This window comes from uncultured Sphingomonas sp., from assembly GCF_934560975.1.
Classification (GTDB): Bacteria; Pseudomonadota; Alphaproteobacteria; order Sphingomonadales; family Sphingomonadaceae; genus Sphingomonas_I.
Map to the genome: position 1 here is coordinate 1 of NZ_CAKTFO010000011.1, position 54,838 is coordinate 54,838.

At 67.5% G+C, this 54,838-nt stretch carries 60 protein-coding genes (1 of these 60 cut by a window edge); 33 read left to right on the forward strand and 27 right to left on the reverse strand.

The annotated features are described in order from the left end of the window. Positions 1-503 precede the first annotated feature (503 nt). Positions 504-695 (forward strand): hypothetical protein, encoded by a 192-nt coding sequence (locus Q0D93_RS08740; protein ID WP_294392998.1) that lies wholly within the window; start codon positions 504-506, stop codon positions 693-695. Positions 696-824: 129 nt separating this feature from the next. Further along, positions 825-3,209 (forward strand): DUF3772 domain-containing protein, encoded by a 2,385-nt coding sequence (locus Q0D93_RS08745; RefSeq protein ID WP_294392999.1) that lies wholly within the window; start codon positions 825-827, stop codon positions 3,207-3,209. 20 nt (positions 3,210-3,229) lie between these two features. On the opposite strand, the gene cyoD is transcribed toward Q0D93_RS08745, so the two are convergent. From cyoD to cyoA, 4 genes are read right to left on the reverse strand one after another with little or no spacing between them, the layout of a single operon-like run. Then, a complete protein-coding gene (gene cyoD / locus Q0D93_RS08750; protein WP_294393001.1) occupies positions 3,230-3,634 on the reverse strand; it encodes a cytochrome o ubiquinol oxidase subunit IV in 405 nt (134 codons plus the stop codon). Further along, positions 3,631-4,332 (reverse strand): cytochrome o ubiquinol oxidase subunit III, encoded by a 702-nt coding sequence (gene cyoC, locus Q0D93_RS08755; protein ID WP_294393003.1) that lies wholly within the window; start codon positions 4,330-4,332, stop codon positions 3,631-3,633. Before cyoC ends, cyoD begins: the two co-directional genes overlap by 4 nt. Further along, positions 4,329-6,335, reverse strand: a complete 2,007-nt coding sequence (locus Q0D93_RS08760) for a cbb3-type cytochrome c oxidase subunit I (RefSeq protein ID WP_294393005.1) — start codon at positions 6,333-6,335, stop codon at positions 4,329-4,331. The genes cyoC and Q0D93_RS08760 overlap by 4 nt, the downstream gene beginning before the upstream one ends. Positions 6,336-6,337: 2 nt before the next feature. After that, complete coding sequence (gene cyoA, locus Q0D93_RS08765) at positions 6,338-7,255, reverse strand: ubiquinol oxidase subunit II (protein WP_294393007.1); 918 nt, start codon at positions 7,253-7,255, stop codon at positions 6,338-6,340. Positions 7,256-7,462: 207 nt separating this feature from the next. On the opposite strand from cyoA, the gene Q0D93_RS08770 reads away from it, so the two are divergent. Continuing rightward, positions 7,463-8,479 (forward strand): 2-hydroxyacid dehydrogenase, encoded by a 1,017-nt coding sequence (locus tag Q0D93_RS08770; RefSeq protein WP_294393009.1) that lies wholly within the window; start codon positions 7,463-7,465, stop codon positions 8,477-8,479. Positions 8,480-8,580: 101 nt separating this feature from the next. On the opposite strand, the gene glnA is transcribed toward Q0D93_RS08770, so the two are convergent. The 3 genes from glnA to Q0D93_RS08785 form a co-directional block, all read right to left on the reverse strand. Beyond that, complete coding sequence (glnA, locus tag Q0D93_RS08775; protein WP_294393011.1) at positions 8,581-9,993, reverse strand: type I glutamate--ammonia ligase; 1,413 nt, start codon at positions 9,991-9,993, stop codon at positions 8,581-8,583. A gap of 77 nt (positions 9,994-10,070) precedes the next feature. Further along, complete coding sequence (locus tag Q0D93_RS08780; protein ID WP_294393013.1) at positions 10,071-10,409, reverse strand: P-II family nitrogen regulator; 339 nt, start codon at positions 10,407-10,409, stop codon at positions 10,071-10,073. A gap of 191 nt (positions 10,410-10,600) precedes the next feature. After that, positions 10,601-11,161 (reverse strand): OmpA family protein, encoded by a 561-nt coding sequence (locus tag Q0D93_RS08785; protein ID WP_294393015.1) that lies wholly within the window; start codon positions 11,159-11,161, stop codon positions 10,601-10,603. Between the two features lie 143 nt (positions 11,162-11,304). Between Q0D93_RS08785 and Q0D93_RS08790 the strand changes: the two genes are divergently transcribed. From Q0D93_RS08790 to Q0D93_RS08830, 9 genes are all read left to right on the forward strand, one after another. Beyond that, entirely contained in the window at positions 11,305-13,161 is a 1,857-nt protein-coding gene (locus Q0D93_RS08790) for a M3 family oligoendopeptidase (RefSeq protein WP_294393017.1), read from the forward strand. Between the two features lie 124 nt (positions 13,162-13,285). Further along, a complete protein-coding gene (locus Q0D93_RS08795) occupies positions 13,286-13,873 on the forward strand; it encodes an aminodeoxychorismate/anthranilate synthase component II (protein WP_294393019.1) in 588 nt (195 codons plus the stop codon). Further along, positions 13,870-14,862: an anthranilate phosphoribosyltransferase gene (gene trpD / locus Q0D93_RS08800; protein ID WP_294393021.1), complete on the forward strand. Its 993-nt coding sequence runs from the start codon at positions 13,870-13,872 to the stop codon at positions 14,860-14,862. The genes Q0D93_RS08795 and trpD overlap by 4 nt, the downstream gene beginning before the upstream one ends. Further along, a complete protein-coding gene (trpC, locus tag Q0D93_RS08805; protein ID WP_294393023.1) occupies positions 14,862-15,650 on the forward strand; it encodes an indole-3-glycerol phosphate synthase TrpC in 789 nt (262 codons plus the stop codon). Before trpD ends, trpC begins: the two co-directional genes overlap by 1 nt. Continuing rightward, positions 15,647-16,120: a cyclic pyranopterin monophosphate synthase MoaC gene (gene moaC / locus Q0D93_RS08810; RefSeq protein WP_294393025.1), complete on the forward strand. Its 474-nt coding sequence runs from the start codon at positions 15,647-15,649 to the stop codon at positions 16,118-16,120. Before trpC ends, moaC begins: the two co-directional genes overlap by 4 nt. A 3-nt stretch (positions 16,121-16,123) precedes the next feature. Continuing rightward, complete coding sequence (glp, locus tag Q0D93_RS08815; protein ID WP_294393027.1) at positions 16,124-17,308, forward strand: gephyrin-like molybdotransferase Glp; 1,185 nt, start codon at positions 16,124-16,126, stop codon at positions 17,306-17,308. 57 nt (positions 17,309-17,365) lie between these two features. After that, complete coding sequence (gene lexA, locus Q0D93_RS08820; RefSeq protein WP_294393029.1) at positions 17,366-18,046, forward strand: transcriptional repressor LexA; 681 nt, start codon at positions 17,366-17,368, stop codon at positions 18,044-18,046. Continuing rightward, entirely contained in the window at positions 18,043-18,390 is a 348-nt protein-coding gene (locus Q0D93_RS08825) for a VOC family protein (protein ID WP_294393031.1), read from the forward strand. Before lexA ends, Q0D93_RS08825 begins: the two co-directional genes overlap by 4 nt. 9 nt (positions 18,391-18,399) lie before the next feature. After that, the gene (locus Q0D93_RS08830; RefSeq protein WP_294393032.1) at positions 18,400-18,912 is read left to right on the forward strand and encodes a DUF1697 domain-containing protein; all 513 of its coding nucleotides are present in this window, start codon (positions 18,400-18,402) and stop codon (positions 18,910-18,912) included. Here Q0D93_RS08830 and Q0D93_RS08835 read toward each other — a convergent pair. The 5 genes from Q0D93_RS08835 to Q0D93_RS08855 all read right to left on the reverse strand — a co-directional run bounded on the left by Q0D93_RS08835 (position 18,907) and on the right by Q0D93_RS08855 (position 22,834). Continuing rightward, positions 18,907-19,308, reverse strand: coding sequence for a hypothetical protein (locus Q0D93_RS08835; protein WP_294393034.1), 402 nt, complete (start codon positions 19,306-19,308; stop codon positions 18,907-18,909). The genes Q0D93_RS08830 and Q0D93_RS08835 overlap by 6 nt on opposite strands. 21 nt (positions 19,309-19,329) lie before the next feature. Beyond that, positions 19,330-20,085 carry a hypothetical protein gene (locus tag Q0D93_RS08840; protein ID WP_294393036.1) on the reverse strand — a complete coding sequence of 252 codons (756 nt, stop codon included), beginning with the start codon at positions 20,083-20,085 and terminating at the stop codon, positions 19,330-19,332. A gap of 284 nt (positions 20,086-20,369) precedes the next feature. Then, entirely contained in the window at positions 20,370-21,398 is a 1,029-nt protein-coding gene (gene galE / locus Q0D93_RS08845) for a UDP-glucose 4-epimerase GalE (RefSeq protein ID WP_294393037.1), read from the reverse strand. A gap of 114 nt (positions 21,399-21,512) precedes the next feature. Next, positions 21,513-22,112: an NAD(P)H:quinone oxidoreductase gene (gene wrbA, locus Q0D93_RS08850; RefSeq protein WP_294393040.1), complete on the reverse strand. Its 600-nt coding sequence runs from the start codon at positions 22,110-22,112 to the stop codon at positions 21,513-21,515. 23 nt (positions 22,113-22,135) lie between these two features. Beyond that, entirely contained in the window at positions 22,136-22,834 is a 699-nt protein-coding gene (locus Q0D93_RS08855) for a pirin family protein (RefSeq protein ID WP_294393042.1), read from the reverse strand. Between the two features lie 110 nt (positions 22,835-22,944). Between Q0D93_RS08855 and Q0D93_RS08860 the strand changes: the two genes are divergently transcribed. From Q0D93_RS08860 to Q0D93_RS08870, 3 genes are all read left to right on the forward strand, one after another. Then, complete coding sequence (locus Q0D93_RS08860) at positions 22,945-23,859, forward strand: LysR family transcriptional regulator (RefSeq protein WP_294393044.1); 915 nt, start codon at positions 22,945-22,947, stop codon at positions 23,857-23,859. Between the two features lie 32 nt (positions 23,860-23,891). Beyond that, positions 23,892-26,024: an NAD-dependent DNA ligase LigA gene (gene ligA, locus Q0D93_RS08865; protein ID WP_294393046.1), complete on the forward strand. Its 2,133-nt coding sequence runs from the start codon at positions 23,892-23,894 to the stop codon at positions 26,022-26,024. Positions 26,025-26,085: 61 nt separating this feature from the next. After that, positions 26,086-26,784 carry an SIMPL domain-containing protein gene (locus Q0D93_RS08870; RefSeq protein WP_294393048.1) on the forward strand — a complete coding sequence of 233 codons (699 nt, stop codon included), beginning with the start codon at positions 26,086-26,088 and terminating at the stop codon, positions 26,782-26,784. Between the two features lie 67 nt (positions 26,785-26,851). Here Q0D93_RS08870 and Q0D93_RS08875 read toward each other — a convergent pair whose 3' ends face one another. The 3 genes from Q0D93_RS08875 to Q0D93_RS08885 all read right to left on the reverse strand — a co-directional run bounded on the left by Q0D93_RS08875 (position 26,852) and on the right by Q0D93_RS08885 (position 27,867). After that, positions 26,852-27,109 (reverse strand): GlsB/YeaQ/YmgE family stress response membrane protein, encoded by a 258-nt coding sequence (locus tag Q0D93_RS08875; protein ID WP_294393050.1) that lies wholly within the window; start codon positions 27,107-27,109, stop codon positions 26,852-26,854. Positions 27,110-27,212: 103 nt separating this feature from the next. Continuing rightward, the gene (locus Q0D93_RS08880) at positions 27,213-27,512 is read right to left on the reverse strand and encodes a DUF1153 domain-containing protein (RefSeq protein WP_294393052.1); all 300 of its coding nucleotides are present in this window, start codon (positions 27,510-27,512) and stop codon (positions 27,213-27,215) included. 109 nt (positions 27,513-27,621) lie between these two features. Further along, complete coding sequence (locus tag Q0D93_RS08885) at positions 27,622-27,867, reverse strand: hypothetical protein (RefSeq protein ID WP_294393053.1); 246 nt, start codon at positions 27,865-27,867, stop codon at positions 27,622-27,624. Between the two features lie 94 nt (positions 27,868-27,961). On the opposite strand from Q0D93_RS08885, the gene mnmA reads away from it, so the two are divergent. Continuing rightward, a complete protein-coding gene (gene mnmA / locus Q0D93_RS08890; protein WP_294393055.1) occupies positions 27,962-29,068 on the forward strand; it encodes a tRNA 2-thiouridine(34) synthase MnmA in 1,107 nt (368 codons plus the stop codon). Positions 29,069-29,127: 59 nt separating this feature from the next. On the opposite strand, the gene Q0D93_RS08895 is transcribed toward mnmA, so the two are convergent. The 6 genes from Q0D93_RS08895 to Q0D93_RS08920 are packed head-to-tail and all read right to left on the reverse strand — an operon-like array spanning position 29,128 to position 32,943. After that, positions 29,128-29,928, reverse strand: a complete 801-nt coding sequence (locus Q0D93_RS08895) for a PhzF family phenazine biosynthesis protein (RefSeq protein WP_294393057.1) — start codon at positions 29,926-29,928, stop codon at positions 29,128-29,130. Then, the gene (pdxH, locus tag Q0D93_RS08900) at positions 29,925-30,503 is read right to left on the reverse strand and encodes a pyridoxamine 5'-phosphate oxidase (protein WP_294393059.1); all 579 of its coding nucleotides are present in this window, start codon (positions 30,501-30,503) and stop codon (positions 29,925-29,927) included. Before pdxH ends, Q0D93_RS08895 begins: the two co-directional genes overlap by 4 nt. Then, complete coding sequence (locus Q0D93_RS08905) at positions 30,500-31,678, reverse strand: acyl-CoA dehydrogenase (protein WP_294393061.1); 1,179 nt, start codon at positions 31,676-31,678, stop codon at positions 30,500-30,502. Before Q0D93_RS08905 ends, pdxH begins: the two co-directional genes overlap by 4 nt. Further along, positions 31,675-32,064 (reverse strand): PIN domain-containing protein, encoded by a 390-nt coding sequence (locus Q0D93_RS08910; protein ID WP_294393062.1) that lies wholly within the window; start codon positions 32,062-32,064, stop codon positions 31,675-31,677. The genes Q0D93_RS08905 and Q0D93_RS08910 overlap by 4 nt, the downstream gene beginning before the upstream one ends. 5 nt (positions 32,065-32,069) lie before the next feature. Beyond that, positions 32,070-32,330: a type II toxin-antitoxin system prevent-host-death family antitoxin gene (locus Q0D93_RS08915; RefSeq protein ID WP_294393064.1), complete on the reverse strand. Its 261-nt coding sequence runs from the start codon at positions 32,328-32,330 to the stop codon at positions 32,070-32,072. A gap of 46 nt (positions 32,331-32,376) precedes the next feature. After that, positions 32,377-32,943: an HNH endonuclease gene (locus Q0D93_RS08920; protein WP_294393066.1), complete on the reverse strand. Its 567-nt coding sequence runs from the start codon at positions 32,941-32,943 to the stop codon at positions 32,377-32,379. Between the two features lie 201 nt (positions 32,944-33,144). Between Q0D93_RS08920 and gluQRS the strand changes: the two genes are divergently transcribed. The 8 genes from gluQRS (at position 33,145) to argB (ending at position 39,692) form a co-directional block, all read left to right on the forward strand. Continuing rightward, complete coding sequence (gluQRS, locus tag Q0D93_RS08925; RefSeq protein ID WP_294393067.1) at positions 33,145-34,002, forward strand: tRNA glutamyl-Q(34) synthetase GluQRS; 858 nt, start codon at positions 33,145-33,147, stop codon at positions 34,000-34,002. Between the two features lie 9 nt (positions 34,003-34,011). Then, complete coding sequence (locus Q0D93_RS08930) at positions 34,012-34,245, forward strand: HIG1 domain-containing protein (protein WP_294393068.1); 234 nt, start codon at positions 34,012-34,014, stop codon at positions 34,243-34,245. Then, a complete protein-coding gene (locus Q0D93_RS08935) occupies positions 34,245-34,817 on the forward strand; it encodes a cob(I)yrinic acid a,c-diamide adenosyltransferase (protein WP_294393070.1) in 573 nt (190 codons plus the stop codon). The genes Q0D93_RS08930 and Q0D93_RS08935 overlap by 1 nt, the downstream gene beginning before the upstream one ends. An 85-nt stretch (positions 34,818-34,902) precedes the next feature. Further along, entirely contained in the window at positions 34,903-36,150 is a 1,248-nt protein-coding gene (egtB, locus tag Q0D93_RS08940) for an ergothioneine biosynthesis protein EgtB (protein WP_294393163.1), read from the forward strand. Continuing rightward, positions 36,150-37,130: an L-histidine N(alpha)-methyltransferase gene (gene egtD / locus Q0D93_RS08945; protein WP_294393072.1), complete on the forward strand. Its 981-nt coding sequence runs from the start codon at positions 36,150-36,152 to the stop codon at positions 37,128-37,130. Before egtB ends, egtD begins: the two co-directional genes overlap by 1 nt. A gap of 69 nt (positions 37,131-37,199) precedes the next feature. Beyond that, positions 37,200-38,069 (forward strand): 3-hydroxyacyl-CoA dehydrogenase NAD-binding domain-containing protein, encoded by an 870-nt coding sequence (locus Q0D93_RS08950; RefSeq protein ID WP_294393074.1) that lies wholly within the window; start codon positions 37,200-37,202, stop codon positions 38,067-38,069. A 91-nt stretch (positions 38,070-38,160) separates the two neighbouring features. Then, positions 38,161-38,811, forward strand: a complete 651-nt coding sequence (locus tag Q0D93_RS08955; RefSeq protein WP_294393076.1) for a queuosine precursor transporter — start codon at positions 38,161-38,163, stop codon at positions 38,809-38,811. Positions 38,812-38,822: 11 nt separating this feature from the next. Next, positions 38,823-39,692 carry an acetylglutamate kinase gene (gene argB, locus Q0D93_RS08960; protein WP_294393078.1) on the forward strand — a complete coding sequence of 290 codons (870 nt, stop codon included), beginning with the start codon at positions 38,823-38,825 and terminating at the stop codon, positions 39,690-39,692. Between the two features lie 10 nt (positions 39,693-39,702). Here argB and Q0D93_RS08965 read toward each other — a convergent pair whose 3' ends face one another. Continuing rightward, the gene (locus Q0D93_RS08965; protein ID WP_294393080.1) at positions 39,703-41,085 is read right to left on the reverse strand and encodes a methyl-accepting chemotaxis protein; all 1,383 of its coding nucleotides are present in this window, start codon (positions 41,083-41,085) and stop codon (positions 39,703-39,705) included. Between the two features lie 193 nt (positions 41,086-41,278). On the opposite strand from Q0D93_RS08965, the gene Q0D93_RS08970 reads away from it, so the two are divergent. The 3 genes from Q0D93_RS08970 to Q0D93_RS08980 are packed head-to-tail and all read left to right on the forward strand — an operon-like array spanning position 41,279 to position 43,152. Next, on the forward strand, positions 41,279-41,578 hold the full coding sequence (locus Q0D93_RS08970) for a YggT family protein (protein ID WP_294393083.1): 300 nt from the start codon (positions 41,279-41,281) through the stop codon (positions 41,576-41,578). Further along, positions 41,575-42,465 (forward strand): bifunctional methylenetetrahydrofolate dehydrogenase/methenyltetrahydrofolate cyclohydrolase FolD, encoded by an 891-nt coding sequence (gene folD / locus Q0D93_RS08975; protein WP_294393086.1) that lies wholly within the window; start codon positions 41,575-41,577, stop codon positions 42,463-42,465. Before Q0D93_RS08970 ends, folD begins: the two co-directional genes overlap by 4 nt. Positions 42,466-42,498: 33 nt before the next feature. Beyond that, positions 42,499-43,152 carry a MarC family protein gene (locus Q0D93_RS08980; protein WP_294393088.1) on the forward strand — a complete coding sequence of 218 codons (654 nt, stop codon included), beginning with the start codon at positions 42,499-42,501 and terminating at the stop codon, positions 43,150-43,152. Here the strand turns inward: Q0D93_RS08980 and Q0D93_RS08985 are convergent. Next, on the reverse strand, positions 43,127-44,893 hold the full coding sequence (locus Q0D93_RS08985; protein WP_294393089.1) for an AcrB/AcrD/AcrF family protein: 1,767 nt from the start codon (positions 44,891-44,893) through the stop codon (positions 43,127-43,129). The genes Q0D93_RS08980 and Q0D93_RS08985 overlap by 26 nt on opposite strands. 71 nt (positions 44,894-44,964) lie before the next feature. Between Q0D93_RS08985 and Q0D93_RS08990 the strand changes: the two genes are divergently transcribed. Genes Q0D93_RS08990 through Q0D93_RS09000 form a run of 3 tightly spaced genes read left to right on the forward strand, consistent with a single transcriptional unit; the run spans position 44,965 to position 47,095 of the window. Next, positions 44,965-45,348, forward strand: coding sequence for a GtrA family protein (locus tag Q0D93_RS08990; protein ID WP_294393091.1), 384 nt, complete (start codon positions 44,965-44,967; stop codon positions 45,346-45,348). Positions 45,349-45,389: 41 nt separating this feature from the next. Next, complete coding sequence (locus tag Q0D93_RS08995; protein ID WP_294393093.1) at positions 45,390-46,367, forward strand: glycosyltransferase family 2 protein; 978 nt, start codon at positions 45,390-45,392, stop codon at positions 46,365-46,367. Then, positions 46,367-47,095, forward strand: coding sequence for a class I SAM-dependent methyltransferase (locus Q0D93_RS09000; protein WP_294393095.1), 729 nt, complete (start codon positions 46,367-46,369; stop codon positions 47,093-47,095). The genes Q0D93_RS08995 and Q0D93_RS09000 overlap by 1 nt, the downstream gene beginning before the upstream one ends. Here the strand turns inward: Q0D93_RS09000 and Q0D93_RS09005 are convergent. Next, a complete protein-coding gene (locus tag Q0D93_RS09005; protein ID WP_294393098.1) occupies positions 47,029-48,636 on the reverse strand; it encodes a hypothetical protein in 1,608 nt (535 codons plus the stop codon). The genes Q0D93_RS09000 and Q0D93_RS09005 overlap by 67 nt on opposite strands. Before the next feature lie 59 nt (positions 48,637-48,695). Here Q0D93_RS09005 and Q0D93_RS09010 point away from each other — a divergent pair, with 59 nt between their 5' ends. After that, positions 48,696-50,258, forward strand: coding sequence for a hypothetical protein (locus Q0D93_RS09010; protein WP_294393100.1), 1,563 nt, complete (start codon positions 48,696-48,698; stop codon positions 50,256-50,258). Here the strand turns inward: Q0D93_RS09010 and Q0D93_RS09015 are convergent. The 3 genes from Q0D93_RS09015 to Q0D93_RS09025 form a co-directional block, all read right to left on the reverse strand. After that, the gene (locus Q0D93_RS09015) at positions 50,221-51,555 is read right to left on the reverse strand and encodes a cystathionine gamma-synthase family protein (protein ID WP_294393102.1); all 1,335 of its coding nucleotides are present in this window, start codon (positions 51,553-51,555) and stop codon (positions 50,221-50,223) included. The two genes, Q0D93_RS09010 and Q0D93_RS09015, sit on opposite strands and share 38 nt — an antisense overlap. Positions 51,556-51,699: 144 nt before the next feature. After that, the gene (locus tag Q0D93_RS09020; RefSeq protein WP_294393104.1) at positions 51,700-52,002 is read right to left on the reverse strand and encodes a DUF3297 family protein; all 303 of its coding nucleotides are present in this window, start codon (positions 52,000-52,002) and stop codon (positions 51,700-51,702) included. A 93-nt stretch (positions 52,003-52,095) separates the two neighbouring features. After that, the gene (locus Q0D93_RS09025; protein WP_294393106.1) at positions 52,096-53,421 is read right to left on the reverse strand and encodes a dihydroorotase; all 1,326 of its coding nucleotides are present in this window, start codon (positions 53,419-53,421) and stop codon (positions 52,096-52,098) included. A 121-nt stretch (positions 53,422-53,542) separates the two neighbouring features. Here Q0D93_RS09025 and Q0D93_RS09030 point away from each other — a divergent pair, with 121 nt between their 5' ends. Together Q0D93_RS09030 and Q0D93_RS09035 are read left to right on the forward strand one after the other, a co-directional pair. After that, positions 53,543-54,301, forward strand: coding sequence for a folate-binding protein (locus Q0D93_RS09030; RefSeq protein ID WP_294393108.1), 759 nt, complete (start codon positions 53,543-53,545; stop codon positions 54,299-54,301). A 192-nt stretch (positions 54,302-54,493) separates the two neighbouring features. After that, positions 54,494-54,838 carry the start of a PEPxxWA-CTERM sorting domain-containing protein gene (locus Q0D93_RS09035; RefSeq protein ID WP_294393110.1) on the forward strand. 495 nt of this gene lie beyond the right edge of the window, so 345 of the gene's 840 nt are visible here — the first part of the coding sequence; its start codon is at positions 54,494-54,496; its stop codon lies off the right edge, out of view.

Below are 54,838 nucleotides of genomic sequence, written 5' to 3' on the forward strand. Positions count from 1 at the left end.
CACTTTTGTTGCAAACCCCCGAAAACCGCCAATTCCAAAACCATAACGAAGCGAATCACAGCGCGAATCAACGGGATGCCCGTGCCAAAACGTTACGCCAGCCGCCAAAATGACACTGATCGCTCCCCATCGGACGACAAACCCGCCGGCAGATGCCGCTCCGACGCTGGCGGCTCCAATCCGTTGAGAGCGGTTTCGGCACTGCTGAGCAACTGGCTCATTTCCGCCTCCACATTCGGGTTGAAGGATGCAGAGGCGTTGCTCACCTGCGGATAACTGCGCCTCAAAATATCTCTGAGATCTGTCACGGCCGTCCCGACTGTCAGTTAAGCGTTTGAGTTACCGCTATTTAACCTAAATTGGCTGGTGTCGAAATCCCCAAGATGCAGTGGTGCGCGGCGAATCCGACGTCCTCATCTCGCCACGTCGCGTGACCGTTTCGTGGCCGCGCCTGAACCTGCGTGGCGCCGTGGCGTTCAGCGGTGACACCAAGGAGACATCCGATGACCCGCGACAAGGCGCCAACCTCCATGCCGACGGAACCGGCGCACACGGCCGAAGGTGCGCCGACTGACGCGGCCCATGCGGCCGCTGGAGACGGGACGTTGCAGGGCGCCATCCCGGCAGGCCTCACCCCGGAACAGCTGGCGGAACTGGTCGAATCGCCGCCGACCGACGATGGCGGCACCGGCTGAGTCGCGATCATCCAGTGCGGGTCGCACCCTTGACCCGCGCCGGATAGACCGGCCACGTCCGGGTCCATTGCCTTGCATACGTGGACTGACCTTATTCTCATGCGCTTACCGGAATTGCGTCGCTGGGCAATGGCCCTGCTTCTCCTCACGCTGCCGCCGCTGACGGCCATCGCGTCCGCGCAGGACGCCGTGCCCGCGCTTTCGCGCCAGCTCGGCCAGGCGGAAAGCGACCTGGACGCGGTGGACGGCGCGCTGGACGGGCGGGTGCAGCGCGACGACCTTCCCGCTTTGCGCAGCAAGGCCCTGGCCGCACAGAGCGCCGCGTCCGATGCCGTGGCTGCCCTGACGGCGCAGCTGGCCCTGGTCGATGCCCGGATCACGGGATTGGGCCCCGTCACGCCCGGCGTTCAGGAAGCGGCGGATATTCGGACCCAGCGGGCGCAGCTGGCACGCGAGCGGGCGGCACTCGACTCGGCGGCAAAGCGCGGTCGGCTGATGGTGGTGGAAGCTGAGCAGCTCTCGACGGAGATCGACCAGAGCCAGGCCCAGCAGATCAGCGAACAGATCGCGACCCGCACTGCGTCCCCGCTCTCGCCCGTTTTCTGGGGCGAGCTGGTCCGGTCGCTGCCGCGCGACATGCGCCGGGCGTCGCACTTCGTCCGTGCCGAAACACGGCAGGTCGATGCCGGCCTGCGCGCGGGACCACCATGGGCGGCACTGATCGGAGCCGTCCTCGCTTTGACGCTGCTGTTTCCCGCCCGGCTGGTGCTGCGCCGTGCCGGCCAGCGTTTCCTGATCGAGGGCGCGCCGGGCCATCGCTTGCGCCGCTCCGCTTACGCGCTGTGGCGGCTGCTGACGGGTACGGCCGCCCCCCTGCTGGCTGCGCTGGCTTTTGTGCAGGGGCTGCGCTGGTCGGACCTGATCGCGCCGGCGTGGGAGGGAGTGGCCGACGCACTGGTGCTGGGTGCGGGAATCGGGGGCTTCATCGGTGCGGTCGGCGGGGCGCTGCTGATGCGCAACCAGTCGTCATGGCGGATCACGCCGATCACCGACGAGGCCGCGCAGCAATTGCGGCCGCTCACGTGGATGCTGGCCGGCCTCGCCCTGTTCAGCATCCTGCTGGACGCGGTGAGCCGGGCAGCGGGGGCGAGCAGCGTGGCACTCGGCGCCGGTCAGGCGATCAAGGCCGTGCTGCACCTGCTGCTGATCGGCAGCGCATTGCTGCGGATCGGCTATCTGCGATCGCGCCGCGCCGACGAGCAGGACGACGTGGCCGCGGTCCGGGCCGGCATTGCCGCGTTAACCGTGGGCCTATGGCTGCTGGTTGCGGTGGCCGCCGCCGCGCTGCTGATCGGCTATGTCGGCTTCAGCCTGCTGATCGGGCAGATGATCGCCTGGATCCTGCTGCTCTCCGCCAGCCTGTATCTGCTGATGACGGCGGGGGACGACGTCGCCACCAGCATCTTCGTGCGCGACAGCCGGGTGGGGCAGACCCTGTCCAAGGGGCTGGGGCTGCGCGGCAGTGCGATCGACCAGTTCGGGGTGCTGCTGTCCGGTGCATTGCGGCTGGCGCTGGCCCTGCTTGCGCTCGGCATGATGTTGAGCCCGTTCGGGTCGGGCATCGGCTCCCTCTTTGAACGGCTGGGCGCGCTGGGCCAGGGGATCGAGGTCGGTGGGATCGCCATCTCGCCGGGCGCGATCCTGCGCTTCATGGTCGTCCTGGCGCTCGGGCTCACGCTGGTGCGCTTGTTCATGCGCTGGCTCGACCAGCGTTACCTGCCGACCACCGACCTGGACGGCAGCGGCCGCAATTCGATCAGCCTGGTAGCGCGCTATGTCGGCATCGCCCTGGCCGGCATCTGGGCGCTTGCCTCGCTCGGTATTGGGGTAGAGCGGATCGCGCTGCTGCTGTCGGCGCTGTCGGTCGGCATCGGCTTCGGCCTGCAGGCGATCACCCAGAACTTCGTGTCGGGCCTGATCCTGCTGGCCGAACGCCCCATCAAGATCGGAGACCTGGTGCGCGTCGGCACGGACGAAGGCGACGTGAAGCGGATCAGCGTGCGATCGACCGAAATCGAGCTGGCGGACCATTCCACGCTGATCGTGCCCAATTCGGAACTGATCACCAAATCCGTCCTCAACAAGACGCTGGCGGGGCCGCTCGGGCGCATCCAGATCCAGTTCTCCGTGCCGATCGACAGCGATGCCGATCAGGTACGCGGAATCGTGCTGGATGCTTTTGCGGCAGAGCCCGCTGTGCTGGAAACACCCGCGCCATCCGCGTTCGTCGATTCGATCGTGGACGGACGTACCCAGTTCAACTGCTTCGCCCATGTCGCCACGCCGCGCGCCGCCTATTCCGCGCGCAGCAACGTGCTGATGGCGTTGCTGCGGGATTTCCGGGGGCATGGCATCGATCTCGGCACCGTCGCCCAGCGGATGGAACTGGTTGCCGCGACGGAAAGCCTGACGGCCGCACCGGCGCGAGCGGAGGGGGCAGCCGGACCGCCATGAAGGGCAATGCGCAGCACCTGCTACCGCATGTGCTGCATCATCTCGCCCACCGGCATCATGGCATGGTTGAGGTGCCCCAGGATCCACACCGAACCGAAGATCACCAGCAGCACCACCAACACTCCGAATGCCAGCGCCAGGACGTTGTTGGTGTTGTCCGGACCGGTGGTGATGTGCAGGAAGAAGACCAAGTGGACGCCCATCTGCGCCACCGCCAGCACCACCAGCGCCATCGGCACGGCCGGCGCCCACACCAGATGCGTGTTGACGACCACGAACGATGCCGCCGTCAGCAGCAGGGCCAGGCCGAGGCCGGTGACGTAGCTGCGGACCCCACCGGCGAAATCGCCCGCGCTGATCGCCTGGTCGCCGGGCGCGGCATCCTCCGGATCGCGCTCGCCCGGTTTCACTGATTGGTCGGTCATGCTGCGATCCCCATCAGGTAGACGATCGTGAACAGGCCCACCCAGACGATGTCGAGGGCATGCCAGAACAGGTTGAAGCACATCAGCCGCCGCTGGATGTCGGGCCGCAACCCCTTGACCCGCAATTGCGCCATCATGGTGCCGAGCCATAGCAGCCCGACCCCGATATGCAGGCCGTGCAGCCCGACCACCGCGAAAAAGGCCGACAGGAACGCGCTCCGCTGCGGCCCCGCGCCATGGGCGATCATGTCGACGAACTCCTGGATCTCCAATCCCAGGAACACTGCGCCCAGCAGGCCGGTGACGAGCAGCCAGATCTGCGTCCACACCATGTGGCGGCGTTCGGCCGCGACGCTGCTGAGCCCGCACGTGAAGCTGGACAGCAGCAGCGCCACCGTCTCCATCGCGACCCGTTTCTGCCCGAAAAGCTCACGTTGCGTCGGGCCCCCGGCATGTTCGCCCGACAGCACCGCATAAGCGGCGAAAAAGGCCGAGAACATCACGATATCGCTGAGCAGGTAGATCCAGAAGCCGTAGCCCACTACCGTCCGCTTGGACGCCGGCCCGCCTTCGCCACGCCCGCTCGGCTTGCCGCCGCCTTGCTTGCCGCCCGATCCGGTCTGGCGCCCTAGCACATAAGGGTCGGTCGCCTGATCGCGGCCTGCCTGATCGCCAGACTTGGCGGGGGCGCGGCTCACGCTTCGCGCTCCTGCCGTTCGATCCAGGCGAGCCGCGCCGCCCGCCCGGCGCGATCGATCTCCGCCACCTTCTCCGCCGGCACCTGATAGTCGCCGACGTCGCGCCACGCGAACAGGACGAAGGTGGCGTAAGCGCCGACGAAGCCAAGCGCCGCCAGCCACCAGATATGCCAGATCAGGGCAAAGCCGATCAGGGTCACGAAGAACGCGCTGATGATGCCGGTCGGGCTGTTGCGCGGCATTTCGATCGCCTCATAGTCCGGTTCGGGGCGAAGCTGTTGCGCCTCGATCGCGCGCTGCTTGATGCCCCAATAGGGCTCCTCCCCCTCCACCTGCGGCAGCACGGCGAAGTTGAAGGACGGCGCCGGCGAAGGCGTGGACCATTCCAGCGAACGCCCGTTCCACGGATCCCCGGTTTCGTCGCGCAGGCTCTCGCGGCGGCGGATGCTGACCACCAGCTGGGTCACCTGCGCCGCGACCCCCAGGATCATGAAGCCGACGCCGGCCAGCGAGATGTAGAGCCACGGCGCCCATTCGGTCACCGCCACATGCTGCAGGCGGCGGGTCATCCCCTCCAGCCCCAGCACGTACAGCGCGCCGAACACGATCACGAACCCGGCGAGCGAAAACCAGAAGGCGATCTTGCCCCACCTTTCGTCCAGCCTGAACCCGAACGCCTTGGGAAACCAGAAGGTGTAGCCAGCGAGTGCGCCGAACACGACGCCGGCGATGATCACATTGTGGAAATGCGCCACCAGGAACATGCTGTTGTGGAGCATGAAGTCGGCCGGCGGCACCGCCAGCAGCACGCCGGTCATGCCCCCCACCACGAACGTCACCATGAAACCCAGCGCCCACAGCATCGGCGTGGCGAACCGCACGCGCCCGCCATACATGGTGAACAGCCAGTTGTAGACCTTCACGCCCGTGCCCACCGCGATGATGCTTGTGGCGATGCCGAACGCCGCATTCACGTCGCCCCCCGCGCCCATGGTGAAGAAGTGGTGCAGCCACACGGTGAAGGACACGACCACGATGAACAGGGTCGCCAGAACCATCGAGCGGTAGCCGAACAGCGGCTTGGACGAAAAGGTCGAGAAGATTTCCGAAAAGATGCCGAAGCCGGGCAGCACCAGGATGTAGACCTCCGGATGGCCCCACGCCCAGATCAAGTTCACGAACATCATCATGTTGCCGCCGGCTTCGTTCGTGAAGAAGTGGAAGCCGAGATACCGGTCCAGCGTCAGCATCGCGAGCGTGGCGGTCAGGATCGGAAAGGCCGCCACGATCAGCATGTTGGCGCCAAGCGCGGTCCAGCAGAACATCGGCATGCGCAAGTAACCCAGGCCCGGCGCGCGCATCTTCAGGATGGTGGTGACCAGGTTGATGCCGGACATCAGCGTGCCCACGCCCGAAATCTGGATCGCCCACAGATAGTAATCGACGCCCACGCCGGGCGAGTAGCCGGTCTCGCTGAGCGGGGCATAAGGCAGCCAGCCGGTGCGCGCGAACTCGCCGATGACGAGGCTCAGATTGACCAGCAACGCGCCCGCCGCAGTCAGCCAGAAGCTGGTCGAGTTGAGCGTCGGAAACGCCACGTCGCGCACGCCGAGCTGCAGCGGCACCACGAAGTTCATCAGGCCGATGATGAACGGCATCGCGCCAAAGAACACCATGATGGTGCCGTGCGCGGAAAAGATCTGGTCATAATGTTCGGGCGGCAGATAGCCCTGCGAGCTGCCGATCGCCGCCGCCTGGTGCGTGCGCATCATGATCGCGTCGATGAAGCCGCGGATCAGCATCACCATGCCCAGCATGGCATACATCACGCCGACCCGCTTGTGGTCGACCGAGGTGATCCATTCGGACCAGAGATAGGGCCAGTAACCCTTGGCCGTGATCCAGCCGAACACGGCCAGAAAGGCCAGTACCACGCCGCCCGCCGCGAACAGCGGGATCGGTTGGTCGAACGGAATGGCGGACCAGTCGAGTTTTCCCAGCATCGTCAGCTCGGCGTCTTGGGGGACAATTGCGGACCGCCCCGGCCAGAGTCCGGTCCCGGGCCCGGCGCCAGCCTCTGCGTCACCACGGCCTGGAACAGGTCCGGCGCCACCGCCCCATAGGTGAACGGCGCGACGTGGCGGCTCTGGCGCGCCAGCGCGGCATAGCTCCGCCCGTCGAGCGCGGGCCCGCGCCCGCGCACGCCGGCGGCCCAGCGCGTGAAGTCGCCCGCCGGCACGGCGCGCATCCGGAAATGCATGTCGGAAAAGCCGTCGCCGCTGAAATGGGCGGACTGGCCGTAATAGTCGCCCGGCCGATCCGCGCGCAGGTTCAGCGTCGTCGCCATGCCGTTCATGGTGTAGATCATGCTCCCCAGCCGTGGCACGAAAAAGCTGTTCATGACGCTGGCCGAGGTCAGCCGGAACCGCAGCGGCACGCCGGCCGGGACGACCATTTCGTTGACGCTGGCGACACCCTGGCCGGGATAGATGAACAGCCATTTCCAGTCGAGCGATACCACCTGCACCTCCAGCGGCGGCGTGCGGGAGGCGATCGGCCTGGCGGGGTCCAGATCATGGCTGCCGATCCAGATCACGCCGCTGAGGAACAGCACCACCAGCAAGGGGATCGACCAAACGATCAGTTCGATCCGTCCCGAATAAGCGAACTTGGGTCGGTAGCGCGCGCGGGTATTGCCGGCGCGGAACCACCACGCAAAGGCCAACGTCGCGATCATGGTCGGCACGACGATCGCCAGCATGATCGCCAGTGCATCGAACAGGATGGTGCGGTTCGCCGCCGCGATCGGCCCGGCGGGGTTGAGGATGCTGACGGACGTGCATCCCGGCAGCGCCAGCGCCCCCGCCACCGCGCACAGGCCCACACCCGCGCAGCCGCGGAACCATGGCCAGCCTATGCGCACCCGTTCCTCACCGCGATAATACCCCCGTCTCCGTCGGCGCCGACCGCCATGTGCCATGGATAACCCGACATGCCACCCCATTGCTTCAACGGTAATAACCAAGGTTGGCGCGGTGGGTGTCCGCGGGTGAGAACCACCGCATTGGCGGAACATATCGCACGATCTTTGTCGATTGCGTCCGCCGGCCGCACGGTCGATCAGTGATCCATGCGAGTCGCCGTTTTCGCCACCAAGCCCTATGATCGCCGCTTCCTGGTGGAGGCCAATCGCCGCACCGGCCACCACTTGACCTTTCTGGAGGCGCGGCTGGACGCGACCACCGCGTCGCTGGCGGCGGGACACCAGGCGGTGTGCGCCTTCGTCAACGACCGGCTGGACGCAGCCGTGCTCGGCCGACTGGCGGAGCTCGGCATCCGTTTGGTGGCGATGCGCTGCGCCGGCTACAACAATGTCGACCTGCAAGCCGCCGGGACGCTGGGCGTCACGGTGGTGCGCGTGCCGGCTTACTCGCCGCACGCCGTGGCGGAGTTCACGATCGGCCTGCTGCTGGCGCTCGACCGCAACATCCACCGTGCCTGGGCGCGGGTGCGGGAGAATAATTTCGCGCTGGACGGGCTGATCGGCCGCAACCTTCACGGGCGCACCATGGGCGTGGTCGGCACCGGCCGGATCGGCGCGCTGGTGGCACGGTCGCTCCGCCTGGGCTTCGGCTGCCATGTGCTGGCGAGCGATGTCCACCGCGATCCCGAACTGGAGGCGGCGGGCGTGCGCTATACCGATCCGGCCACCTTGCTGGCGGAAAGCGACGTGGTGACGCTCCACTGCCCGCTGACGCCGGAAACCCACCACCTGATCGACGCCCGCGCGATCGCGGCGGCACGGCCTGGCCTGATGATCGTCAACACCAGTCGCGGCGCGCTGATCGACACGCCGGCTTTGATCGAGGGGTTGAAGTCGCGCAGGATCGGCGGCGTGGCGCTCGACGTCTACGAGCAGGAAGCCGACCTGTTCTTCGAGGATTTGTCCAACGAGATCGTCCAGGACGACGATTTCCAGCGCCTGCTGACCTTTCCCAACGTGCTGGTCACCGGCCATCAGGCTTTCCTGACCGAGGAAGCCCTGACCAGCATCGCCGAAACCACCCTGTCGAGCATCGCGGATGCGGAAGCGGGACGCCCCCTCCCCCATGCCGTCCACCGACAGCAGGTCACGCGGACCGCGTAACCACGCGCCGCGCTGGCCCGCGTCGCCGCCGATCATCCGCCCATGAAAAAGGGGCGTCCGGACCGGCCGGACGCCCCTTTTTCTTACAGGATCGCGGTCGATCAGTTCGAGTAGTACATGTCGAACTCGACCGGGCTCGGCGTCATTTCCCAGCGGGCGACTTCCGGCCACTTGAGTTCGAGATACGCCTCGATCTGATCCTCGGTGAACACGCCTCCCTTGGTGAGGAAGGCGTGGTCGGCCGCCAGGCTGTCCAATGCTTCGCGGAGCGAGGCGCAGACGGTCGGGATCTCCTTCAGCTCCTCGGCCGGCAGGTCGTAGAGGTTCTTGTCCATCGCCTCGCCGGGATGGATCTTGTTCTCGATGCCGTCGAGGCCGGCCATCAGCAGCGCCGCATAGCAGAGGTACGGATTGGCCATCGCGTCGGGGAAGCGGAACTCGACCCGCTTCGCCTTCGCGCCCGCGCCATAGGGGATGCGGCACGAGGCCGAGCGGTTGCGCGCGGAATAGGCCAGCAGCACCGGCGCCTCGTAACCCGGCACCAGCCGCTTGTAGCTGTTGGTGGTAGGGTTGGTGAAGGCGTTCAGCGCCTTGGCATGCTTGATCACGCCGCCGATGAAATACAGGCAGGTGTCGGACAGGCCGGCATAGCCGTTGCCGGCGAACAGCGGATTGCCCTTGTCCCAGATCGAGATGTGGGTGTGCATGCCCGAGCCATTATCCGTGGCGATCGGCTTGGGCATGAAGGTCGCGGTCTTGCCGTAGGCCTGGGCCACCTGCCACACGACATATTTGTAGATCTGCATCCGGTCGGCGGTCTGGACCAGGGTGCCGAAGGTCAGGCCCAGTTCGTGCTGCGCGGCCGCCACCTCATGGTGGTGCTTGTCGCAGGGCAGGCCCATTTCGAGCATGGTGGACACCATCTCGCCACGGATGTCGACCGCGCTGTCGACCGGCGCGACCGGGAAATAACCGCCCTTGGCGCGCGGACGGTGGGCAAGGTTGCCCTCCTCGTAAGCGCGGCCGGTGTTGGTCGGCAGTTCGATGTCGTCGATCTTGTAGTAGGATCCGGCGTAGTTGGTGTCGAACTGCACGCTGTCGAACATGAAGAATTCGGCTTCGGGCCCGACATAGACCGTGTCGCCGATCCCCAGCGTCTTGAGATAGGCCTCCGCGCGCTTGGCGGTGGAGCGCGGATCTCGGGTATAAAGCTCGCCGCTCGACGGCTCGACGATGTCGCACACCAGGATCAGCATCGGCGTGGCCGAGAACGGATCGATCCACACCGCGTCCAGATCCGGCTTCAGGATCATGTCGCTCTCGTTGATCGCCTTCCATCCCTCGATGGAGGAGCCGTCGAACATGAAGCCGTCGTTCAGCTCATCCTCGCCGACCACGCCGGCAACCATGGACAGATGCTGCCACTTGCCCTTGGGATCGGTGAAGCGAAGATCGACCCACTCGATCTCCTTGTCCTTGATCAGCTTGAGAACGTCGGACGCCTTGTTAGCCATGTAAACAGCCCTTCCCGCTAGAATCCTTCGGGCCGCGCGGCGCATGGCCCCGCATGCCCATGCTCACCGCGCGCGGATCAGACCGCGTCGGAATCCCGTTCCCCGGTGCGGATGCGCACCGCCGTGTCGATGGTGGTGACAAAGATCTTGCCGTCGCCGATGCGGCCGGTCTGGGCAGCGTTCTGAATGGCTTCCACCACGCGTTCCGCCAGGCTGTCGTCGACCACCACTTCCAGCTTCACCTTGGGCAGGAAGTCGACCACATATTCCGCGCCGCGATACAATTCGGTGTGGCCCTTCTGCCGCCCGAACCCGCGCGCCTCCAGCACGGTGATGCCGCTGACGCCGACTTCGTGCAGCGCCTCCTTGACCTCATCCAGCTTGAACGGCTTGATGATGGCTTCGATCTTCTTCACGCATCGCCTCCCCGACCGCTCGCCCGTCCAATAAGCGTGCCGGGTGACGGGGTGCAAGCGTGGGGGACACGCGCCGCTTGTTTTCCCGAACGCTGCCCGGAAAAGCGGCAGGAAGAGGCCGTCCTGCGCTCGGATCAGGCAGGATGTGCTGCATTGCACGGCAGCCCACACCGACTCGATGCCGGGGCCTGCTACTTGGCCGTTACGATCAGCTCGATCCGGCGGTTGCGGGCGCGGCCATCGGGCGCGGCATTGTCCGCGATCGGCTCGGCCATACCCCGGCCGACGGCGGTGATCCGGCGGCGCGCGATGCCGCCCTGCTCCAGCAAGGTCGCCACCCGCCCGGCACGAGCGCGCGACAAGGCCAGGTTGCGCGCGGCGTCACCGTCCGTATCGGTATGGCCGACCACCGTCACCTTCACCCTGGGATAGGCGCGCAGGATCTGCTGCACGGCATAGACGGTGCGGAGCGTCGCCGGATTGGGCCTGGCCTGCCACGGCTGGAACTCGGCGTCTGCGAAGCGGAAGCGGCGCGGCGCGGGCGCATCGGACGCGAGATAAAGCGCCAGCGCCTCCTCCACGGAGCCCGAGTGCACCGCGATCGCGCTGTCGGGTAGAAGGATCAGCTTGCCCGGCCCCTCGGTCGGCGCGGCCGCCACCGCCTCGCCGGCTGTCGCGCGCGATCCGCACCCGCTCGCCAGGGTCAGCAATGCGGCCAGTCCCAGCGCCGCGATGATCGCATTGGTCTTCATGTGGCCCCCACACATTTCTACCGTTTGGTACAATATGGTGCGCCCGTTCGCAGGTGCAATAACATCTTGGCTGGTATCTGTTACCATTTCACGCTGTATGGGCGATCCGCGCCGTGTCTGCGGCGACCAATCCAGGAACATCGATGACCGAGCTGACCCGCCGTGACGCCCTCGCCTCCGCCGCGTTCTTGGGAGCATTGACGCTCGCGCCGTCCGTGGCTGCCGCGACGGCAGATGCGACCGGGGCGGCGTGGGACTTGTCCGACCTCTACTCCAACGATGCCGCATGGGCGGCCGAGCGTCAGGCGGTGGCGGCACGCCTGCCCGCGCTCGCCGCCTACAAGGGCAAGCTGGGCGATGCGGCGGGCTTCAAGGGGGCGTTGCAGCTCCAGTCCGATCTCGCGCTGCGCGTGTCGCGGCTCTATACCTATGCCAGCCTGAAGGCGGACGAGGATCTGCGCGTCGCCGCCAATCAGGAACGCCGTCAGCAGGCGCAGGACCTGTACGCCGCGTACGGTGAGGCGGGGTCGTGGATCAACCCCGAATTGCTGGCGGTCGACAAGGCGAAGGTAGAGCGGTTCCTCGCGGCCGACCCGGCGCTTGCCAGGTTCCGGTTCCCGGTGGAGGACGTGCTGCGCCAGGCGGCGCACACGCTCTCGCCGGAGGAGGAGGCGCTGCTGGCCGCCACGTCCGCGCCCTTGTCCGGCCCGCAGGACATACGCGACCAGATCGTGGCATCCGACATGCCGCGCCCGACCGTGACGCTCTCCACCGGGCAGACCGCGCGGCTGGACGATCAGGGCTACACGCTCCATCGCGCGGCACCAGACCGCGCCGACCGCAAGCTGGTCTTTGATCAATTCTGGAAGAGCTATGGCGCGTTCCAGAACTCGCTCGGCTCGGCGCTGGTCGCCAAGGTCAAGGGCGACATGTTCCAGGCCAAGGCGCGGCATTATGGCAGCGCGCTGGAGGCGGCGCTGGCCGGCCCGAACCTGCCCGAAGGCGTGTATCGCACGCTGATCGCGGAAACCAATGCCGGCCTGCCGGTGCTGCATCGCTATTTCGATCTGCGCCGGCGAATGCTGAATCTGCCCGACATCGCCTATCACGACATCTATCCGCCGCTCGTGTCGCTCGACCGCAAGTTCCCGCTGGCGGAAATGCGGACGCTCACCATGGATGCGGTGAAGCCGCTCGGCCCCGATTATGTCCGCCTGTTCGGGGACGTCAGCGCCCGCAAGTGGATGGACCCGCGTCCGCGCCCCGGCAAGCAATCCGGCGCCTATATGCAACCGGGCGCCTATGACGTGCACCCCTACCTGCTGCTGAACCTCAGCGACGAATATGAAGGGTTGTCGACCTACGCCCATGAATGGGGCCATGCCATGCACTCGCTGCTGGCCAACAAGGCCCAGCCGTTCGAGCTGTCCAACTATCCGACCTTTACCGCCGAGATCGCCTCCACCGGCCACGAGCTGTTCCTGGCGCGGATGATGCTGGCGCGTGCGCGGACGCGCGAGGAGAAGCTGTTCTACCTCGGCCAGATGATGGAGACGTTTCGCGGCACCTTCTTCCGCCAGGCGATGTTTGCCGAGTTCCAGCTGGCGATCTACGACCTGGCGCAAAAGGGTGAGGGCCTGTCGGGCCAACGGATGAGCGCCCTCAACCTGGATCTGCTGAAGCGGTATCACGGCCCCGATTTCAGGATGGATCCCGCCTACGGGGTCGAGTGGGCCTATATTCAGCATTATTATTTCGGCTTCTACGTGTTCCAATATGCCACCTCGATCACGGCCTCCAACTACCTGGTCGATCGGGTGCTGACGGGCGGGGCCAAGGACCGCGACAATTACCTGGCCGTGCTGAAGGCCGGCGGATCGGATTACGGGTATGGGATCCTGAAAAAGGTCGGCCTCGATATGGCGACGCCGACGCCATACCGGACCCTGGTCGCGACCTTCAGCGACATACTCGACCAGGCGGAAAAACTGATCGGCTGACCGGGCGAGGACGACGGCTGGGGCGAGATGATCTCGGCGTTCGCCGACAAAACAGTGGCGGATGCCTGCCCCTGCTTGGCCGTGCGCGATTGCCTTGGGCGATGCGGATGCCTAGGTCGCATCCATGATCCTGGTCATCGACAATTATGACAGCTTCACCTGGAACCTGGTCCATTACCTCCAGGAGCTGGGGGCCGAGGTGGAGGTGGTGCGCAACGACGCGATCGGCGTCGGCCAGGCGCTGTCTTCGGGCGCGGAGGCGTTCCTGATCTCGCCCGGCCCCTGCACCCCCAACGAGGCGGGCATCAGCCTGGAACTGGTGGAGGCCGCCGCCGATCAGGGCCGGCCGCTACTGGGCGTATGCCTGGGCCATCAGGCGATCGGGCAGCATTTCGGCGGCACCGTGACCCGCGCCGGCACGCTGATGCATGGCAAGACATCGCCCGTGCTGCACGACGGCAGCGGCGTGTTCGCGGGCCTGCCCTCGCCCTTCACCGCGACCCGCTACCATTCGCTGGTGGTGGAGGATGCGCCCGACGTGCTGGTTGCCAACGCCCGCACGGCCGATGGCACGGTGATGGGTTTCCGCCACGCCACCCTGCCGATCCACGGCGTGCAGTTTCACCCGGAAAGCATCGCCACCGAATATGGCCACGACATGCTCGCCAATTTCCTGACGGCGGCCGGCATCCCGATGGCGCCGCGCGCATGACCACCATCGCACTGCTGCCCGATCCGACGGAGCCGCTGGACCACGAAACCGCCGAGCAGGCCTTTGCCGACATTCTCGACGGCAAGGTGGCGGAGCAGGCGATCGTCGAGTTCCTGACCGGCATGACCGTGCGCGACGAAACCAGCGTGGAGATCGCCGCCGCCGCCCGCGCGTTGCGCGCCCGCATGATCGAGGTGACGGCACCCGCCAACGCCATCGACGTATGCGGCACCGGCGGCGACGGGGCGCACAGCCTGAACATTTCCACCGCGGTCGCGATCGTTGTGGCGGCGGCGGGCGTGCCGGTCGCCAAGCATGGCAATCGCGCCGCATCGTCCAAGGCGGGGGCGGCCGACACGCTGGAGGCGCTGGGCCTGGATCTCGACCGGGCGGCCGCGCGGGCGGAGGAAAGCCTGGCCGACCTCGGCATCGGCTTCCTGTTCGCGCAGCGGCACCATCCCGCGCTCGGGCGGCTGGCCCCGATCCGGCGCGCGATCGGCCGACGCACCATCTTCAACCTGATCGGGCCGCTCGCCAACCCCGCCCGGGTCCGGCGCCAGCTGCTGGGGGTGGCGCGGGTCGACTACCTGCCTACGGTCGCACAGGCGCTGGAGCTGCTCGGCAGCGAAGCCGCTCTGGTGGTCGCGGGCGAGGAAAGCCTGGACGAATTGTCGATCGCGGGGTCCAGCCGCGCCGTCGCGGTCGGCCTGTGTTCGGTACCGGGGCGGATCGCGCCGGAGGATGTCGGCCTGCCGCGCCATGGGCTGGAGGCGATCCGGGGCGGGGACGCGGCCTATAATGCCGCCGCCTTGCGCGCCCTGTTGCAGGGAGAGCCCGGCGCCTATCGCGACGCGGTGCTGCTGAACGCCGGCGCGGCGCTGGTCGTCGCGGGCACGGCGGACACGCTGGCGGACGGCGTCGAGGAGGCCGCCGAAACCATCGACAAGGGGCTTGCCCATGCCCTCCTCAATTGCTGGATCGCCTTTTGATGGCCAACCGCCTGACCCAAATCCTGGACTCCAAGCGCGCGCATGTGGATGCCTGCAAGGCGCAGCATTCGTGTGCGGACCTGGACGCCGCTGCCGCGGCCCAAAGCCCTCCGCGCGGGTTCCGCGCCGCCCTGGAAAGCAAGGCCGAACACGGCTTCGCGCTGATTGCCGAGATCAAGAAGGCCTCGCCCTCCAAGGGGCTGATCCGTGCGGATTTCGATCCGCCGGTGCATGCGCGTGCCTATCAGGCGGGCGGTGCAGCCTGCCTGTCCGTGCTGACCGACGAACCCTATTTCCAGGGCGCGGACGCCTATCTGGTCGCCGCCCGCGCCGCCTGCGCCCTGCCCTGCCTGCGCAAGGATTTCATGATCGACCCATGGCAGGTAGCGGAAGCACGCGCACTGGGCGCCGACGCCATCCTGATCATCGTCGCCGCGCTGGAGGACATGCAGATGGCGGAGATCGAGGCCGCCGCGATCGAACGCGGCATGGATGTGCTGGTCGAGGTCCACGACGCTGCCGAGCTTGAGCGGGCGCTGCGGCTGCGATCGCGGCTGATCGGGGCCAATAATCGCGACCTGCGCGACTTTTCGGTCGATTTCGCCCGCACCTATGAACTGGTGGAGCGTGCCCCCGCCGAGTGCCTGTTCGTGGCGGAAAGCGGGCTGTCGGTTCATGCCGACCTGCAACGCATGGCCGAACATGGCGTGCGCGCCTTTCTGGTCGGGGAAAGTTTGATGCGCCAGGCCGATGTTGAGGCCGCCACGCGGGCATTGCTGGGCGCATGAACGGGCTGACCCATCTCGACGAAGCCGGCGCGGCCCACATGGTCGACGTGTCCGGCAAGGCCGTCACCCGGCGCGAGGCCACTGCCGCCGGATCAATCGCGATGTCGGCCGAGGCGCTGGCGGCGATCCGCGCCGGGTCGCTCAAGAAGGGCGATGCGCTGGCGGTCGCCCGTGTCGCCGGGATCATGGCGGCCAAGCGCACGCCGGACATCATCCCGCTGTGCCACCCGCTGCCGCTGTCCGCCGTCCGCGTCGAACTGACCCTGACCGATACCGGCGTGGACTGCGCCGCCACCGTCGCCACCACCGGCACTACGGGCGTGGAGATGGAGGCGCTGACCGCAGCGTCCGCCGCGCTGCTGACCCTGTACGACATGGCCAAGGCGCTGGATCGCGGCATGGTGATCGGCCCGCTCCGTCTGCTCGCCAAGTCTGGCGGGCGTTCGGGGGACTGGCGGGCGGAGGGCTGACCGGTGGCGCTGCTGCCCGTCGCGGAGGCACAGGCGCGTCTGTTCGCCCTGGCGGCGCCGCGCCGGGTGGAAATGGTGCCGCTTTCCGCCGCCTTCGGGCGTTATGCGGCGGCCGACATCGTGGCGAAACGCACCCAGCCGGCAAGCGACCTGACGGCAATGGACGGCTATGCCATCCGCTTCGCCGACCTGCCGGGACCTTGGCGGGTTGTCGGGGAAAGCGCGGCCGGGCGGGCCTTTGACGGACCGGTCGGCCCCCGAGAGGCGGCGCGCATCTTCACCGGCGCACCCGTACCCCGCGGCGCGGACACGATCCTGATCCAGGAAGAGGCCGCGCGGGACGGCGACAACCTCATGCTCGCGGGCGAAGGGCCGCCTCGGTTGGGTGCACATGTCCGGCAACGCGGCTACGACTTTGCGGAGGGCGCGCTGCTGGCTCGCGCCGGCAACCTGCTCACCCCGGCGCGGATCGCGCTGGCGGCAATGGGCGGGCATGGCGCGCTGCCCGTCCGCACCCGGCCGCGCGTGGCGCTGATCTCCACCGGTGACGAACTGGTGTCGCCCGGCATGGAGACGGCGGGTGCGATGTTGCCTGCCTCGAACGGCATCATGCTGCAGGCGCTGATCGGCCCGCATGCCGACGTGATCGACATGGGTATCATCCCCGACGATCTGGCCCGGCTCACCACCGCATTCCAAGACGCAGCGGCGATTGCCGACGTGGTGGTGACGACCGGCGGCGCCTCGGTCGGCGACCATGACCTGATCCGGCCCGCTCTCGCGGCCGCCGGCGCCACGCTCGATTTCTGGCGCATCGCGATGCGGCCGGGCAAGCCCATGCTGACGGGGCAGCTGAGCGAGGCGGTGATGCTGGGCCTGCCCGGCAATCCGGTGGCGGCCTTTGTCGGATCGCACCTGTTCCTGCTGCCGCTGCTGCGCCATCTCGCCGGAGCGGTCGCGCCGCTGCCGCGGACCGAGCGTGCGCGCTGCCGGGTGGCGCTGCCCGCAGTCGGCGCACGCGACGATTATCTCCGCGCCGTGCGTGACGATATCGGAGTACGACCGGTGGGGCCGGACGACAGTGCCGCCTTGTTCGGCCTGGCAAAGGCGGATGCCCTGATCATCCGCCCGGCCGGCGCACCGCCGACCCTTGTGGATGAAAGTGTGGAAATCCTCGGGATCGCTTGACAGGCTCCGTAACGTTTCCTACACGTTCCCCATCCGTTCCTGGATGCGGGAAAGACCATGCTGACGCGCAAGCAACATGACCTGCTTTGCTTCATCAACGATCGCCTGGGTGAGACCGGCGTATCGCCCTCGTTCGAGGAGATGAAGGAGGCATTGGACCTCAAGAGCAAATCCGGCGTCCATCGCCTGATCTCCGCCTTGGAGGAACGCGGCTTCATCAAGCGGCTCGCCAATCGCGCCCGTGCGCTGGAAATCCTGCGCCTGCCCGATGCGGTGAAGAGTGCCGCGCCGGCCAAGGCCGCCAAGGACAATGTCGTGCCGGTCGAGCCGCGCAAGGTGATCGAGGTTGCCAATGACGTGCTTGACGTGCCGCTGCACGGCCGCATCGCCGCCGGTCTGCCGATCGAGGCGCTGGAGGGGCAGAGCAGCCTGTCGGTGCCCGCGGCCTTGCTCGGCCCGGGCGAGCATTATGCGCTGGAGGTGGCCGGCGACTCGATGGTTGAGGCCGGCATCCTCGATGGCGACTATGCACTGATCCGCAAGGCCGAGACGGCCCGCGACGGCGACATCGTCGTGGCGCTGGTGGATGAGAATGAGGCGACGCTGAAGTATCTTCGCCACGAAGGCCAGATGATCCGGCTGGATCCTGCCAACCGCGCCTACGATCCCCAGCGTTACCGCCCCGGGCAGGTCCGCATCCAAGGCAAGCTCGCCGGCCTGCTGCGGCGCTACCAATGACAACGCCGCTGCCCCGCGCCGACTTTCTGGAGCTGCCGGTTGCGGACGTCGCCACCGCCCGGGCCTTTTACGGGCAGGTGTTCGGATGGGGGATGACCGGCTTCGGTCTCACCTATGCCTGCACGCTGACGGGTGACGTCGATCTCGGCCTGCAGGCCGATCCGGCGGAGCGGACGCAGGCGCCGCTGATCGTGGTCCGGGTGGACGATCTGGATGCGGCGTCGGCGGCGGTGGAGGCTGCGGGCGGGACGATCACCCGGCCCATCTTCGCCTTTCCGGGCGGGCAGCGTTTCCACTTTCGCGATCCCGACGGCAACGAACTCGCCGCCCACAAACCGGACTGAGGTCCGGCCATGACCGCCTATGTCGCCCTGCTCCGCGCGGTGAATGTGGGCGGCACCGGCAAGTTGCCGATGGCGGAGCTTCGGGCGATGGCGGAAGCCGCCGGCTTCGCGCGGGTAGAGACCTATATCGCCAGCGGCAATGTCGTGTTCACGAGCGATCTTGCGCCTGCGGCAGTGCAAGCCTCCTTGGCCGAACGCCTGACGGCCTATGCCGGCAAGCCGGTCGACGTGCTGGTGCGCACGGCGGCTGACATGGCCGAGGTGCGCGACGCAAACCCCTTTGCCGGCCAGCCGGCCGACCGCACCATCGCCCTGTTCGTGGATCGACCGCTTGCCGCCGCCGATCTCGCCGCGGCGAGAAACGTGGTCGACGAGCAACTCCGGCTCGGTCCGGGCGTGATCTACGTCTTCTATGGCGCGGGCATGGCCAGATCGCGGCTGGTGATCCCCGCCGCCGCGCATGGAACCGCGCGCAACATCAACAGTGTCGCCAAGCTGGCCGAGATGGCAGGCCGGCTATGAGCCGCTTTTGCCCTCTTTGCCGAAGGGGCGTTGCGCCTCCAGCTGGCGGATGATGACGGCCGCGATCCGGGCTTCGTCCGCCGCGGTATAGTGACGGTCGCACCCGCGCCGTTCCAGGCGTAGATTGGGGATGACGAGCGCGATCGGCTGCGCAAAGCCCGCCGCTCTTGCCGCATCCTCGGTCCCACGGCGCAATGCCGCCAGCAGCGCCTGTGTGCCGGGCGTGTTGCCGGCGGCATCGGGCAGAACGATGGCCAGGCGCGACCGCGGCGCGCGTTGCCGCAGGTCCACCGTCAGCGCGAAAAAGGCGCGGAGATAGTCCGTCCCCAGCGCCTCGATGCTGGACCATGGCTCGGCCGGCCGCAATGGCGACACGAAGTCCGCGATCAGCGACACCACATACAGCTGCGGCCGCCATCAGGCATCATGGTAGGCCGGCCCCACTCCGGCATGCAGCGTCGGATAGATTGCGGTCATCGCCTGACCGGGCAGGCTTCCCGCATAATTGCGGACCAGACCGCGCCCAGATCGCGCATTGACCTGATAATCGGCGCCGAAATACGCGGCAGTCAGCGCCGGATAGGCGGCCGGCGTGTCCGCGCGGCGATACGCCTGGGAGCCGACGCAAGATATGGTGTCGGACCGCATGCCGTAGCCGGTCATGCTGGAATCGCCGATGAACTCGATCTGCCGTGCACGCCGCTTGGCCGGCAGCGGACGGGCATCGCGCGGCACGAAGAAGCCGTCGAAACGACCGACCGCGCGGTCGCTCTCGCTCACTTTCTCCAGCCGCACATGATGCGTGGCCGTTGGCAGCCCGGAAATGACGATGTCGGCGGCTGGCCCGGCGGCAAGCCCGATTGCCGGCGCGGCGTCGATCAGCAGCCGGTAATCCACCTCCGCATCTTCCAGCCGAAACGCCAGCCGGTCGCCGCGAAACGCCGCCTCGAAATAGATGCCGGGCCAGCGATAGCGATAGGCCTGCCTGGCAGGCCCGGCCGGCACGATCTCGACCCGGCCGCCGACATGCACCGGCAGCGGCCGCATGGTCCGGTCGATGGCGGCGCCAGGCGCCTGCCGCGTGACCGTTTGCGCCCGAACCGGCAGAGCTGCCGCCAGCAAGGTGCAGGCAAGGACGCACCGTGATTGAACGATCCAGTCAATCATTGTCATGGCGAACCCTTATTGGATCAACCACCGCGCCGCTGCCAGAGGAGGGCATGTACCGTAGCGTAGCGTTCGTTCCTGTGCTTGCCGCGTGTCCCAGTGGCCGCTCTTGCCGGTCCCCCGCCGGCGTCGGGGCCGCTCCCCTCGGGTTCAAGCCAACCCGAGGGGCACCCCCCTTTTTCCTGTCGCCACGGATCGGCTGACCGATATGCGACCCGATCCGGCGCAATGGGTGTCGCGCATGGTGCACGCCTGCCTGAAAGCGGGGGATCGGCTTACCTGCGGTCCACTTACCCGCTGGTTGCGCCGCTTTCGCGCAGGTCGTGCAGCTTCCTTTCCCACGCCAGCGCATCCTCCACGATCACCGCCAGATCGTCGCGCCGGGCCCGCCAGGGCAAGGTCGCCAGAATCCGCTGATTGTCCGCCACCAGCTGGTCGGGATCGCCGGCCCGCCGCGCCTCCATCGTGCGCGTCACCGCCTGGTTGGTGACGCGATCCACCGCATCCAGCACCTCCAGCACCGAAAAGCCGCGTCCATAGCCGCAATTCATGGTCAGGCTCTCGTCGGGATGCGCCACCAGATAGTCCAAAGCGTGGACATGCGCCTCCGCCAGGTCGCTGACGTGGATGTAATCGCGCACCCCGGTGCCGTCGGCGGTGGCATAATCGGTGCCGTAGACGGCAACGCTCTCCCGCCGGCCGGTCGCCGCCTCGACCGCGACCTTGATCAGGTGCGTGGCGCCGGTCGTGGACTGGCCCGCGCGGCCCTGCGGATCGGCGCCCGCCACGTTGAAGTAGCGGAGCGCGCAGACGTTGAGGGGGTGGGCGGCGGCCACGTCCTTCAGCATGATTTCGGTCATCAGCTTGGACATGCCGTAGGGATTGATCGGCTGCTTCGCCGCATCCTCCGAAATTGGCACCTGATCGGGGATGCCATAGGTCGCGGCCGTCGAGGAAAAGATGAAGTGGCGCACGCCGCCCGCCACCGCCGCCTCGATCAGGGCACGGCTGGCGACCGTATTGTTGCGATAATATTTGAGCGGATCGGTCACGCTTTCCGGCACCACGACCGATCCCGCAAAGTGCATGATCGCGCCGACTTTGTGCTTGGCGATGATGGCGGTCATCGTCTCCGTCTGGCCCACGTCCGCCTCGACGAAAGTGGCGGCGTCCGGAACCGCCCAGCGGAAGCCGGTGACCAGATTGTCGACCACCACCACCGGCCAGCCCGCATCCAGCAGGGCGAGCACGGCATGGCTGCCGATATAGCCGGCACCGCCGGTGACGAGGACGGGAAAGGGTTTGGGCTCGATGCTCATGCCCACCGACATGCCGCAAAGCGCGCCAAGAGAAAACATCCCTCGTCGGTGTAGCGCCGGCGAGGGATGCGAAACGGCCGGACCTAGAGGGGGCGTCCGGCCGAAAGGGCTGGATCAGCCGAACAGCTTGTTCGCGATTTCCGCCACATGCTTGCCCTGGAAACGCGCGCCGGCGAGTTCGACCGCGCTCGGCTGGCGACTGCCGTCGCCGTCGGCGATGGTGGTCGCGCCATACGGGCTGCCGCCCTTGACCTCGTCCACGCCCATCTGCCCCTGGAAGCTGTAAGGCAGGCCTACCACCACCATGCCGAAGTGCAGCAGGTTGGTGATGGCGGAGAACAAGGTCGTTTCCTGCCCGCCATGCTGGCTGGCGGTGGAGGTAAAGGCGGCGCCGACCTTGCCGTTCAGCGCACCCTTGGCCCACAGCCCGCCGGTCTGGTCCAGGAAGGCCGACATCTGGCTGGGCAGGCGACCGTAGCGGGTGGGAACGCCGAGGATGATGGCGTCATAGTCGGCCAGCTCATTGGGCGTGGCAACCGGCGCCGCCTGGTCGAGCTTGAAATGCGCGGCCTTGGCCACCTCCTCCGGCGCGGTTTCGGGCACGCGCTTGATCGTCGCCTCCGCGCCGGCTTCGCGCACGCCTTCGGCCACGGCCTCCGCCAGCTGCTCGACGTGGCCGTAGGAGGAATAATAGAGGACCAGAACCTTGCTCATCGTCAGTCTCCCAGTGGATATGTTCAGGCGGCGTCGACCATCACCAGTTCGCTATCATCCAGCGCGGTGACCGACAGGATTTCCGCGTTGCTGATGGCGATGCCGTCACGGGCGTTGGCGGCCGTTCCGTTGATCTCGATCCGGCCGGTTGCCGGAACCAGATAGGCATGGCGATCCTGCCCCAGCGCATATTCGGTCGTTTCGCCCTTCTTCAGCGTCGCGCCGAGCACGCGGGCCGGCGTGCGGATCGGCAGCGCATCCCAATCCTCGGCAAAGCCGGAGGCGAGGGTCACGAACCGCCCGGACCGGTCGTTCTTGGGGAACGGCCGGGCACCCCAGCTCGGTCGGCCGCCGCGTTCGGTTGGCATGATCCAGATCTGGAAGATGCGGGTGGTCACATCCTCCAGATTATATTCGGCATGGGCGATGCCGCTGCCGGCCGACATGACCTGCACGTCGCCTGCCTCGGTCCGGCCCTTGTTGCCCAGATTGTCCTGGTGCGTGATCGCGCCTTCGCGGACATAGGTAATGATCTCCATGTCCGAATGAGGGTGCGGCGGAAAGCCGCTCTTGGGCGCGATCGCATCGTCGTTCCAGACGCGCAGGCTGCCCCAGTTCACCCGCGCCGGATCATGGTAGCCCGCAAAGGAGAAATGATGGTGCGCGTCGAGCCAGCCATGATCGGCCGCACCCAGGGTTTCAAACGGACGAACCTCGATCATCTCGTATCTCCGCGCCGTGGTCAGAAGCCCGGCGCCCAAGTGGAAGATAATTGACCTGACGGCCCAGAAAATAGAATTGATGGCAAGACACCGGTGACAGGATGTGCACGATGCCGCTGCCTGATTTCGACGCATGGGCGATCTTCGCCAAGATCGCGCAGACCGGCTCCTTCGCGCGGGCGGCGTCCGAACTGCGCCTGTCCAAGCCGACCGTGTCCAAGGCGGTGACGCGCCTGGAGCAGCGGCTGGGCGCGCCCCTGCTCCACCGCACCTCGCGCCGGCTGTCCTTGACCGAAACCGGCAAGGCCGCGCTCGCCCGCGCCAGCCGCATCCTGGCGGAGGGGGAAGCGGCGGAGGCGGAGGCGTGCGACCAGGCCGATCATCCGCGCGGGCTGGTCCGCATCGCCGCGCCCATGTCGTTCGGGGTCGACCATCTCGCGCCGGCCCTGCCCGACTTCCTGGCGCTGTACCCCGAAGTGGACCTGGACCTCCAGCTGTCCGACAGCCTGGTCGACCTGATCGGGGACGGGTTCGACATGGCGCTCCGCATCTCGGCCTTGTCCGATTCCAGCCTGCGGGCGCGGCGGCTGGTGTCGATCCGCGTGCCGATGGTGGCCGCGCCATCCTATCTGGATCGCCATGGCCGGCCACGCCATCCGCGCGACCTCGCGGCACACAAGACCATGGTCTATACCGGCGTGTCCAACCCCGATCTGTGGCGCCTGCACCATGCGGAGGAGGGCGAATATGCGGTTCCCCTGCGCGGCCGTATCCGCAGCAACAACGGGGAGGTGTTCCTGGCCTCCGTCTGTGCCGGCCACGGCATCGCCATGCTGCCCGACTTCTTCGTATGGCGCGACCTTGCCGCCGGGCGACTGGAGCAGGTGCTGCCGGATTGGTCGCCCAGCCCGATCGCGCTCAACCTGATCACGCCGCCTACCGCGTTGCGGCCGGCGCGCGTGCGGGTGCTGATCGATTATCTCGCCAAGCGGTTCGCCAGGGCGCCCTGGGCTTTGGAGAGTTGACCCGGGAAGCAGGCGGGGAGAAAGCGCGGACCATGGCCGAACTGACCGAAGCGGATGCCGCCGCCGAACTCGCCCGCCTTGCGGCCGAGATCGCTTACCATAATCGCCTGTATCACGATCGGGACGCGCCGGAGATTGCGGACGCGGACTATGATGCGCTGGTCCGCCGCAATGCCGAGATGGAGGCGCTGTTCCCGCATATGGTGCAGGCGGACAGCCCATCCGCCAAGGTCGGTGCCACGCCGACGGGTCCGCTGGCCAAGGTGCGCCACGCGCGGCCGATGCTGAGCCTCGACAATGCCTTTTCCGACGAGGAGGTGGTGGAATTCGTGGAGCGGGTCCGCCGCTTCCTGCGCCTGGATGCGGACGAGCCGGTGGTGCTGACGGCCGAGCCCAAGATTGACGGCCTGTCCTGCTCGCTCCGCTACCAGGGCGGTCGGCTGGTGCAGGCGGCGACGCGCGGCGACGGGGCGATCGGCGAGGATGTGACACCCAACGTCGCGCATGTGGTGGGCATACCCCAGACCTTGGCCGCCGACGCGCCCGACATCTTCGAGGTGCGTGGCGAGGTTTACATGACCAAGGCCGACTTCGCCGCGCTGAACCAGCGCCTGCTGGACGAGTCCGGCGATCCTGCCAAGGCGCGCCAGTTCGCCAATCCGCGCAACGCCGCCGCCGGATCACTGCGTCAGAAGGACGCCGCGGTCACCGCCACGCGCCCGTTGCGCTTCCTGGTCCATGGCTGGGGCGAGACGACGGCTTTGCCCGGCACCACCCAGACCCGGGTGATGGACGCGCTGGAAGCTTGGGGCTTTCCGGGTTCGGGCTTGCGGATGGCGGGCGACGCCGCCACGGCGCTGGGCCAGTATCGCGCGATCGAGGCGCAACGTGCGGACCTGCCCTACGACATTGACGGGGTGGTGTATAAGCTCGACCGGCTCGACTGGCAGGAGCGGCTGGGCCAGGTCGGTCGCGCGCCGCGCTGGGCGATCGCGCACAAATTCCCGGCGCAGCGCGCACAGACTACCTTGCGCGCTATCGACATTCAGGTCGGGCGTACCGGCAAGCTCACCCCCGTCGCGCGGCTGGAGCCGGTGACGGTGGGCGGCGTGGTGGTGACCAACGCCACCCTGCACAATGCCGACGAGATCGAGCGTCTCGGCCTGCGCCCGGGCGACCGCGTGCTGCTGCAGCGGGCGGGCGACGTGATCCCGCAGATCGTGGAAAACCTGACGCCCGACGAACCGCGCGACGCCTGGACCTTTCCCACCATCTGCCCGCCCGAGGCCGGCGGCTGCGGATCGGCCGTGGAACGCGGGCCGGGCGAGGTCGATTATCGCTGCACCGGCGGGCTGATCTGCCCGGCGCAGCGGGTCGAGCGGCTGCGCCACTTCGTCTCGCGTCACGCCCTCGACATCGAAGGCCTGGGCCTGGTCCATATCGAGAGCTTCTTCCGTGACGGCCTGATCGCCCAGCCGGCCGACATCTTCCGCATGACCAGGGACGACCTGCTCGGGCGAGAACGCTGGGCCGACGCATCCGCCACCAACCTGATCGCCGCGATCGATGCGCGGCGCGCGCCGCCGCTCGACCGATTCCTGTTCGCGCTCGGCATCCGCCATGTGGGGGAGATCACCGCGCGCGATCTCGCCCGGCGTTATTCCACCTGGGACGCCTTCCGGGCGATGATCGACCGCGCGCTGGTGGTTCGGTCCGGCCTCCAGCCGGCGCTCGGCGAAAGCGAGGAGAAGTTCGTCGCGCGCCAGGCGAAGGAACTGGCGGCGGCGGTGGAAACGCCCGGCATCGGTCCCGAAGTCGCGCTGGCGCTGGTCGACTTCTTTGCCGAACCGCACAATCAGGATGTGGTGCGCGCTTTGTTCGACGCCGGCGTCCGTCCCGCCGCCGTGATCCACGAAACCCGCGCGTCGCAGGTCAGCGGCAAGATCGTGGTGTTCACCGGCACGCTGGAAACGATGAGCCGCGACGAGGCCAAGGCACAGGCGGAGGCATTGGGTGCGCGCGTCTCGGGCTCCGTCTCCGCCAAGACCAACCTGGTGGTGGCCGGTCCGGGCGCCGGCTCCAAGGAGAAGAAAGCGCGCGAGTTGGGGGTCGAGGTGATCGACGAAGCGGGCTGGCAGGCGATTGTGAACGGTGCTCGACCCTGACGTTCAGCGGCGATGCAGGGCATTTCGCCGATGTCTCCGTCTATCAAACAGGAGGTACTTCATGAAATCGCTGCTGCCCATTGCCCTGATTGCCGTTGCCGCTCCTGCTTATGCGGCCGAGATCAACACCACGCCGATTGCCGGCACCCTGCTGGAGCTATCGGCGGAAGGCACCGCCACCCGCGTGCCCGACATGGCCGTGGTCGGCGCGGGCGTGGTGACGCAGGCGGGCAAGGCCGATGCGGCGCTGTCCGCCAACGCCCAGCGCATGACCGCGACGGTCGCCGCGCTGAAGGCGGCGGGCATCCCCGCGCGCGACATCCAGACTCAGTCGATCAGCCTGCAGCCGCAATATCGCTATGGCGAGAACCAGCCGCCGGTGCTGACCGGCTATCAGGCGAGCAATCGGGTGTCGGTGACGCTGCGCGACGTCGCTCGCACCGGTGCGGTGATCGATGCTCTGGTGGCGGCCGGCGCCAACCAGATCGACGGGCCCAACCTGACGATCGACAAGCCGGAAACCGCGCTGGACGAGGCGTGCGGCAAGGCGCTGGCTACGGCGCGGGCGCGGGCGGAGCTGTATGCAAAGGGCGCCGGCCTGTCCGTGCGGCGGATCGTGCGCATTGCCGAAAGCGAGCAGGCAGGGCCGCCCGTTCGGCCGCTGGCGATGAGCGCGATGCGCAAGGCGGAAGCGACACCGATCGAGGCGGGCGAGCAGGAATTGTCCGTCACGCTGAACGTCACGTTCGAACTCGGCTGAACCCCATGCGAAAAGGGCCGCCCCGGAAAGCCGGGACGGCCCTTTCTGCGTGACGAACCCGTCCGTCTTAGCGGACGCTGCCGCGACGGAAGAGATTGACGATCGCGAGCAGGATGATCGCACCCACCAGCGACGTCAGGAACGTGTAAACCGACAGGCCCGAATTGTTGATCGTGCCGCCCGAGAAGATCAGGCCGCCGATGAACGCGCCGATGATGCCCACCACGACATTCAGAAGAATGCCCTGCTGCGCGTCGGTGCGCATGATGATGCTGGCCAGCCAGCCCACGACGCCGCCGATAATCAGCCAGAGAATGAGTCCCATTTCCGTCCTCCTGTTACACCGCTGTCTGCATAGCGGCGATCGGACGTTGATACGCACCGACAACGATGTTGTTCCGGTCGGCGCGCAACAGGGGCGCACCGGCTCAATACTTCTGCTGGCGTTCGTACAGCGACTTGTAATGCTGGATGCGGGTGACGCGCAGACCGGGCATGCCCGATCGTTCCACCGCGCGCTTCCAGCAGGCGAACTCCTCCAGGCTGATGCTGTAGCGTTCGCACACCTCGTCAAAGGTCAGCAGCCCCCCGGCCACTGCCGCAACCACCTCCGCCTTGCGCCGCACGACCCAGCGGGTCGTACCCGGCGGCGGCAGCGAGTCCAGCGTCAATGGTTCCCCAAGCGGCCCAACGACTTGCGCCGGCCGAATCTTCTGGTTTTCGATCATTCTCATCCTCGCGCTCGCCCATAGCGGGCACCGGTCCCCCTCATTGCGCCGGGATAGAGGGTGGCATTGAAGGAAGCCTCAAATGCCAAGGTAAAGATGCTGGTCACTTTCACGCATCCCCGTCCGCATCATGCGCCTGCGCCGGGTTGAAGCTGCCATGCAGCCGGGCCTGGTCCACCAGATCGGCATCGCCGAACAGGCAGGTCAGTGCTTCCGATGCTTCGGAGCGGCCCTTGGCGCGTTCGCTGGCGGACGCGGTGGGCGTGCTGGCCTGCGCCGCCGCGATGCTCGCGCGCAGCATGGCATAGTCCGATTTGGCGGGATCCTCCCCGCGCCAGTTCAAGTCGATCTTCACGAGGCCGCCACTACGTTCGTTTCGGTTACCATCCCGTTCACGAGCGCAACCGCATGATCTTTAGGACCGCGCCACGATCGGCTAAGGTGCGGGCATGACCGCAGACCTGTTCCAGTTGGGCGACCTTGCCGGTCGCCGCATCGTCGTCGCCATGTCGGGGGGCGTGGACAGTTCGGTCGTCGCCGCGCTTGCCGCCGCCAGCGGGGCGGAGACGATCGGCGTCACGCTCCAGCTCTACGACCATGGCGCGGCGGTGGGCCGTGCCGGCAGCTGCTGCGCGGGCAAGGACATCGCCGATGCGCGCGCGGTGGCCGACCGGCTGGGCATCGCCCATTATGTATTCGATTATGAAAGCGCGTTCCGGGAAAGCGTGATCGACCGCTTCGCCGACGATTACGTCGCCGGCCGCACGCCGATCCCCTGCGTCCGTTGCAACCAGGGGGTGAAGTTCACCGACCTGTTCCGGCTGGCACGCGATCTGGGCGCGGACTGCCTGGCCACCGGCCATTATGTGCGGCGAGTGGTGGGACCGCACGGAGCGGAACTGCACCGGGCGCACGATCCGGCGCGCGACCAGAGCTATTTCCTGTTCGCCACCACCCGCGACCAGCTCGATTTCCTCCGTTTCCCGCTGGGCGGCATGCCCAAGGAGCGGGTGCGGCGGATCGCGGCGGAGCAGGGCCTGGTGGTGGCCGCCAAGCCCGACAGCCAGGACATCTGCTTCGTGCCCGACGGCGATTATGCCGGGCTGGTCCGCAAGTTGCGGCCGGATGCGGCTGCCCCCGGCGACATCGTCGACCTGTCAGGGCGCGTGATCGGCCAGCATCGCGGGATCACCGGCTTCACCGTCGGCCAGCGGCGCGGGATCGAGATCGGCGGCGCGCCCGAGCCGCTCTACGTGGTGCGGATCGACGCGGCCGAGCGGCGGCTGGTGGTCGGCCCCCGCGCCGCGCTGGCGGTGCAGGCGGCGCGGCTGGACGACGTCAACTGGCTGGGCGAGGCGCAGGACCACCCGCTGACGGTAAAGGTCCGCTCGCTGGCCAAGCCCGTGCCGGCGCGCTTCGACGGGGAGAGCGTCCGCTTCCTCACGCCCGAATATGGCGTCGCGCCCGGCCAGGCGGCGGTGCTGTACGACGGCGACCGGATGCTGGGCGGCGGCTGGATCGAACAGACGGTCGCGGCGGAGTTGGAGGCGGCCTAAGGCCACGAAGCGGAGCCGACCGCAACCGGCCGGACGCTATCCATCCCCCGCCGCAATGGTCAGCCCTGCGGGATGAATATGCCTTCGATCACGGTCACGCACGATCCGCGCAGCACGACGCGATCGCCCTCGACCGAACAGGTCAGGTGCCCACCGCGCGCCGAGGCCTGGTAAGCTTCGAACCGGGTTCGGCCGAGCTTCTCCGCCCAATAAGGCCCGATCACGGCATGGGCGGAACCCGTCACCGGATCCTCGTCGATGCCCGCGCCCGGCGCGAAGGCGCGGCTGACGATCTCGGCCGTCTCGCCCTGCGCCGTCACGATCGTCAGCCAGTCGCCAGCCGTCGCCAGTTGCGCGAAGTCCGGACGGCAGGCGCGCACCGCCGCTTCGTCGCTCAGCACCACCACGCCATAATCATGCTGGTGCCACAGCGTCTCGACCACATCGCCCGGATCGATCCCCAGCGCGGCGACGATATGCGGCAAGGGACGCGGGTGCGGTGCCCAGGCGGGCAGCGACAGGGCATAGCCTTCCCCATCCCGCGCCACCTCCAGCACGCCCGCGCGGCGGGTGCGGAAACGGATGCGGTGATCGCCGGCCTTCAGCAAGGCATGGCCGCTCGCCAGCGTCGCATGGCCGCACATCACCGCTTCGTTGACCGGCGTGAACCAGCGCAGTTCATAATCCGCATCGCCCTCGGCCGGCACGGTGAAGGCAGTTTCGGACAGGTTGTTCTCCGCCGCGATCGCCTGCAACACGTCGTCGGGCAGCCATGCGCCGAGCGGCATCACCGCCGCGGGATTGCCGGTGAACGGCCGGTCGGCAAAGGCATCGACCTGGAAGAAGGGCAGGCGCGTCATGGGTAGAGCAATCCTTCGGTCCAGCCGCCATCGGTGCGCGTGAACAATCGCCGCTCGTGCAGGCGATGCGCGCGGTCGCGCCAGAACTCGATCCGCTCGGGCACCACGCGAAAGCCGGACCAGTGCGGCGGACGCGGCACGTCGCCTCCGTCGAAGCGGGCCTTCATTTCGTCAAAGCGGCCCTCGAAGATCTCGCGCGCGGCCAGCGGTTGCGACTGGTCGGATGCCCATGCGCCCAGCTGCGAATCCCGCGCGCGGCTGGCGAAATAGGCGTCGGCCTCGTCCAGCGACACGCCCTGCACATCGCCTTCGACCCGCACCTGGCGGCGCAGCGTCTTCCAATGGAACAGCAGCCCGGCCTTGTGCCCGTCGATCACCTCGCGCGCCTTGCGGCTGTTGAGGTTGGTGTAGAACACGAAGCCCCGTTCATCATGCCCCTTCAGCAGCACCATGCGCACCGAAGGCTGCCCGTCCGCGGCCACGGTCGCAAGCGCCATCGCATTGGGATCATTCGGTTCGGACGCCTCGGCTTCCGTCAGCCAGGCGTCGAACAGGGCGATGGGGTCTTCGGTCATTGGAAAGCCTGCAATCCCGTCTGTGCGCGGCCGAGGATCAGCGCGTGGATGTCGTGCGTGCCCTCGTAGGTGTTCACCGTTTCGAGGTTCTGCGCGTGGCGAATGACGTGATATTCCTCGGTGATGCCGTTGCCGCCGTGCATGTCGCGCGCGACGCGGGCGATGTCGAGCGCCTTGCCGCAATTGTTGCGCTTGATCAGGCTGATCATCTCCGGCGCGACCCGGCCTTCGTCAAACAGCCGCCCGACGCGGAGCGCCGCCTGCAGGCCAAGCGTGATCTCCGTCTGCATGTCCGCCAGCTTCTTCTGGACGAGCTGCGTCTGCGCAAGCGGGCGTCCGAACTGGCGGCGGTCGAGCGTGTAGGCGCGCGCCCGGTGCCAGCAATCCTCCGCCGCGCCCATCACGCCCCAGGCGATGCCGTAGCGCGCGCGATTGAGGCAGCCGAACGGACCTGACAGACCCTGCGCATCGGGCAGCAGGTGATCGTCGGACACCTCCACCCCCTGCATCACGATCCCGCCGGTTACGGAAGCGCGGAGCGACAATTTGCCCTCGATCTTGGGCGCGGACAGGCCCTTCATGCCCTTTTCCAGCACGAAGCCGCAGATCTTGCCGTCATGCGCGTCGGACTTGGCCCAGACGACGAAGATGTCGGCGATCGGTGAATTGGTGATCCAAGTCTTCTCGCCGGTCAGGCGATAGCCACCGTCGATCTTCTCGGCACGGGTGCGCATCCCGCCGGGGTCCGACCCCGCCTCCGGCTCGGTCAGGCCGAAACAGCCGACCTTTTCGCCGCATGCCAGCGCCGGCAGCCAGCGTGTCCGCTGCGCATCCGAGCCGTAAGCGTGGATCGGGAACATCACCAAGCTGGACTGCACGCTCATCATCGAGCGATAGCCGGAATCGACCCGCTCGATCTCGCGCGCGACCAAGCCGTAGCCGACATAGGAAGCGCCCGCCCCGCCATGCTCCTCCGGCAGGGTCAGGCCGAGCAGGCCGAGTTCGCCCATTTCGTCGAAGATCGCGCGATCGGTCTGCTCGCGCGCATAGGCCTCGCGGATGCGGGGCGCGAGCCGCTCCTGCGCATAACCGCGCGCGGTGTCGCGGATCATCCTTTCCTCGTCGCTCAGCTGGTCCTCCAGCAGCACCGGATCGTCCCATTGGAAAGTCGTCATTCGGCCACCACCGCAAAAGGATGCGACGCCAGCTTCGCGTCGCGGGTCAACAGGTGATAGCCGGCTTGCTGCGCCTGGGTAAGCAGCAGTTCGTCGAACGGGTCGCTATGGGCAAGCGGCGGATCGAGCGTGGCGACGGCGAGCTCTGCCGTGAGATCGATGATCGACAGGTCGTTATTGTTCAACCACGCCAGTATCAGTTGTGGGTCCATCGGCCCCTTGCGCGCGCCCGTCGCCGTGCGTCGGTCCCACTTGATCCGCAACTCCCACAAGGACACGGCCGAAACCGCGATCGCTTCGGCATCTTCAATGGCCGCCTGCTCCCGGCGGGACAGCAACGTTGCTCCTCCGCCGGCAAGCCAGACGAGGAAATGGGTGTCCAGCAACAGCCTCATTCGAGGCCAAGCACCTTGCGGCTGAACGCCGGATCATCAAACTCGGGCGGCCAAAGATCCTCGGCGCTCTGCCCGGTGAGGCCCATTTCTGCGCTGACGCGGTGTGCCCGCGCGAAGTCGAAACCGCCGGACGTTTGGGGGCGAACCAGCTCCACAAACGGTGCGCCATGGCGCGTCACGACTACACGCTCGCCCCGCAGCGCCGCTTCCGCGGCCTCCGAGAAGCGGGCTTTCGCTTCGCGCACCGACAATTCCATGGCCGATCTCCCTTGTGACCACATGTAGTCACAAGGCGACTATCGCTCAAGCTTCCAGCTCGATGTCCCAATAGAGCCAGTCGCGCCAGCTGTCGTGAAGATGGTTGGGCGGGAAGCTGCGGCCATGTTCCTGCAACTGCCAGCTGGTCGGGCGATAGGGCGCCTCCGCCAGCGCCATGCTGGCCTGGCGGGGCGTGCGGCCGCCCTTGCGCAGGTTGCAGGGTGCGCAGGCGGTGGACACATTCTCCCACGTCGTGCGCCCCCCTTGGGCGCGCGGGATGACATGGTCGAAGGTCAGCTCGCTGGTGCAGCCGCAATATTGGCAGCAGAAACGGTCGCGCAGGAACAGGTTGAAACGGGTGAACGCCGGATAGGCCGAGGGCCGCACATATTGGCGCAGCGCGATCACCGACGGCAGCTTCAGGCTCTGCGTCGGGCTGTGCACCTCGCGCTCGTAATGGGAGACGATGTCGACCCGTTCCAGGAACACCGCCTTGATCGCGGTCTGCCATGGCCAGATCGACAGCGGGTAATAGGACAAAGGTGTGTAATCGGCATTCAGCACCAGCGCCGGACAATTGTCCGGGTGGCGAATAAGATCGGGATGATACATGGACGACCAAGCCCCTCCGCAAAGCGGAGCGCCCCGGCCTGGGGGTCGCCTCGGTCCCGTCGCACTCGGGAGCGCGAGGCCTGGCCGCCGCGTCTCCGTCGTCCTGCCGCGTGCCAGAGCGGCGTGACGGGAGCATGACACCATTACGACGACTCGCGGTCAATAGCCGTTATTAATGATCGAACGAAAGGCAGTCGCGGAATGGAGATCGTGTCGCGTTTCGCCCCCAGTCCGACCGGTCGATTGCACCTGGGCCATGCCTTTTCGGCGGTGCGCGCGCACGACCTGGCGCGGGACGCCGGCGGGCGCTTCCTGCTGCGGATCGAGGATATTGACGGCACGCGCAGCCGGGAGGCGTTCGTGGCCGGGATTGAGGAGGACCTGCGCTGGCTCGGCCTGCACTGGGACGGGCCGGTGATGCGTCAGTCGCGCCGCATGATCACCTATGCCGCGGCACTCGGTCAGTTGAAGGCGATGGGCCTGGTCTATCCCTGCTTCTGTACCCGGGCGGAGATCGCCGCCGCCAGCGCCAGCGCGCCACACGGACCGGAGGGGTCATTGTATCCCGGCACATGCCGCGCCCTGCCGGACGAAGCGCGAGCGACCCGTCTGGCCGAACCGCATTGCTGGCGACTGGACGTGGCGAGGGCCGTGGCGCGGACCGGGCCGCTCACCTGGCATGACGACCAGAAAGGATGGATCCGGGCCGAACCACTGGCCCAGGGCGACGTGGTGCTGGCGCGCAAGGAGACGCCCACATCCTACCACCTGTCGGTGACGGTGGACGATGCCGCGCAGGGCGTGACGGACGTGGTGCGCGGCACCGACCTGTTCGAGGCGACGCACATCCACCGCCTGCTCCAGGCCTTGCTCGGCCTCCCCACGCCGCTTTACCACCATCACGGCCTGCTGACCGGCGCGGATGGCAAGCGCCTCGCCAAGCGCAACGGGGCACGCCCGCTGGCCGATCTGCGGGCGGAGGGAGCGGATCCGGCTGCCCTGCTGGCGGCGTTGCGGGCGGGGCAACTTCCCGTTGGCGTCGGCACGGCGGAGGTCTAGAACAGGCCCATGCAGACCTTTCTGTTCGTCCTGATCATCCTGGCGGCGATCGGCGCGCTGGTCTCGGTCGTGCGCGGCGTGATCATCATGGCGCGCACCAGCCGCGAGGATCTGACCGGAAGCGGGGTCAGCCGGTCCGGCCTGCGCCAGAATCGCATGATGTGGCGCCGCATCCAATTTCAAGGCGCGGCGGTGGTGTTCGTCATCATCCTGCTCCTGCTCTCGCGTGGAGGGACGCACTGATGGTCAAGCTGACCCGCATCTACACCCGCACGGGCGACCAGGGCGACACCGGTTTGGCCGACGGCTCCCGCATCGGCAAGGCGGATGCGCGCATCGCCGCGATCGGCGACGTGGACGAAACCAACAGCGCGCTCGGCGTGGCCATCGCCGCGCTGGAACAAGGGCCGGAGCAGGAGATGCTCGCCCGCATCCAGAACGAATTGTTCGATCTCGGCGCTGATATCGCCACGCCCGGCGACGACTTCACGCCCTCCCTCTCCGTGCTCCGCATCACCGCCTCGCAGGTGACCCGGCTGGAGCAGGAGATCGACCGCATGAACGAGGGACTCGCCCCCCTTTCTTCCTTCATCCTGCCGGGCGGGCTGGCGGCGGCCGCGCACCTCCACCTTGCCCGTGCCATCGCCCGCCGGGCCGAACGGAGCATGGTCGCGGCGGCGGCAGCCATGCCCGTCAATCCGCAGGCTTTGGCCTACGTCAACCGCCTGTCGGACCATCTGTTCGTGCTTGCGCGGCTGGCGAATGCCACCGCCGGCGGCGACGTGCTGTGGCGCCCCGGCGCGACCCGCGAATAGGAACGTAGGCGGAACTTTCCTGCGGCACACAGGTTGGAAGCGGCGGGCAAAGGGGGATTTCAACATGGCCGCGCGCGCGGAACAAATGCAGGGTCCGTCCGCCCTGGTCGAAGCGTATCGCCGCACGCGCGACCTGTCGGTGGCCCTTGCCGCGCCTTTGTCCGACGCCGACGCCACGATCCAGCCGCATCCCGACGCCTCGCCCGCCAAGTGGCATCTGGCGCATACCACATGGTTCTTCGAGACTTTCGTGCTGCGCGATCATGTGCCGGGCCACCACCCGCATGACGCGCGCTACGCCTTTCTGTTCAACAGCTATTACGATGCGGAAGGTGCGCGACACGCCCGCGACCGGCGCGGCATGCTGTCGCGGCCGAGCCTGGAGGAAATCCGCGCCTGGCGCACGGCGGTGGACGAACAGGTGGCGCACGCGCTGCCCGGCCTGTCGTCCGCCGCGCAGGATCTGGTCACCCTCGGCATCCATCACGAGCAGCAGCATCAGGAATTGATGCTGACCGACATGCTGGCGGCGATGGCCGCCAATCCGCTCGACCCCGCCATCTGGGATCACCCACGCGACATGCCGGCCGCGATCACGCCGATCGGGTGGACGGAGGGTCGCGCCGGCCTTGTCGAGATCGGTCATGGCGGCGCGGAATTCGCCTTCGATTGCGAAGAACCGCGCCATCGCACCTTGCTCCACCCCCATGCGCTGGCGGATCGCTGCGTCACGAATGCCGAATGGCAGGCCTTCATGGCCGACGACGGCTATCGTCGACCCGAATTGTGGCTGTCCGACGGCTGGGCGTGGGTCAAGCGTGAGGCGGTGGCGGCGCCGCTCTACTGGCGCGCGGGCGCGGACGGCGCATGGCGTGCCTTCGCGCTGGACGGGCTCCACCCGCTCCATCCCGCCGCCCCCGTCACCCATATCTCCTTCTACGAGGCGGATGCCTATGCCCGCTGGGCGGGCGCGCGCCTGCCGACCGAGGCGGAATGGGAACATGCCGCCGAGGCGCTGGACCCTGCCGCCGGCACACAGCTCGACACGGCTGGCCCGGTCCGCCCACGCGCCGTATCGCGCTCGACCTCGCCCGGGCAGATGTTCGGGGACGTGTGGGAATGGACCGGCAGCGCCTACCTGCCCTATCCCGGCTTTCGCCCGGCGGAGGGCGCGGTCGGCGAATATAATGGCAAGTTCATGAGCGGGCAGGCGGTGCTGAAGGGTGCCAGCTGCGCCACCCCGCGCGGCCATTCGCGGGCCAGCTACCGCAACTTCTTCTACCCCTGGCAACGCTGGCAATTTACCGGCGTACGCCTGGCAAGGGATCTGTGATGCTGCGCCTGGAGGATGCCGGAGCGGGCGTTGCGGAGGGTGCAGACCCCGCCTTTCTGGTCGATGTGCTCGCCGGCCTTGCCCAGGAGCGCAAAGCCATTCCCGCACGCTGGTTCTACGACCGGCGCGGGTCGGAGCTGTTCGAGGACATTACCCGCCTGCCCGAATACTACCCCACCCGGGTGGAGACGGCGTTGCTCTCCGAACGGTGCGAGGAGGTCGGCCGGATCGTCGGCGCGGGGCGCGCGGTGGTGGAGTTCGGCTCCGGCTCCTCGCTCAAGACGCCGCGTTTGCTGTCCTGCGTGTCGGCCGCCGCATATGTGCCGATCGACATTTCGGGCGATTTCCTTCGCGACTCCGCCGCCGGCCTGGCCGAAAAGTTCCCCGGTTTGGCCGTGTTGCCGGTGGAGGCGAACTTCATGCAGCCCGTCACGCTGCCCTTGGCGGTCAAGACGCTGCCGAAGCTGGGTTTCTTTCCGGGCTCCACCATCGGCAATCTCGTGCCGCGATCGGGCGTGAACCTGCTGCGCGACATGATCGCGACGCTGGGCATCGGATCGACCCTGCTGATCGGGATGGACCGGGTCAAGGATCCTGACGTCCTGATCCGCGCCTATGACGATGCGGCCGGCGTCACGGCGGCGTTCAACCTCAACCTGCTCCACCGCATCAATCGCGAGCTTGGGGCGGACATTCCGGTCGAAGGCTTCTCGCATCGCGCGGTGTGGAACGAAACCTGGTCGCGGATCGAGATGCATCTGGTGGCGAACCGGGCCTTGTCGTTCACGATCGCCGGCCGTTCGTTCGCGTTGGCTGCCGGGGAGACGATCCACACCGAGAACAGCCATAAATACAGCCCGCGCAGCGCCCGCCAGTTGCTCGCGGCAGGCGGCTGGACCCCACTGCGCGAATGGTCGGACGCGGATGGCATGTTCTCGCTGATCCTGGCGGAGGCGCGGCCGGAGCCGAGCGCCCCCTGACCCTTTGACCTCCGACGCATATCCTCGCTAGCGTTCCCCCACCGCAAAGTCGCGCATGAAAGGGCAGGCATGAACACGATCGGCGTCATCGGCGCAGGCCAAATGGGGGCAGGCATCGCCCAGGTCGCGGCGCAATCCGGCTATCGCGTGCTGCTGGGCGACGTGAGCCTGGACGTCGCGGAAAAGGGCAAGGCCGGCATCGCCAAGCGCCTCGCCCGGGCCGTCGAAAAGGCGCAGATCGAGCAGGCCGATGCCGACGCCGCGCTTGCCCGGATCGAGCCGCAGGGCGACCATGCCGCCTTTGGCCAGGCCACCATCGCCATCGAAGCCGCAACCGAGCGGGAGGAGATCAAGCGCGCCATCTTCGCCAGCCTCGGCAAGGTGCTGTCCGCCCAGGCCATCCTCGCCACCAACACGTCCTCCATCCCGATCACGCGGCTGGCGCAGGCGGCACCCGATCCGGCGCGCTTCATGGGCGTCCACTTCTTCAACCCCGTGCCGGTGATGAAGCCGATCGAACTGATCCGCGGCCTTGCCACCGCCGACGACACGGTCGCGCGGGTGGAGGCGTTCGCGCAAAGCCTGGGCAAGACGGTGGTCCACGCCAACGATGCGCCGGGCTTCATCGTCAATCGCGTGCTGCTGCCGATGCTGAACGAGGCGATCTTTGCGCTGGGCGAAGGCGTCGCCACCGTGCGCGACATCGACGCGGCGGTCAGCCTGGGTCTCAACCATCCGATGGGTCCGCTGACTTTGGCCGACTTCATCGGCCTCGACACCTGCCTGGAAATTGCGCGCGTGCTGCATGAGGGCACGGGCGATCCCAAGTTCCGCCCTGCGCCGCTACTGGTCAAATATGTCGAAGCCGGCTGGTTGGGCCGCAAGACCAGGCGCGGCTTCTACGATTATTCCGGTGCGGAGCCGGTGCCGACGCGCTGAGGGCGCCACTTCCCTGCTTTCCGGCCTGCGCTTTCCGGCCGGTATTTTTTTGAAAGGACAGGCGGCATCGATCCCGCTAGGCACAGCCCGCATGGATAAGCCTGCACCCGGTCTGCCCAAGTCGCTGTTTGCCTTTGCAATCTTCTACGGGGGCATGGTGTGCATCGCCGGCGTGCTCGGCAACAAGCAGGTGGCGTTGGGGCCGCTGGCGGTGGAAGCGGGCATCTTCGCCTTTCTGCTGCTGGTGGTGACGTCCAGTGCGGTGGCGGAGCTGCACGGCCGCGCCATCGCCACGCGGCTGGTGCAGATCGGGTTCGTGCCGCTGATCGTGTCGCTGCTGCTCTCCCTGCTGGTACTGGCCCTGCCCGCCTCCGCGAGCATGGAGCCGGCGCGGATCGGCGCCTTCACCCTGATGATGGGTGCCACGCCCCGCATCTGGCTGGGCGGCATCGTCGCATATGGCGTATCGCAGACGCTGAACGTGTTCATCTTCAGCCGGCTGAAAGGACACGAGGGCAGCCGCCTGCTGTGGCTGCGCGCAGCCGTCGCCAGCGCAACGTCGCAGGTGATCGACACATTGCTGTTCGTCACCATCGCCTTCTGGGGGGTGTTCCCGATCGGCGAATTGCTGGTGGGCCAGATGCTGGCAAAGGTCACGCTGTCGGCGGTGCTGGTGCCGCCGCTCATCTATCTGTTCGTCGGTTTCGGGCGGAAGCTGGACGGGACCACCCCTCACGCCTAAGGCGCGCCGCGATGACCGATTACGCCCCCGATCCCGCCCTGCTCGCCCGTGCCGAGACATTGGTGGAGGCGCTGCCCTACCTCCAGCGTTATGCCGGCGCGACCTTTGTCGTGAAATATGGCGGGCACGCCATGGGCGATGCCGATGCGGCGGAGGATTTCGCCGAAGACGTGGTGCTGCTGAAGGCGGTCGGGATCAACCCGATCGTGGTGCATGGCGGCGGGCCGCAGATCGGCGCGGCGCTGAAGGCGCAGGGAATCGAAAGCCGCTTCGTCGACGGGCTGCGCGTTACCGACGCCGCCACGATGAAGGTGGCCGAGATGGTCCTGTCCGGCCAGATCAACAAGGAGATCGTCTCCTGGATCGCGGCCGAGGGCGGGCGCGCCGTCGGTATTTCCGGCAAGGACGGCCACCTGGTCACCGCCACCAAGGTGCGGAGCGAGCATGATCTGGGCTTCGTGGGCGAGCCCGACGATGTCGACACGCGCCTGCTCGATACCCTGTCCACGGCCGGCATGATCCCGGTGGTGGCGCCGGTGGGCGTCGGCGCGGACGGGCAGACCTACAACATCAACGCCGACACGATGGCGGGCGCCATCGCCATCGCGACCGGTGCCGAGCGCCTGTTCCTGCTGACGGACGTGCCGGGTGTGCTCGACAAGGACAAACGCCTGCTGAGCGACCTGACCCCGCCCAAGATCGCGGATCTGAAGCGCGACGGCACCATCTATGGCGGCATGATCCCCAAGCTCCAGACCTGCATCGATGCGGTCCAGGGCGGCGTGGACGCGGCGGTGATCCTGGACGGGCGGGTGCCGCACGCCATGCTGATCGAGATCTTCACCAAGGCCGGCGCGGGCACATTGGTGCGCCGGGGCTGAGGCGTTCGCCTCAGCGCTGGTCCTCATAGGCGAATTGCAGGATGCCCCAGTGGCGTCCGCGGACATGGATCGACGCGATCACCTGCTTCAGCAGGATCACGTCGCCGCCCGCCACCGGCCGGCGATAGGCCTTGATGCAGAACGGCTCGGTGGTCTTGCACTGCGCCTTGGTGTCGGCGAACTCGTAAATCGTGCCGGCGCGCGAATATTCCATGTTCCAGTCGCGATCGCCCGGCCGTTGCGGCAGCGACCGCTCCGGCATGGCCACCGCGCCATAGGCATTGCGATCGCTGAAGCTCATCCCGAAAAACCCGCGAAAGGCACGCGCCGCTTCCTGGTGCGGGCGGGCGGCGGCAGTCAGCACCGCCTGCGCGGGGTGGGCGTGGAGCATGGGGTCGCTGCCCGGAACCGGCGTATAGATACTGGAAAAGAACGCTCCTTCGGTAATGCGCCCGGCATCCAGCGCCTGTTCCAGCGTCCCCGAAACCGCCGCCGCGACCGACAAGGCAAAGTTTATATACGGGGTGTCGGGGAGTTCCACGCCGCTTTCCGCAAAATGCTGGAGCAGCGTGTTGGTGTCGTCGCTGACCGTGGTCAGCCGCCCCGACAGGCGCTGAAGCCCGCTGGCATTGTCGGTCGACGTGGTCGCCAGCGCATCCAGCCCGGTACGCACGGTATCGACTGAGCCGACGATGGCGCCGATCCGATCGGCCACCGACGTGCTGATCTCCGACAGGCCGCGCATCAGGGTTTCCAGCCGCCCGACGAGCGTCTCGATGTCGCGCGTGCCCTGGTGGGCCGACTTGGCCTTGGCGGCACCCTGCGTGATCCGGTCGAGCATGCCGCCGGCCTCGCCGTGCAAGGCACAGATCGACCGTTCGATGGTCTGGGTGGCGGTGGCGGTTTCCTGCGCCAGCTTCTTCACCTCGCTCGCCACCACCGCAAAGCCGCGCCCGGCATCGCCCGCGCGCGCCGCCTCGATCGTGGCGTTGAGCGCGAGCAGGTTGGTCTGGCTGGCGATGTCGCGGATCACGCCGGTGACGTGACCCACCGTCTGCAGCGCATTGTTGAACGCCGCCAGCCCGCCATGGATGTGCGTCACCTGATCGATCAGTTCGAGGACGTCGGCGGTGGCGCCGGCCAGTTGCCGCGTCGAATCGTCGATCACCGCGCCGGCCGTCATGGCGATGTGCCGCGCATCGTCGGCTGCCGCCGCCACGGTCTCGCCCGCATCGGCCAGGCTGCCCGTTTCCGCGCGCACCGACTCGATCGTGTTGGCCTGATCGGTGACGCGGTCGGACAGTTCGGAGATGTCCGCCTGCAGGTCGAGCGTCCTGAGGCAGAGATCGCCCGACAATTTGGCTGCCTTGATGACGTTCGGCTGTGATTTCATGTGCTTGATCCTCGATCGCGGCAACATATCCACAGGGCTGGTTAAAGTGCGGTTAGCGTAGCTGACCGGATCCACTCCCGCGCCCATGACGGAGCATGTTGTGCCCGCGACGGAGCACACCGCGCCCGCGAAGGAGCGCACCGCGCCCTTGGGGTGGCGCCAGATGCGTCACTTCGTTAGACATGGGCCTATCATGCTTATTCCGCTTCTCCAGATCGTCGATCTGCTGCTCTCGGTGGTGATGTGGATCATCATCATCCAGGCCATTCTGTCCTGGCTGGTGGCGTTCAACGTCGTGAACACGCACAACGATTTCGTGCGCCAGGTGCTGTATGCGCTCAGTCGCATGACCGAGCCATTGTATCGGCCGATCCGGCGGATCATGCCCGATTTCGGCGCGCTCGATTTCTCGCCTTTGGTCGTGCTGCTGGTGATCCAGATCCTGCGGTCGATCGTGATCCCGGCCATTGCGCAGGCGGCCTTTACCGCATGAGCGCCGCGATCATCGACGGCAAGGGCTTTGCCGAAACCCTGCGCGCGCGCGTCGCGGACAAGGTCCAGGATTTCGTCGCCGACGCCGGCCGCCAGCCGGGCCTGGCGGTGGTGCTGGTAGGCGAGGATCCGGCGAGCGGCGTCTATGTCCGCTCCAAGGGCAGGGCGACCGAGGCCGCCGGCATGGCGAGCTTCACCCATCGCCTGCCCGCCGACACCAGCCAGGACATTCTGCTTTCCTTGGTGCGCCGCCTGAACGCCGATCCGATGGTGGACGGGATCCTGGTCCAGCTGCCCCTGCCGCAACAGATCGACGAGAATGCGGTTATCGCCACCATCGATCCGAACAAGGATGTGGACGGTTTTCACCCGGTCAATGCCGGACGACTGGCATCCGGGCTGGACGGGTTCGTGCCGTGTACCCCGCTCGGCTGCGTGATGCTGCTCAAGGACCGACTGGGCGACCTGTCCGGCAAGGATGCGGTGGTGATCGGCCGCTCCAACATCGTCGGCAAGCCGATGGCGCAATTGCTGCTGGCGGAAAGCTGCACGGTGACGATCGCCCACTCCCGCACCCGCGACCTGCCCGCTCTGGTGCGCCGCGCAGACATCGTGGTGGCGGCGGTGGGCCGGCCGGAAATGGTGAAGGCGGACTGGATCAAGCCCGGCGCCACCGTGATCGACGTGGGCATCAACCGCGTCGATGCAGGTGACGGCAAGGGCCGGCTGGTCGGTGACGTGACGTTCGACGAAGTGGCCCGGGTGGCCGGCGGCATCACGCCGGTGCCGGGCGGGGTCGGCCCGATGACCATCGCGGTCCTGCTGCGCAACACGTTGGTGGCGGCGCACCGCAATGCCGGTATTCCGCTCGACCGCGACGCGATATGATCGCCGGGCAGCGCGGAGGCGATCGCTGAGCCGATGATGGCGCTGTTCCTGTCCGCCTTCGTCACCTTCTTCGTGGTGATCGACCCGCCCGGCTGCGCGCCGATCTTCGCCAGCCTGACCCGCGACGGCAGCGCGGCCTGGCGCCGTGCCATGGCAATCCGCTCGGTGCTGATCGCGGCGTCGATCCTGATGGTGTTCGCCTTCGTGGGTGAGCCCCTGCTTCACGCGCTCGGTATCGGCCTCGACGCCTTCCGCATCGCCGGCGGCATCATGCTGTTCCTGATCGCGCTGGAAATGGTGTTCGAGAAGCGCACCCATCGCCGCGAGGAGCGGGCGGAGGAGATCAACCGCCGCCATGCGGAGGAACATCGGGTCGAGCCGGAGGACATTTCGGTCTTCCCGATGGCGATTCCGATGATCGCCGGGCCGGGCTCCATCGCCACCGTCATGCTGATGACGGCGCACAATGACGGCTCGAACCTGATCGTGGTGATGGCGGCGATGCTGGCGGTGCTGCTGCTCAGCCTGGCCGCCCTGCTCGCGGCGGGCGCGATCATGCGCGTGCTGGGCGACAAGTTGGAGGCGATGATCACCCGCGTGCTGGGCGTCCTGCTCGCCGCCTTGGCGGCCCAGTTCGTGATCGACGGGGTGAAGGCGAGCTTCAGTCTCGCCGGCGCCACAGCCTGAACGGCGACCCCTTCGGCAGCGCCACCGGCGCAAGCCATGCCGGCACCTGCCCCCTGGCGAGCTGGACGTAGAAGCCGCCGGGGGCTTCGCTGGAATAGACGGTGGATTCCGACGTGCCGGGGCAGAGCAGCAGCAACGTCGCGCCATGCCTGCGCATCACGCCATGCGCCACCTCCGGGTCGGTCGCGCGGAAGGCATGCTGCGTGTCCAGGATCGCAGCACCTGCCCGGTGGTACGGGCCGGAAATCACGCTGTGATGCGTAACCGCCATCAGTCGCGGGCCCAGGTCGTTGAAGGTCATGATGGTGGTCGCCGGCAGCGCCGCGATCGGCTTCAGCGCCGGCAGGGTCGGGCAGCGGCGGTTCGCCTGGTCCACCCGCTTGCGATAGCCCGATTTCCTTTCCGGGACATTCTTCACCACCAGCCCGGCGAAGCTGCCCGACACCAGCACGAACGCGGCCACGCTGCCGAATACGCGCACCAGCATGAAACGATTGTCCAGCGCCGCCCGCATCAGCGGCCAGCCGAGCGCGGTCGCCCCGATCACGCCCACCAGCTGCGATCCCGGCCCCGCGCGCGTCTGCCAGAACAGCAGGCAGGCGGAGAAGAGCGACAGCAACGCCACCAGCAGCCACGGCATGGCCCGCGGCGTCCCGCGCGCGCGCCAGCAGGCCCAGCCGGCCCCGATCACGCCGATGATCGACAGCGACAAGGTCGGGAAGGCGATCCGCCAGCCATGTTTGTAGAGCGGCTTGGCCTCGCGGATGTGGCTGAACCAGAGCTTGTCCAGTTCGGGCGAGATATGTTCCGGCCGGCCGAGGCATTGCGGCCAGGCCGCCGCGAAGAAGCCGCAGATCACCACCCCCGCGGCCACGGTGAGCGCGAGCCTCGCGCCGCGATTCGCCAGCGGCAGGCTGCCCAACGCCACCGACACCCCGCCCGCCAGCAGCAGGGTTGAGAGATAGACCGGCGTCAATGCGTCGCACAGCGGCCGGGCATTGTCGAACGAGCCGAACACCACATAACCGATCGCCGCACCCGCCGCGAGCGCCAGGCCATAGCCGCGCAGCCGCACCCCCTGGCGCGCGTCCGCCACCCACCACAAGGCCTGCAAACCGCCCGCCACCGCCAGATAGGGCAGCAATTCCAGCCCGATCGTGAGGGATACTGCCGTCGCCAGTCCCGCGGTGATGCCGCCGCGCACCGCCCGGCTGTCGGCCATGCCGGCGATCGTCACCATCAGCGTCGCGAGTTGCCAGCCATGGTGGTCGATCCGCAGCGGCATGAACATGAACATCGTGGTCGGCGCGCACAGCAGGATGGCGGGCGCGAGCAGAAAGGCCCAGCGATCGACCAGCCGCCGTGCGGCCAGCATGGTGGCGTACAGGGCAGTGCCGAAGGCGAGCAGCGGCGCGATCGCGCAGGCCCAGCGCGCCGCCTCCATCCCGCCCACGATCGGCCGCAGCAGCAGGATCAGGCCGGCGATCGGCAGGTCGACCAGCCGCGACCAGTGGATGGACACACCCTCCGGCGGGTTCATCCGGTATTGGCGCAGATCGTACCAGCCCTGCCCGTCCAGCAATGCGCGCACCTGGGCGAAGCGCATATTGTCGTCCGTGTCCGGCAGCGCGAACCAGTGGATCGCGCCCCAGCGATACCACAGCAGATAGGCCGCGCCTGCCGCCCAGAAGAGCAGAAACCACCGCCGCCAATGCCGATCGTCGCGAACCCAGTCTATCACCGCTCTTCCCTCATGTGCCTGCGCGCTCTAGGCGGCAGTGGGGAAAGAGCAAGGGTGGCAACGGCGTGGTGGTGAAGCGGGAGACCTTCTGGCAGCTGGTTCGGTATGGGGTGAACGGCCTGTTGGTCACCGCCCTGTATTCGGCCGTCTACCTGGTTCTGAATCGGACGGCGGGCATCCATCCGCAGCTGGCCAACCTGGCCGGCTATCTGGTGGCGGTCGGCACAGGCTATATCCTGCACAGCAAGGTCACGTTCCGCGACCATGGCTCGCGCGATCGCGGCACTCAGGTACGCTTCGTGGTTGCCTCGCTGGTCAGCTATGCCTTCAACGCATTGTGGACTTGGATCTGCACGGATGTGCTGCGCTGGCCCAGCTGGACGCCGGTGGTGCCGATCTCCACCCTGACGCCTATCCTGCTATTCGCGATCAATCGGCTGTGGGTGTTCCGGTGACGCTTGCCACCCTGCCCCGAACCGCGCCACAACCGCCGGCCATGGCTGCTCCCGCCGACCATCCGCTGATCTCCGTCATCGTGCCCGTGAAGGACGAAGAGGAAGCGATCGCCCCCTTTGTCGCGCGCATGACGGTGGTGCTGGACGCACTGCGCGACACGGACGGCAGTTCCGTGGCGTGGGAAATCCTGTTCGTCGACGACGGCAGCAGCGACGCTACCCTGCCGGCGATCATGGCCGCCAACCTGCGCGATCCGCGCATCATCGCCGTGTCGCTGTCGCGCAATTTCGGCAAGGAAGCGGCCCTGTCCGCCGGCCTGGACAATGTGCGCGGCGCGACGGTGGTGCCGATCGACGTCGACATGCAGGATCCGCCCGAGGTGATCGGCGCCATGCTCGACCAATGGCGCCAGGGCTACGAGGTCGTCTACGGCGTGCGCCGCAACCGCAGCACCGATTCGCTGCCCAAGCGCCTGACCGCCGACCTGTATTACCGCGCGCACAACTGGATGAGCGAGGACAAGATCCCCGAACATGCCGGCGACTTCCGCCTGCTCGACCGGCGGGTGGTGGAGGTGATCCGGGCGATGCCGGAACGCAACCGCTTCATGAAGGGGCTGTTCGCCTGGGGCGGCTTTCGCCAGACGGCGGTGGAATATGACCGGGCCGAGCGCACCGTCGGTGGCACCAAGTTCAACTATATCAAGCTGTGGAAGCTGGCGATCGACGGGCTGACGTCCGCCTCCACCGCCCCCTTGCGCATCTGGTCCTATATCGGCTTCGGCATCGCCGCCTTGGCGATGGTCTATGCCCTGTTCCTGATCGCGCGCACCATCCTCTACGGGGTGGATGTCGCGGGCTATGCCTCCATGATGGTGGCGGTGCTGTTCCTGGGCGGCGTGCAGTTGCTGTCGCTCGGCATCCTCGGCGAATATGTCGGCCGCATCCTGATCGAAGCCAAGGGCCGGCCGATCTACGTGATTCGCGAGCGGATCGGGCAAGCGGGCGAGCGCGACTGATGGAGCGCCACGTCTACGACCGCATGGCCCAGATCGACCGCGACCATTGGTGGTTCGTCGGCCGCCGCAGTATCCTGACCGCGCTGATCGAACGGTTCCGGCCGCGCCCCACGCCGCTCCGCATCCTGGAAGTCGGCTGCGGCACCGGCTCCAACATCGCCATGCTGCAGGGTTTCGGCCAGGTGGACGCGATCGAGCCCGACGACGATGCGCGCGCCTTTGCCGCCAGACGCACGGGTCTCGCCATCAAGGGCGGCTACCTGCCCGACGTGCCGCTGCAGGACGGCGCCTACGACCTGATCGTGCTGCTGGACGTGTTGGAACATATTCCGGACGATCATGGCGCGCTCGCCGCCTTGCGTTCCAAGCTGGCGCCGGGCGGGCGGCTGCTGCTGGCGGTGCCGGCGATGCCGTCCTTGTGGAGCGGGCATGACGTCGCCCACCATCACCAGCGCCGCTATACTCGCAGGACGCTGGAGGCGGTGGTGACCGCGGCCGGCTTTCGGGTGATCCACCACACCGCGTTCAACACCCTGCTGCTGCCGGCCATCGTCGGGGTGCGGCTGGTCAACAAGCTGCTGCGTCGCGAGGGCGGGGACGAGGATGCGCTGCCGGCGGCGCCGGTCAATGCGGTGTTGAGCCGCCTGTTCGGGTGGGAACGCTACGCCGCCGTGCGGGGCCTGCTGCCGGTCGGCGTGTCGCTCGGCCTGGTCGCCGAATTGGCCTGAGGCGGGATTACGCGGTAGAGGATGCCGCGCCCCTCCCCGGTCCAGATCGGCACCAGCCCAGGAAAGCTGTTCCACCGCGCGCGCGGCCAGTTCACCACCCAGGCATAGTCGAAGGCGTCGCGCGGCAGGGTGTTCAGCGCGTCGGGATAGCGTTTAGCATGCCGTTGCCGGCATCCGGCCGGACGCAGAATCTCGGTCGGGTCCTCGGCAAAGCCCTTGGCCGGCGCATATTTGATCCGCACCAGCTGCGCGCCGGGATCGGTCCACTGGCCGTTGACGAAGGCCCCGCGCCGGACGATCGCCATCGCGCCGAGATGGTCCATCCGGCTGGTCACCCAATAGGCCGTACAGCGTAGCGCCACCTGCACGAACACGCGGCTGCCGGGGCGGACATGGTCCAGGGCCTGCAATTGCTGCTCGTTGGCATGGCTCTGCGCGGCAAAGCTCCTGGTCAGCAGCGCGATCCGCCCGACGAAGATGGCGGTGGCGATCCCCGCCACGATCGCCGCCTCGCGCCGAGACCCGCTCTTCAGCGCCAGCGCCGCAAGCGCCACCACGAACAGATAGGGCGCCAGCCGCATGTCGGCGTAAGCCGATCCGAACAACATGCGCGGCAGCAGGATATAGGCCGTGATCAGCATCACCGTGGCGATGCCGAGCGTGCGGTTCATGCGCAGCCACAGGCCGAACAGGCCAAAGACGATGACGCAGAACAGCAGGTAGACCGTCCCCAGGTCGACCGTCATCCATGTGTTGCGCAGCGCCGAAAGCGCATAGACATATTTGGCGTGCCAATCGAACCAGCCGGTATTCGCCCCCCGGGCGTCACCGGTGCGCCACAGCACCATGAGCAGCACCGGCGGCGCCAACGCCAGGCAGGCGAGGCCGCCATGCCAGATGCTCTGCGCGATGGTGCGGCCGCTGTCGCGCATCCGCACCGTTTCCGCCGCGAATGCCAGCAGCGACAGCACCGCCCAGCCGAAGATGTGGGCGACCGTCAGCAGCAGGCCGATCGGCACGAACAGGGCGATGCGCAGCCGCCACCGCCCCTGCCGCCCCAGCCTGAGCCACAGGGCAAAGGCGTTCAGCGCCAGCGCCATGGACAACAAGAAGTTCACGAATCCCCAGATGAAAGGGAAACTGTAGGCGAGCGACAGCGCCAGGATCGTCGTCGGCGGCACGCGCCCATGCGCCTCATGCGCGATCCACAGGATGCCGCTGGCCGTCAGTGCGGCGATGCCGATCACGATCAGCTTCACCGCAAGCTCCAGCCCGAACAGCGGCGCCAGCGGGATCACCAGCAGGTCGACGCCGAGATTCGCGATAAAGCCCCATTCGAAGCTGAAATAATCGCGCCGCAGCGGATCGGACCCGTCCGCCAGCATGATCCGGTATCGCCCCATATGTTCGGGCAGGTCGGTCAGCGGCGGCACGGTGGGCAGGATCAGCGGGATGATCGCGATCACCACCAGCAGGGCCAGGAACCAGCGGCTGTTCCACCATCCTGCGGGGGTTTCGATAATAGGCGCGGAGCGGAACATTCCCCGCCCTTATGGCGCAGCCACGCCCCGCGACAAGGGGGCGCGCGCAGGCTAAGGCCATGGACATGCGCCGCCGCCTGCCTGTTCTGCTGCTTGTCACCGGGATCCTGGTCGCCGCGCTGGGCCTGCGCCTGTGGAAGATCGGCGGCGAACCGCTGTGGCTGGACGAGGCGTACAGCGCCTATGCGGCCGAGCACGGCTTCGCCTTTCTGTGGCAGATGGTGCCCCGCTACGAAACGCATCCGCCGGTCTATTACTCGCTGGTGCGGATCTGGACCTTGCCGTTCGGCAACGGGCTGGTCGCCTTGCGGATGCTGGGGATCGTCGCCGGGCTCGCCACCTTGCCGGTACTCGCCTGGGGCGCGCACGAAGCTGCCCGGCTCCTCCGATGGGATGCGGTCCGGGCGCGTTGGCTGGCGCTGGCCGCCTTCGGCCTGGGCAGCGTGTCGATCGCCATGGTGGAGATGGCGCGGCAGGTGCGGCCCTATCCGGTGATGATCCTGACCTATGCCGCGGCGACGGCGCTGCTGATCCGCCTCGCCAGGCGGCGGGCGGCGGGGCTGCCGATCGGCGGCCGGGGTCTCGTCGCCTATCTGCTGCTGGTGGAATCGATGTTGTGGCTCCACAATCTGGACCCGCTTTACGCGGTTGCGCTCACCCTCGCGCTGGCGATCGGGATACTGCATCCGGGCCTGTCCCGCCGCGACTGGGCCTGGCTACTGATCGGGCACGTCGCCGTGGCACTGGCTTACCTGCCGGGACTGCTGATCCTGGCGGGACAGGCGCCGACCTGGATCGGAACCACATGGCTGCGTTTCGGCTTCACGCCGACCTTCTTCGCCCGCGTGGCGACGCTCTACGCGGCGCAGGGCTGGCCGGTGCTGCCCGCCGCGTTGCTGGCCGGTATGGCGGTCGCGGTGCTGGCGCGCCAAGGCGACGGCAAGCGGCTGGCCGCCATGCTGCTGGTGCTGGCGCTGCTGCCGCTGGCTTCGGCGATCGGCATTTCGGTGTGGATCACACCGGTATTCATCACCCGCACCATGACGCCGGTGGCGGCGCCCGCCATGCTGCTGCTCGCGATCGGCGCGGTGGGGTGGAGCGGCGGCTGGTTACGGATCGGCATCGCCGCGGCGGTGATGCTGGGCGGGGCCATGTTCGGCGCGGGGATGCAGGTGCGGCAGGCCGGCCCGATGGAGAATTGGTACGGCACGATCGCCTGGCTGCAGCGCTACATCCGCCCGGGCGACGTGATCTTCGCCTATCCCAATGAAGGCGCGTTGCCGCTGGCCTTTGCCCTGCGCGACAAGGGGCTGGCCTATCCCATCCGCCCCATACCCGGTCCGGTGCCTAGCTTCGCCGGCCCCGGCGCGTATTACCCGACCGGCAGCCGGGGCGTGGTGTCGCTCTCGCCCGCCCGGCTGCACGCCATTGCGCAAGCGCCGGACACGCGCGCCGTTCCCACCATCTGGCTGCTGCGGCTGGGCGCGTCGGGCTATGATCCCGGCGACGTCTTCTTCAACGAACTCCACCGCGGACGTTATGTGGTCCGCTGGTGGAAGTCCGACGCGATCGACCTGGTCGGGCTCAGACGGCGGCCAGCGCCTGCTCGAAATCGGCGATAAGGTCGTCCGCATTCTCGACGCCGATCGAGATCCGCACGAGGTTGTCGCCAATGTCCAGCGCCGCCTTGCGGGCGGGCGCGACCGACAGGTGGGTCATGCCCGCGGGATGGCTGGCCAACGTCTCCGTCCCGCCGAGACTCACCGCCAGCTTGGCGATCTTGAGCGCGTCGAGGAAGCGGAACGCCTCCGGCTCGCCGCCTTTTAGATAGAGGGAGAAGGTCGACCCTGCCCCGCTGCAATGACGGCGGTAAATGTCCGCCTGGCGCGATCCATCCTCCAGAAAGCCGAGATAGCCGACCCGCTCGACCTTGGGATGGTCGCGCAGAAAGGCGCAGACCTTGGCGGCATTCTCGCCCGCCCGGCTCATCCGCAGCTCCAGCGTCTCCAGGCTCCGCAACAGCATCCACGCCGAATGGGGATCGAGGATGGTGCCGATCGTGTTGCGCATCGCCCGGATCGGGTCGATCGCCGCCTTGGAGCCGACCGCGCCGCCGGCCACCAGGTCGCTATGCCCGCCCGCATATTTGGTCAGGCTGTAGAGCACGATGTCCGCGCCATGGGTCAGCGGCTGCTGCCACAACGGCCCCAGAAAGGTATTGTCGATCACGATCAGCGGTTTCTCATCCGCGAACCGTGCGTCGCGCGCGGCCGCCACCGCCTCCACATCGACCAGCGCGTTGGTCGGGTTGGCGGGGCTTTCCAGATAGATCAACGGCACGCGGCCGGTCGCGGATGCCTTGTCCAGCACCGCCTCGATCTCCGAGCGCGTGGCGCCCGCCGGAAAGTCGAGCCACTGCACGCCGAACCGGCCCAATATCTTGCCGATCAGCGTCTCGGTCGCGGCATAAAGCGGCGCCGAATGGACGATGGTGTCGCCCGGCCGCACCAGGGCGAGCAGCACGGTGGCGATCGCCGCCATGCCGGAGGAGAAGGCCAGCGCCTCCTCCGCCCCTTCCCAGATGCCGAGCCGGTCCTCCAAGATCTCCTGGTTGGGGCCGTTGAAGCGCGAATAGACCAGTCCCTCGGCACCGCCGGGCCGCTGGCCGGTCACCCCTTCGAAGTGACGCTTGCCGGCGGCTGCGCTCTCGAACACGAAGGTGGAGGTGAGGAAAATGGGCGGCTTCAGCGCGCCTTCGGACAGCGCCGGATCGAAGCCGTGCCCCATCATCAAGGTGGCGGGGCTCAGCCGGCGGCCGCCGACCTCCAGCATCTGCTGCTTGGGCCGGCGGCGCGTATCGACGCCGCTCAGCTCCGCTTCGGTTTCCGGCGTGCCAGCCAGTTCTTCGGGCGCGCTCATGCCGTTAACGGAAGAAGAACAGGTACAGCAGGATCACCAGACCCAGCGGAACGCCCAACAACCACAGGATGATCGCACGACCCATCGTCACTCTCCAACATCACGCTGCTGAGCGGAACACAGCGGAGCCGTAACGGACGGGCCTCAGGCCTGTTCCCCCTCCGGCGCGCTGCTGCGGAAGAAGGGTTCCACCGTGCCGTTCAGCTTCATGGTGAGCGGATTGCCCTTGCGGTCGCGGGTCTTGGCCATGGCCACCCGGATCCAGCCTTCGGCCATCGAATATTCTTCTACGTTGAACCGCTCGGTCCCGTTGAAGATGATGCCGATGCCGCGCTGCAGGGCATCGCCATCGAAGTGCGAACTGCGCGGGTCGATCGACAGGCGATCGGGCGGGGTGGTCGCGGCGGCAGTGGTGCCGGTGTCGGTGCTGCTGGTTTCGTCGGTCATGTGGTCCCTCTAGACCACCAACCCACCCCAAGTCACCGCCTCAACACAGGCAAGGCCGCAAGGACATGCGGCCCGTCCGACGCCGGGCCGCCCTTATTCCCAGGCCGCCTCGTTGAACCGGACGGGCCGGCCGACCGCCTGCGTCGCCAGTCCGCCGTCGCGCATCACCACATGGCCGCGCACGATCGTGCCGACCGGACGCCCGGTCACCTCCATCCCGGCAAAGGGCGACCAACCGCAGCGCGACGCCAGCCAGCTATCCTCGATCGTCCACTTGGCCTTCAGGTCGACCAGCGTGAAATCGGCGTCGTAGCCGGCCGCGATCCGCCCCTTGCCGGTCATGCCGAACACGCGCTGCGGCCCGGCCGACGTCAGCTCCACCAGCCGTTGCAGGGTCAGCCGGCCGTGCGCGACATGGTCCAGCATCAGCGGCAGCAGGGTCTGCACGCCGGGCATCCCGCTCGGGCTTGCGGGATAATCCCGGGCCTTTTCCTCCTTGGTATGCGGCGCGTGATCGGAGCCGAGCACGTCCGGCACCCCCTGGTTCAACCAATGCCACAGGCCGTCGCGGTGCGCGCCCGACCGGATCGGCGGGTTCATCTGGGCATGGGTGCCGAGGCGCGGATAGGCCTCCTCCCCCGCCAGCGTCAGGTGCTGGGGCGTCACCTCGCAGGTGGCGATGTCCTTGTTGCGCGCGATCAGCTCCAGCTCGGCCGGGGTGGTGATGTGGAGGATGTGGATCGGCCGCCGCGCCGCCCGCGCCAGCCCCAGGATGCGGCGCGTCGCCAGCAGCGCGCTTTCATCGTCGCGCCATACGGGATGGCTCGACGGATCGCCCGCCACCCGCTCCCCCTCGCGCGCGATCATGCGCTCTTCATCCTCGGCATGGATCGCCACGCGCCGCCGGCCGGACGCCAGCACCCGCGCAAGCGACTCGTCCTCCGACACGAGCAGGTCGCCGGTGGACGATCCCATGAAGATCTTGACGCCCGCCGCACCCGGCAGCCGCTCCAGTTCGGCCAGCGCGTCGGCATTGGCGTTGGTCGCGCCGACATAGAATGCATGGTCGCACCACATGCGGTCGCGCGCGCGGGTGACCTTGTCGGCCAGGGCCTCCGCGGAATCGGTGTTGGGCTTGGTGTTCGGCATCTCGAACACGGTGGTGACGCCACCCAGCACGGCGGCGCGGCTGCCGCTTTCCAGATCCTCCTTGGCCTCCAGCCCGGGCTCTCGGAAATGGACCTGGCTGTCGACCACGCCGGGCAGCACGGTCAGGCCGGTGCAGTCGATCGTCTCGGCGGCGTCACCATGCGCCCCGATCTCCACGATCCTGCCGTCGCGCACGCCGACATGGGTTTCGGCCGGACCGCCGGGGGTCCACACGATGCCGTTCCTGAGGAGAAGGTCGTAAGTCGCCATCGCATGCTCCGTCGTTCCCCGCGCGAAAACGGGGGTCATGTCGCGGTTAGCCATAAGCCGCGACCGGCGACGGAGCGACGATAAAGTGGCAAGCGGCGGCGGCGCGCCTACATGAAGGGCCATGTCCGTCGATGCAGCCGCCACCACCCTCGCCGATCGCGCCCTCCTCCGCCTGTCGGGCGAGGATGTGCGCGGGTTCCTGCAGGGCCTCGTCACGCAGGACGTGAGCGGCGCCTTGCCGGTGTGGACCGGGCTGCTCACCGCCCAGGGCAAAGCGCTGTTCGATTTCCTGGTCTGGGCGGATGGCGACGACCTGCTGATCGATTGCGAGGCGGATCAGGCGGACGCCCTTGCGCGCCGCTTGACCCTCTATCGGCTCCGCCGCAGGATCGCGATCGGGCGCGACGCGGATCTGGCGGTGCATTGGGCGGCAGAGGGTGATGCCGGCGTGGCCGACCCGCGCCTGTCCGGGCTCGGCCGCCGCTGGATCGCGCCACCGACTGTGCCAGTGGACGGGTGGCACGCGCACCGCCTGTCGCTTGGCGTTGCGGAGGGCCTTGCCGAACTCGGCTCCGACAAGATCCTCTGGCTGGAAGCGAACGCGGCCGAGCTGAACGGCGTCAGCTTCACCAAAGGCTGCTATGTCGGGCAGGAAAATACGGCGCGCATGAACTGGCGGCAGAAAGTCAGCCGCCGGCTGGTGGTGCTGCGCGTGGCGGGCGACCCAGGCGAGGCCGCCATGGCGTGGCACCCGGCGCTCGGGCTGGCGGTTGCCCGGCTGCGGGTGGAGGAGATGGCCCGCTGCACCATGTTGGGCCCCGTTTCCGCCCGGCCGATCGTGCCCGGTTGGCTCGACGCGATATCAGCCGAGCAGCGTTAACGCTCTATTTGCTACGTTAACCTTCAATAAAGTTGCGACCTGGGGCGGCGCGGCATAGCCAGCGGTCAAGGCAGAGTCGTCGGATCCGCGCCATGCGCGCGTACCGGCGGGCAACAGACCAAAAACATCCTCCATCAATCCACAATTATCGGGCTCGCGATGCGCACCATGCGTCGCGGCAGAGGAGTTGTTATGCCTTGTCCTGCTTCGCTGCGCACCCTTGGTGCCACCATCGCCGTCGCCGCCGGTCTGACCTTTGCATCGGCCGCTGCCGCCACCACGACGTTTACCAATTACACCTACAATTTCACCAATGCCGGCAACAAGACCGGTACCCAGGTCTTCACCGGCAACAGCAAGACCGGTAGCAAGCTGAACGTGAAGGTTTCGGCGTGGCATGCCACGCCGGATACCGCGTGGAACTGGAACAGCTGGAGCTACAAGCCGAACGGCAAGGACAGCGTCACCACGGCCAAGCTGGCGACGATGCAGGGCTACGGCCTGGGCGTGCTATATGGCAACGACAGCAGCGCCAAC

Bases quoted from the DNA above. Each gene is read 5' to 3' on its own strand.
- Q0D93_RS08920 (WP_294393066.1), bottom strand. From the start codon at position 32,943: ATGTATCATCCCGATCTTATTCGCCACCCGGACAATTGTCCGGCGCTG.
- Q0D93_RS08860 (WP_294393044.1), top strand. From the start codon at position 22,945: ATGCCGCTGCCTGATTTCGACGCATGGGCGATCTTCGCCAAGATCGCG.
- egtD (WP_294393072.1), top strand. From the start codon at position 36,150: ATGCTGCGCCTGGAGGATGCCGGAGCGGGCGTTGCGGAGGGTGCAGAC.
- Q0D93_RS09005 (WP_294393098.1), bottom strand. From the start codon at position 48,636: ATGTTCCGCTCCGCGCCTATTATCGAAACCCCCGCAGGATGGTGGAAC.
- Q0D93_RS08740 (WP_294392998.1), top strand. From the start codon at position 504: ATGACCCGCGACAAGGCGCCAACCTCCATGCCGACGGAACCGGCGCAC.
- Q0D93_RS08980 (WP_294393088.1), top strand. From the start codon at position 42,499: ATGATGGCGCTGTTCCTGTCCGCCTTCGTCACCTTCTTCGTGGTGATC.
- Q0D93_RS09000 (WP_294393095.1), top strand. From the start codon at position 46,367: ATGGAGCGCCACGTCTACGACCGCATGGCCCAGATCGACCGCGACCAT.
- Q0D93_RS08875 (WP_294393050.1), bottom strand. From the start codon at position 27,109: ATGGGACTCATTCTCTGGCTGATTATCGGCGGCGTCGTGGGCTGGCTG.
- Q0D93_RS08950 (WP_294393074.1), top strand. From the start codon at position 37,200: ATGAACACGATCGGCGTCATCGGCGCAGGCCAAATGGGGGCAGGCATC.
- Q0D93_RS08830 (WP_294393032.1), top strand. From the start codon at position 18,400: ATGACCGCCTATGTCGCCCTGCTCCGCGCGGTGAATGTGGGCGGCACC.
- Q0D93_RS08745 (WP_294392999.1), top strand. From the start codon at position 825: ATGGCCCTGCTTCTCCTCACGCTGCCGCCGCTGACGGCCATCGCGTCC.
- Q0D93_RS08970 (WP_294393083.1), top strand. From the start codon at position 41,279: ATGCTTATTCCGCTTCTCCAGATCGTCGATCTGCTGCTCTCGGTGGTG.
- mnmA (WP_294393055.1), top strand. From the start codon at position 27,962: ATGACCGCAGACCTGTTCCAGTTGGGCGACCTTGCCGGTCGCCGCATC.
- folD (WP_294393086.1), top strand. From the start codon at position 41,575: ATGAGCGCCGCGATCATCGACGGCAAGGGCTTTGCCGAAACCCTGCGC.
- Q0D93_RS08855 (WP_294393042.1), bottom strand. From the start codon at position 22,834: ATGATCGAGGTTCGTCCGTTTGAAACCCTGGGTGCGGCCGATCATGGC.
- Q0D93_RS08995 (WP_294393093.1), top strand. From the start codon at position 45,390: ATGGCTGCTCCCGCCGACCATCCGCTGATCTCCGTCATCGTGCCCGTG.
- Q0D93_RS08955 (WP_294393076.1), top strand. From the start codon at position 38,161: ATGGATAAGCCTGCACCCGGTCTGCCCAAGTCGCTGTTTGCCTTTGCA.
- Q0D93_RS08770 (WP_294393009.1), top strand. From the start codon at position 7,463: ATGCGAGTCGCCGTTTTCGCCACCAAGCCCTATGATCGCCGCTTCCTG.
- Q0D93_RS08965 (WP_294393080.1), bottom strand. From the start codon at position 41,085: ATGAAATCACAGCCGAACGTCATCAAGGCAGCCAAATTGTCGGGCGAT.
- Q0D93_RS08930 (WP_294393068.1), top strand. From the start codon at position 34,012: ATGCAGACCTTTCTGTTCGTCCTGATCATCCTGGCGGCGATCGGCGCG.
- Q0D93_RS08790 (WP_294393017.1), top strand. From the start codon at position 11,305: ATGACCGAGCTGACCCGCCGTGACGCCCTCGCCTCCGCCGCGTTCTTG.
- Q0D93_RS08785 (WP_294393015.1), bottom strand. From the start codon at position 11,161: ATGAAGACCAATGCGATCATCGCGGCGCTGGGACTGGCCGCATTGCTG.
- Q0D93_RS09015 (WP_294393102.1), bottom strand. From the start codon at position 51,555: ATGAGCGCGCCCGAAGAACTGGCTGGCACGCCGGAAACCGAAGCGGAG.
- galE (WP_294393037.1), bottom strand. From the start codon at position 21,398: ATGAGCATCGAGCCCAAACCCTTTCCCGTCCTCGTCACCGGCGGTGCC.
- wrbA (WP_294393040.1), bottom strand. From the start codon at position 22,112: ATGAGCAAGGTTCTGGTCCTCTATTATTCCTCCTACGGCCACGTCGAG.
- Q0D93_RS08895 (WP_294393057.1), bottom strand. From the start codon at position 29,928: ATGACGCGCCTGCCCTTCTTCCAGGTCGATGCCTTTGCCGACCGGCCG.
- Q0D93_RS08905 (WP_294393061.1), bottom strand. From the start codon at position 31,678: ATGACGACTTTCCAATGGGACGATCCGGTGCTGCTGGAGGACCAGCTG.
- Q0D93_RS09020 (WP_294393104.1), bottom strand. From the start codon at position 52,002: ATGACCGACGAAACCAGCAGCACCGACACCGGCACCACTGCCGCCGCG.
- trpD (WP_294393021.1), top strand. From the start codon at position 13,870: ATGACCACCATCGCACTGCTGCCCGATCCGACGGAGCCGCTGGACCAC.
- trpC (WP_294393023.1), top strand. From the start codon at position 14,862: ATGGCCAACCGCCTGACCCAAATCCTGGACTCCAAGCGCGCGCATGTG.
- Q0D93_RS09025 (WP_294393106.1), bottom strand. From the start codon at position 53,421: ATGGCGACTTACGACCTTCTCCTCAGGAACGGCATCGTGTGGACCCCC.
- Q0D93_RS08915 (WP_294393064.1), bottom strand. From the start codon at position 32,330: ATGGAATTGTCGGTGCGCGAAGCGAAAGCCCGCTTCTCGGAGGCCGCG.
- Q0D93_RS08825 (WP_294393031.1), top strand. From the start codon at position 18,043: ATGACAACGCCGCTGCCCCGCGCCGACTTTCTGGAGCTGCCGGTTGCG.
- Q0D93_RS08840 (WP_294393036.1), bottom strand. From the start codon at position 20,085: ATGACAATGATTGACTGGATCGTTCAATCACGGTGCGTCCTTGCCTGC.
- argB (WP_294393078.1), top strand. From the start codon at position 38,823: ATGACCGATTACGCCCCCGATCCCGCCCTGCTCGCCCGTGCCGAGACA.
- glnA (WP_294393011.1), bottom strand. From the start codon at position 9,993: ATGGCTAACAAGGCGTCCGACGTTCTCAAGCTGATCAAGGACAAGGAG.
- pdxH (WP_294393059.1), bottom strand. From the start codon at position 30,503: ATGACCGAAGACCCCATCGCCCTGTTCGACGCCTGGCTGACGGAAGCC.
- Q0D93_RS08935 (WP_294393070.1), top strand. From the start codon at position 34,245: ATGGTCAAGCTGACCCGCATCTACACCCGCACGGGCGACCAGGGCGAC.
- egtB (WP_294393163.1), top strand. From the start codon at position 34,903: ATGCAGGGTCCGTCCGCCCTGGTCGAAGCGTATCGCCGCACGCGCGAC.
- lexA (WP_294393029.1), top strand. From the start codon at position 17,366: ATGCTGACGCGCAAGCAACATGACCTGCTTTGCTTCATCAACGATCGC.
- Q0D93_RS08880 (WP_294393052.1), bottom strand. From the start codon at position 27,512: ATGATCGAAAACCAGAAGATTCGGCCGGCGCAAGTCGTTGGGCCGCTT.
- Q0D93_RS09030 (WP_294393108.1), top strand. From the start codon at position 53,543: ATGTCCGTCGATGCAGCCGCCACCACCCTCGCCGATCGCGCCCTCCTC.
- Q0D93_RS08795 (WP_294393019.1), top strand. From the start codon at position 13,286: ATGATCCTGGTCATCGACAATTATGACAGCTTCACCTGGAACCTGGTC.
- cyoD (WP_294393001.1), bottom strand. From the start codon at position 3,634: ATGACCGACCAATCAGTGAAACCGGGCGAGCGCGATCCGGAGGATGCC.
- Q0D93_RS08870 (WP_294393048.1), top strand. From the start codon at position 26,086: ATGAAATCGCTGCTGCCCATTGCCCTGATTGCCGTTGCCGCTCCTGCT.
- Q0D93_RS08760 (WP_294393005.1), bottom strand. From the start codon at position 6,335: ATGCTGGGAAAACTCGACTGGTCCGCCATTCCGTTCGACCAACCGATC.
- ligA (WP_294393046.1), top strand. From the start codon at position 23,892: ATGGCCGAACTGACCGAAGCGGATGCCGCCGCCGAACTCGCCCGCCTT.
- Q0D93_RS09010 (WP_294393100.1), top strand. From the start codon at position 48,696: ATGGACATGCGCCGCCGCCTGCCTGTTCTGCTGCTTGTCACCGGGATC.
- gluQRS (WP_294393067.1), top strand. From the start codon at position 33,145: ATGGAGATCGTGTCGCGTTTCGCCCCCAGTCCGACCGGTCGATTGCAC.
- moaC (WP_294393025.1), top strand. From the start codon at position 15,647: ATGAACGGGCTGACCCATCTCGACGAAGCCGGCGCGGCCCACATGGTC.